This is a genomic window from Marinomonas rhodophyticola (assembly GCF_026113935.1).
Classification (GTDB): Bacteria; Pseudomonadota; Gammaproteobacteria; order Pseudomonadales; family Marinomonadaceae; genus Marinomonas; species Marinomonas rhodophyticola.
Genome location: NZ_JAPEUL010000012.1, coordinates 399,790 through 444,782 on the forward strand (window position 1 = coordinate 399,790; position 44,993 = coordinate 444,782).

Here is a 44,993-nt window from a genome sequence, read left to right on the forward strand (position 1 = left end):
GGTATCGGGCCATTTACGCATGGTAGCTCTAAACATACGGATGTCATGAAGACTCAAGCATTAAAGCAAGCGTTAAACAAATATGGGTTTGATGCGGCTTTTGGTGGCGCTCGTCGGGACGAAGAAAAATCACGCGCTAAAGAGCGTGTGTACTCTTTTCGTGATAAACAGCATCGTTGGGACCCGAAAAACCAACGTCCTGAGTTATGGAATATCTACAACGGTAAAGTAAACAAAGGCGAGAGCATTCGAGTTTTCCCATTATCCAACTGGACGGAACTTGATATTTGGCAATATATCTACTTGGAAAGCATTCCAATTGTGCCACTTTATTTCTCTGCGAAGCGTCCGGTAGTAGAGCGTGACGGTACTTTAATCATGGTAGATGATGAACGTATGCCGTTAAACGGTGAGGTGCCCGAAATGAAGTCGGTTCGCTTCCGTACATTGGGCTGCTACCCATTAACCGGTGCTGTTGAGTCTGAAGCGGCTTCTTTGCCTGAGATTATTCAGGAAATGTTGCTGACAAAAAGTTCAGAGCGTCAAGGGCGAATGATTGACCATGATTCATCTGGATCAATGGAAGAGAAGAAGAAACAAGGCTATTTCTAAGTTTGGAGTAAAGAAAGAATGTCTCACCAGTCAGAATTGATCAGCCAAGACATACTTGGTTATTTGAAACAACACGAAGAAAAAGACTTACTGCGTCTTCTTACCTGTGGCAATGTTGATGATGGAAAAAGTACCTTAATTGGCCGCTTACTTCATGACTCTAAGTTGATCTATGAAGATCACTTAGATGCCGTGAAGCGTGACAGTAAAAAGTCTGGTACACAGGGCGAAGAGGTGGATCTGGCTTTGTTGGTCGATGGTCTACAAGCAGAGCGTGAGCAGGGCATCACAATCGATGTGGCGTATCGTTATTTTTCTACGGAAAAGCGCAAGTTCATTATTGCGGATACTCCAGGGCATGAGCAGTACACTCGAAATATGGCGACCGGTGCATCTACCTGTGATCTTGCTATTATTTTGATTGATGCGCGTTATGGTGTTCAAACACAAACCCGTCGCCATAGTTATATTGCGTCCTTGTTGGGCATCAAGCATGTTGTTGTCGCCATTAATAAGATGGATTTGGTGAATTTTTCAGAGGAAACGTTTAATCAGATCAAACAGGATTATCTGACGTTTGTGGATCAGCTTGGCGATCGCAAGCCGGAAGACATTCATTTTGTACCAATGTCTGCACTGCGTGGCGATAACGTCGTCAACGCGTCTGAGAGTACACCTTGGTATCAAGGCGGTCCACTCATGTCGATTTTGGAAACAGTACAGATTAATCGTGATGTGAAACGTGATTCGTTCCGTTTTCCTGTGCAGTATGTGAATCGCCCTAATTTAGATTTCCGTGGTTTCTCTGGAACCATTGCCGCAGGCGCTGTGAAACCTGGCGACAAAGTGGTCGCTTTGCCATCTGGAAAAGTGTCTACGGTTGAAAGAATCGTCACATTTGATGGGGATTTAGAGGCAGCGAAAGCCGGGCAAGCTGTTACGATCACGCTGGAAGATGAAATCGATATTAGTCGTGGTGATATGCTGTCACACCTTGGACAAGAGCCGCTTATTGCAACCACACTGCGCGCTTCTATTGTTTGGATGGCGGATCAGCCGTTAGTGCCGGGTAAGTTGTATGACTTCAAATTAGGTACACAAACGGTTCCTGGTAAAGTGCATCACTTTAATCATCGAGTGGATGTCAATACTCTGGAAGTTAGCCATATAGATTCATTAGAGCTTAATGGTATCGCTGATGCTGTATTGCAGTTCGATGCGCCAGTTGCGTTTGATGAATATACGGATAGTCGCTTTACCGGTGCATTGGTTATTATTGATCGACTCACGAATGTGACGGTTGGCGCTGGGATGGTGGAAGAAGCTGTCGCTGAAATTGATCAAGATAGTATTGTTAGTGCAGAAGATCGTGCCGCCAGACTTGGGCAGAAGCCCGCCGTTATTGCACTATCGGCTGACATATTGGAGCAAAGCAGTACCCTTGAGCGGTTGTTGCTGCGCCAAGGAGTGGTTGCCTTGGTTAAAGCGGATGCGTCGGAACAAGAGGCGGTGTTAATTCGCCAGACAGGGATCGCTTTCTTGGTTGGTAATCCGACAATAGCCGATTCCCATCTTACGGAATCAACTCTGGATGCCGTGGTTGATTTGATCATTGAGAGTGTGCGGTTATAAAGCAAACACCAAAAGCCAGCTTATTTAAGCTGGCTTTTTTATGAATCAATGGTTATTGCTCCATTTCTTCTAAGTCAATGCGCTTTACTTCTTTATGCTGGTCTTCGTTGCTGCCTAACTTCCAGTAGCTAGATAAATACAAATTTTCCTTCTCAATTTTTGCGTCCTTTTTAAAAAATGCACGTAACATTTTCATGCTACTGAATTCGCAAGCCGCCCAAACAGAAACTTGACCTTGTAGCCATGGCAGTAATTGAACCTGTTCCACTAATAAGTTAGCGTTTTCGCCTGGGTGCGGATTAATCACCCATTTTAATTCTATGTTTTTAGGGTGTCTTAACGGCTGAATATCCTCTTGAGAAATGACTTCAATAATGGCGTAGCCTTTTGCATCCTGCGGAAGCATTTCTAGGTTGACACTAATTGCGGGGAGGGCCGTCATATCGCCAACAAAAATGTGCCAATCCGCTGCTTCGATGAGTTTTTTTGGTCCAGGACCACCAACAAGGATTAAATCGTTAGCTTGTGCTTGCTTTGCCCAAGATGACGCAGGACCGCTATCTTCATGAAGTACGAAATCAATGTCTATTTCGTCTGCACGCTGGTGTCTAATGGTATAGGTTCGGACGCACGGTTTTTGATCCTCTCTTGGAAAAATGAGTTTGACGTAGCCGCTTTCTTGGTTTGCTGGAATGGTGTGTATATTGTCGCCACCTAATGTTACTCGGAGCATGTTGGTTGTGATCTGTGCCTTTTTGATTACAGTAAGTTCTCGTGGTAGTGGTCTATTCATTAGTGGCTCCTGAATCTTGTTTATGACAAAGTGATGGATAAGGGGTGTTCGTCATCATTTCTGCAATGTAAATGAAATCAACGATTTGTTGCTCAGTTAAATGGTGTGTCATCTTTTCGACGGCCAGTTGATCGAGCGTCATGAGTTTATTGAGTAATGCGTCACCCGATTCAGTGAGGCTCAGTAGCTGGCTGCGGTGGTTGTCTGGATTGCGTACTTTTTTAACATAACCCAGGCTGACCAATTCTTTTAAAACTCGAGTGATTTGTGATTTATCGAGAGAAAGCCTCTCTGCTATGTCTTTGGCATGGCAATTTGGAATTCTACGAATGCATTTAAGAGAGCGAATATGACTGACAGGGATTGAAATTCCTGAATTTAACGCTTCCTCACGTAAATGATGGCGATAACTGTGTATGAGTTGATGAAGTGACTCGGCAATTTTTTCCTTCATAGAAACCTGTTTTTGAAATTTATGAGAATAGTTATCAGTTTAGTTTTGTCGGTTGATAGTGTCAACTAAAGGGTCCGTATTTTTAAAAGACATTTTCTTGCGCTTTCTTCAGGCTAGGCATCAGTAAGGCTATTTGAGAGCAAGTCATGGATTTTTTTATTAAAATGAATCGCTACAATGGGCTAATTCAACGAAGCGGATAAAATCCTGATGGATAAACAAGATGTATATAAAGCCGTCACAGAAGCATTACTACGCCGCTATGAAACTGCAAAATGGGCGGCCAAACAGGCGCATGAAGCGGCGACGAATCAAGAAAGTATTGCTGAAAATAAATACGATACTTTTGGCTTAGAGGCTTCTTATTTAGCTCACGGCCAATCCCAGCGTGTATTAGAGTGCGAAAAGGATTGGTTGATTTTTAGCAAAACACCCCCTGTTACTTTTGCTGAAGATAGTACTGTTGGTCTATGGAGTATGGTAACCCTATCTGAGCTGGAGCCACTCAGTGGTATAAAGAAGTATTTCTTCATATCGCCTTGCGCAGGTGGACTGAATGTTGAAATTAAAGGAGAAACGGTTTACTTAGTTACCGCCTCAACACCCGTTGGTAAAAGATTATTGGGGAAAATGTTGGGTGATGAGGTCGATTTGCCTCAAAATAGTCGACAAATCGCTTATGAAATCACCAGCATTGCATAATGCGTCTATTGTGTTGGACAAATTTGGTTCAGACCCTAGAGAGTCGGACTCGGTTCGCATATAATGCTTTGCCTTAAAATATTCTGTTATTCTATTCAGAGCTTAAAATTCAGTTAACATTACTGATCGAATGGAAAACGTTCTAAGAAAAAATCACTCTCTTACTGAGAAAGTAATAGGAAAGAAATTATGCGCAGCCATTATTGCGGCGAGTTAAATGCTTCTAATATTTCACAAGAAATCACCCTATGCGGTTGGGTTCATCGTCGTCGTGACCACGGTGGCGTTATCTTCCTAGACGTTCGCGATCGTGAAGGTATCACTCAAGTCGTTTTTGACCCAGATCGTGCTGAAAGTTTTGCGCTTGCCGACAGTGTTCGTAATGAGTTTGTTGTTAAGCTAAAAGGTGTGGTGCGCGCTCGTCCTGAAGGGACAACTAATCCAAATATGCGTACTGGCGAAATTGAAGTGCTTGGTACTGAGCTTGAAATTCTGAACGTGGCAAAAACACCTCCATTTCAGTTGGATGAGCATCAATCTGTTGGTGAAGATGTTCGCTTGAAAAATCGTTTTATCGATTTGCGTCGCCCTGAAATTCAGCAAAAAATGCGTTTTCGTTCAAAGGTGACATCTGTTCTACGTCGTTATTTGGATGGCAATGGCTTTTTAGACATTGAAACGCCTATTTTGACGCGTGCAACACCAGAAGGCGCGCGTGATTATTTAGTGCCTAGCCGTACTCAGCAGGGTAGTTTTTTTGCGCTTCCTCAGTCCCCTCAGCTTTTCAAGCAGCTATTGATGGTGTCTGGTTTTGATCGCTATTATCAAATCGCAAAATGTTTCCGTGATGAAGATCTACGAGCAGATCGCCAACCAGAATTCACTCAAGTCGATATTGAAACGTCGTTCATGAGTGAAAAAGACATTATGGCGATGACAGAAACGATGATTGTTAGCTTGTTTAAAGAGCTAATGAATGTTGATTTGGGTGTGTTTCCACGTATGCCTTATTCCAAGGCAATGGAAACGTATGGCAGTGATAAGCCGGATCTTCGGATTCCGTTGACCATTGTGACTGTATCTGACTTGATGGCTGACGTAGACTTTAAAGTATTTTCTGGCCCAGCCACCGATCCAAAAGGCCGCGTTGCTGCGTTAAAAGTGCCTGGTGGAAATGCGTTGACTCGCAAGCAAATCGATGACTACACCAAATTTGTTGGTATTTATGGTGCAAAAGGTTTGGCTTACATCAAGGTAAATGACAAATCAAATCTTGAAGAAGGTTTGCAGTCACCGATCGTTAAATTCTTGCCTGTAGATGTTCGCGCAGCTTTGCTTGATCGTCTTGGAGTATCAAGATGGTGACTTGATTTTCTTCGGTGCAGACTCTGCCAAGGTTGTGAATGAGGCTCTTGGTGCGCTTCGCTGCAAACTAGGTGAAGATTTAGATCTTTATACTTGTAAATGGGCGCCATTGTGGGTTGTGGACTTCCCAATGTTTGAAGAAACAAGTGATGGCGGAATCACAGCTATTCACCATCCATTTACTGCACCGTCTTGTTCTCCAGAAGATCTTAAGGCAAGCCCTTTGACTGCACTATCACAAGCGTATGATATGGTGTTAAATGGTACAGAACTTGGTGGTGGCTCTATTCGTATACACCAGGCTTCAATGCAGGAAACTGTATTTGAGTTACTAAATATCACTAAGGAAGAGCAGGAAGAGAAATTTGGCTTCTTATTAGACGCACTTAAATTCGGTGCGCCGCCACATGGTGGTTTAGCATTTGGCTTAGATCGCCTTGTGATGCTAATGACGGGCTCTAGCTCGATTCGTGACGTTATTGCTTTCCCTAAAACGCAAAGTGCTACCTGCCTACTAACTCAGGCGCCAGGTGAGGTAAGTGAGAAACAATTAAAGGAATTAAATATTCGCGTCAGAAAGCCAATCGCTGAATCTTAGTTTTTTAGCGATTAAATCGCCTTAAAACAGTGAGTTATGTTAAAGAATTGCAAGTAAAATGTAAAAGACCGCTAATATGCGGTCTTTTTTGTGTTTTGGCATTGCATACTTTGTAAAGGGCTGTTGAAATATACAGTAACTATGCAGGGCGTAAAAATTTATGATCATGACCAGAATTTTAGCGATTGATCCGAGCCTAGAATAACAGGCTTTGGCATTATAGACGTCATAAATGGCAAAACTCACTATGTGAATAGTGGGTGTATTAAATTGCCTGACGAAGTTTTGTCTGTCAGGTTAAAGCATATTTTTAATTATATCTCTGTATTATTGGAAGAATATAAGCCTGATGAGTTTGCTATTGAGGAAGTGTTTTTGGCGAAAAACGCGAATTCTGCACTAAAGCTTGGCCAAGCACGGGGGGTTGCCATTGTGGCGGCATCTTTGCGAGAGCTTGCGGTGCATGAGTATGCCGCTCGAAGAGTTAAGCAGTCCGTTGTTGGCAACGGTAACGCGGATAAAAGTCAAGTTCAGTCTATGGTGCAATTGTTGTTAAATCTGTCTTCTAAGCCTCAAGCAGACGCGGCAGATGCTTTGGCTATTGCTCTGTGTCATGCCAATACACGTACTTCAGGCGGTTTAGAGTATGGTGTTGGGAAACGAGCGGGGCGTTCATCTAAACGCTGGACTGAACAAGATGTAAGGAAGTCATTGTGATTGGTCGAATCGTTGGTACTTTGGTTGAAAAAGCACCGCCAGAACTGCTGGTTGATGTGGGTGGAATTGGGTATGAAGTGAGACTCACCCATGACCACTATTTATGATTTACCTCAAGTGGGTGGCATAGTCACTTTATATACTCATTTGCTAGTAAAAGAAGATTCTCACACTCTTTATGGCTTTATTGATAAAAATGAGCGTGCTCTGTTTCGTATTCTCATCAAAGTGAATGGTATTGGCCCTAAAATGGCGTTAGCAATCTTATCTAGTATGTCAGCTGAAGAGCTGATTGGTAATGTACAAGAATCCGATGTCACCGCTTTGACCCGCATCCCTGGCGTTGGCAAAAAAACCGCTGAGCGTTTAATTATTGAGTTGCGAGATAAACTTGGTCAAGCTGCGAAGAACGATCTCTTTTCTGCGCCAGCCGTATTGCGACAAGTACAGGCGGATCCAAGGCAAGAGGCTGAAGCTGCGCTTATTTCTCTTGGTTATAAGCCTCAAGAAGCGGCCAAAGCCATTGCTGGTATTCCGGTTGATGCAGCAAACAGTGAAGATGTAATAAAAGCAGCCCTAAAAGGTATGCTAAGGCAATAAGCATGATTGAGCACGATAGAATTATTTCTGCTGAGCTAAAAGGTAATGATCGTCAAGTCGATCGGGCAATACGTCCGCAGGCGCTTGCAGAGTACATAGGGCAGTCTGTCGTTCGTGAGCAAATGGAGATTTTTATCGAAGCGGCCAGGCAGCGCCACGAGCCGCTTGATCACACTCTTATTTTTGGGCCTCCTGGTTTGGGTAAGACTACGCTTGCTCACATAATTGGCAATGAAATGGGGGCGGAAGTAAGAACAACATCTGGTCCTGTTTTGGAAAGGGCTGGGGATCTTGCTGCTTTGTTAACGAATTTAAACGAAGGTGATATTTTATTTATTGATGAAATTCATCGTCTGAGTCCAGCTATTGAAGAGGTACTCTATCCGGCAATGGAAGATTACCAGCTTGATATAATGATCGGCGAGGCTTCAGCAGCAAGATCAATTAAAATTGAACTCCCTCCCTTTACTCTTGTCGGAGCAACAACTAGGGCAGGTTTGCTAACCTCTCCTTTGCGAGATCGATTTGGTATTGTGCAGCGCCTAGAGTTTTATGATGTGGAGTCACTAACAACGATAGTTGCTAGATCCGCAGGAAAAATGGGGATGCAACTTGATCACTCAGGGTGTTTTGAAGTGGCTCGAAGATCAAGGGGAACACCTCGAATAGCAAATCGTCTACTTCGTCGAGTGCGCGATGTTGCCCAAGTGAGTGGCGAGCATCTTGTAGGGCAAAAAGTTGCTCAAAGGGCGTTAGATATGTTAAGTGTAGATAGCCAAGGCTTTGACCATTTAGACAGGCGTATGCTATTGACCATGATAGAAAAGTTTGACGGGAGGCCTGTTGGCCTAGACAGTGTTTCAGCAGCGTTAGGTGAAGACAAAGATACAATAGAAGATGTTATAGAGCCGTTTTTGATTCAGCAGGGCTTCATAATTCGGACACCAAGAGGGCGTCAAGTTACGAAGCGTGCTTATGAGCATTTTAATTACCAACTACCTACGGATTTTAAATAGAGGTTAATAATGTCAATTTGGGGACTTATCGCCAGTGCTAGTTTCGTTGTTCAACTTGTTATGTTGACGTTATTAGCTGCTTCCATCTTTTCATGGATTGTTATATTTCAAAGAATTCGAGTGTTAAAAGAAGCAAAAAGAGTTCGTGCTACATTTGAAGAGAATTTTTGGTCTGGCATTGATCTCAGTCAGCTTTACCGTAAGCTTACTCAGGAAGGTCGAAAAGTGGAGGGGATGGAAAATATTTTTACATCCGGCATAAAAGAATTCACTCGCTTAAGGCAGAGTCATAATGTAGACCCTGAGGCTATTATGGATGGCGTTCAGCGCGCAATGCGAGTGGCACTGTACCGTGAAGAAGAAAAGTTAGATCAACATCTACCTTTTTTGGCTACAGTGGGCTCTACCAGTCCTTATATCGGTCTTTTTGGGACTGTTTGGGGGATTATGCATTCGTTTATTGGTTTGGCAGAGGTTCAGCAGGCAACATTAGCTACCGTAGCACCAGGTATTGCTGAGGCTCTTATTGCAACAGCCATAGGTTTGGCTGCAGCGATACCTGCCGTTATTGCTTATAACCGTTTTTCTTCAACTGCAGAATCGCTTGGCTCTAGTTACGAGAACTTTGCAGATGAATTTACAAGTATATTACATCGCAAGGTGCATGTTAGAGAGGGAGGCGCTGTATAGTGGCTCGTTCACGCAGAAGAAATAAACGTCGCCCAATGGCGGAAATAAACGTTGTTCCGTATATTGACGTTATGCTCGTATTATTGGTTATTTTTATGATCACAGCACCAATGCTGACTCAGGGTGTTGACGTAGAACTGCCTAATGCAAATGCCACACCAATACAGGATGATGAGAACGATATTCTCATTGCATCGGTAGATTCTAAGGGTAAATTTTATTTAGATGTGGGTGGCAAGCAAGAATCTATTGCTTTATCCGAATTACAAGATAGAGTACGCAAAGTTTTGAGCCAGAACCCAAAAATGTCTGTTTTGGTTAGGGGTGATAAGAATGTTCCATATGGAGATGTGATTGGTTTGATGGTGGCTTTGCAAGGGGCTGGTGTTCCAAATGTTGGTTTAGTGACAGAGCCGGAAACGAATTAATGAAATGGCTACGCAGTGATAGTTATAGTATTCCAACAGTACTGGCTGTAGGTTTGCACGCTAGTATTGTTGTGGCTGGTTTAGTGGTGATTGACTTTGGTGATACTGAGCCGCCAAAACCCAAAAAGCCTCAAATTGTTAATGCTACCGTCGTGGATGTTTCGCAAACAATCATAGGTCAGCGTGAATCAGAACAGAGAGAGGCTCAAAAGCAGGCTGCGGTTGCAGAAGAGAAGCGAAAAGACGCTGAACAAAATCGCAAAAAAGAAGCGGAAAGAAAAGCATTGGAAGACAAGCAAAGACAGCTTGCCCAAGCCAAAGAGGCTAAAGAGAAAGAAGACGCTCAGAGAAAAAGAGAAGATGAGCAAAAGCGTCAAGCACAAGAAGCCGAGCAGAAACGCGTAGCTCAAGAAGCTGAAACAAAACGCTTAGCTCAAGAAGCAGAAAAAAAGCGTTTAGCTGAGAAAGAGGCTGACGATAAGAAGCGTAAAGAGTTGGAGCGTAAGGCTGAGGCAGATCGCTTAGCTGAAGAAAAGCGAAAAAACAAGCTGAAGCAGATCGTTTGGCTGAACAAGAGCGTAAGCGGCAAGAAGAAGCGTCCCGCTTAGCTGAGCAGAAAAAAGCGGAAGCAGCGGCAGCCAAAGCGGCTGCAGAAGAAGCGAAGGAACGAGCCGTGGCAGAAGCGCAAATGGTTCAATCTATTAGTAGCTTAATTAATAACAGAGTAACGGCAGCTTGGATTCGTCCGCCTAGTGCACGAAATAATATGGTAGCCCAGCTGCGTATTTATTTTTTGCCTACTGGTGAAGTAATGAATGCTCAAGTAACAAAAAGTAGTGGTGATGCCTTATTTGACCAAAGAGCCGTTGATGCTGTTTATAAGGTAAGGCGAATAGAGGAGCTTGCAAAAGTAGACTCTTATGTTTTTGAGCGAAATTTCCGTCAGGTAGATTTAATTTTTAACCCGCAGGATTTGAGAAACTAATGATGTTTAAAAAATGGTTGAGTATACTATTTACGTGTTTAGTATTTGTGAGTTCAGCTAGGGGCTCAATTAGTTATTGAAATAACCAGTGGTGCAGATCAGTTGCTTCCTATTGCGGTGGTCCCTTTTGGTTACGCTGGAATGGACGCTCTACCTGAGGACGTAGCACAAATTATCGAAGACGATTTAGCTCGTAGTGGTTTGTTTCAGCCGGTTCCGCGCGCTAACATGTTAAGTATGCCGACAAGAGAGGCAGATGTTTTTTATCGTGATTGGCGTTTACTAAAGAGCGACTATGTGGTTATTGGTACAGTGCAAAAATTGCCAAACAATCAGTATAGAGTTGGCTTTGAGTTGCTAAATGTGTTGAGTCAAAAACCTGTTGAAAGACATAACTCGATTGACGTTAGCGCGAGAAATTTAAGAGATGCGGCTCATTATATTAGTGACAAAGTTTACGAATTATTGACAGGGTCAAAGGGCGCATTTAGTACTAGAATATTATATGTTACTGCAGAGGGAAATAAAAAATCCCCTTTGTTTAAATTACAGGTAGCGGATGCTGATGGCCATAGACCACAGGTTATTGTTGAGTCGAAAGAGCCAATTTTATCTCCTTCTTGGAGTATGGATGGTCGTAACATAGCGTATGTGATGTTTAGAAATCGCCGTCCTAGTATTTTTACTCAAGAATTGGCAACAGGCAGACGTCAGCAAATTGCTCAGTTTAGAGGATTAAATGGAGCACCGTCTTGGTCTCCAGATGGAAAAAAATTAGCATTGGTATTGTCTAAAGATGAGAACCCAGAGATTTATACTTTGGATATCGCGACGCAAAAATTAGAGCGTATGACAAACCACTATGCTATTGATACAGAGCCAAGCTGGGAACCAGATGGCAAAGGAATAATTTTTACGTCTGATCGTGGCGGTAACCCGCAAATATATCGATTAGATGTAAATAGTAAGCGTGTAGAAAGAGTCACATTTGAAGGTGAATTAAATACTAGAGCAAGAATGACGCCAGATGGTCGTTATCTTGTCACTGTTCAAAAGAATGATGGTAATTATCATATTGCTTTACAGGATATGAAAACAGGCCGAGTTCAGACTCTTACAGAGACTTACTTAGACGAATCGCCTAGCATTGCACCGAATGGTAGCATGGTGATGTATGCCACAACCTATCAAGGAAAGGGTATCTTAGCCGTAGTATCCGTTGATGGCCTAGTTAAATATAGGATACCATCAGCAGAGGGTGATGTACGAGAGCCATCTTGGTCTCCGTATTTCAAATAAAGACATTGAGGAGTGAATAATGAGTGTAAACAAACTAGGTAAGTTTGCTGTAATTGGATTGTCTGCAGCTTGGATCGCGGGTTGTAGCACAACAGCAACTGATACTGATTCTTCAACTGTTGCTGAAGATGCAAACGCTAGTTCAGCAGCAAACACTGATTCAGCATACGGTGCTGGTCAAGATAGCGCTACGACTAGCGTTATTGTTGAAGAAAAAGATACAGGTATGGATTCTTTGGCAGGTGTAGAGACTGTGTTCTACTTTGATTTTGATAAATCAATTGTACGTCCAGAATCTCGTGAAGCTTTGGCTAAACATGCTGCATACCTTGTTTCAAATCCAGATGCGCGTGTTGTTCTAGAAGGTCATGCTGATGAGCGTGGCACTCGTGAATATAACATGGCTCTTGGTGAGCGTCGTGCTAAAGCAATTAGCCGTTATTTGACTATCCAAGGCGTTGCTGCTTCACAAATTGAAACAGTAAGTTTTGGTGAAGAAGTTCCTGTTGCCTTCGGTCATGACAGCAATGCTTGGCAGTTAAACCGTCGAGTTGAAGTACGTTACGAATAATGTTCAAAAAAGATGTGAAAATTCACTCTTTTGCAATGGTGCTGTGTCTCACAGCACCATTTGCAATGGCTGAAATTCCGCAGGTAAGTGGCGGTGGTGGCTTGTCAGCCAACGCTGCTGCTGACTTGCTCTTTCAATTGGAAACACTGCAACAGGAGGTTCAGAGCCTTCGTGGACAAGTGGAAGAGCAGGGGCATGAATTAAGGCTAATGAAAGAGAGTCAAAGGGATCGTTATATAGATCTTGATAAACGCATATCGATACTGATGTCAGCTCCTGCAAACGAGCCGAATAATTCAGTGGCTCCGATTGCGCAAACAGAACAGATACCCGATGAAATAGAAAACACTCCCATTAATACACTCGTTACTTCTCCTCTAGCGCCTGTTAGTCTGCAGCCACCTACTGAAGAGTCTCAACAAGCCTACAACAATGCGTACAACTTGATTCGTGAAAGACAATTTGATCAAGCTGAGACCGCTTTTACTAATTTTGTAAATACTTACCCTAACAATTCTCTAACCGGAAATGGTTATTATTGGCTAGGTGAAGTGAAATTAGTCCAAGGAAAATCTAGAGAAGCATTAGACGCTTTTTCTACTGTGATTCAACGTTTTCCAGGTCATGGCAAAGAACAAGACTCATTGTACAAGTTAGGCACTGTTAGCGATCAGATTGGTGATACTGCAAATGCTAAGTTGTACTTACAGGATGTTATCAGGCGTTTTCCTGATACAAAAGCTGCTCAACTAGCGGCTGGTTATTTAAGTAAAATTAAATAGCTTGCATTCCTCAGCGGGGCTCTGTATTATACGCAACCCGTTGGGTCGTTAGCTCAGTTGGTAGAGCAGTTGACTTTTAATCAATTGGTCACTGGTTCGAATCCAGTACGACCCACCAACATGTTTTATTCCTTTTGTGATTTTTGGGTCGTTAGCTCAGTTGGTAGAGCAGTTGACTTTTAATCAATTGGTCACTGGTTCGAATCCAGTACGACCCACCAAAAAACACTCATTCCGCTCCCAGTTTCTTAAGGGGTAATGATATGTCTAAACTTTACGATAAAGCAGCACTTCGCGACACTGTTCAAAGATACCTATCTGAAGCCGAAAAAAGTCTTGAAATACAATCTGTCGATGGCGATGAAATTCGTGCTGAAATCAAATCTTTGCTCAAGCAAAAGAATGCTGTACTAGTAGCTCATTACTATACAGAAGATGCTATTCAAGAATTAGCAGAAGAGACTGGCGGAATCATTGCTGATTCGTTAGAGATGGCGCGTTTTGGTGCCAATCATGAAGCTAAGACATTGGTTGTTGCTGGTGTTAAATTCATGGGTGAAACGGCCAAAATATTAAGCCCAGAAAAAACCATTTTAATGCCAACGCTAGAAGCGACTTGCTCACTAGACATTGGCTGTCCTATTGAAGAATTTTCTGCTTTTTGTGACCAATATCCAGATCGTAAGGTTGTTGTGTACGCAAACACCTCTGCGGCGGTAAAAGCGCGTGCGGATTGGGTTGTCACTTCTAGTATCGCTCTGGACGTAGTTAACCATCTCGTTGATCAAGGTGAAAAAATTATTTGGGCACCAGATCAACACCTTGGTGGCTACATTCAACGAGAAACGGGTGCAGACATGATTATGTGGGATGGTGCCTGTATTGTGCATGAGGAGTTTAAAGCAAAAGGAATTTTAGATTTAAAATCTATTTATCCAGACGCCGCTGTGCTTGTTCATCCGGAGTCGCCTGAACCGGTTGTCGAAGTGGCAGATGTTGTTGGTTCAACGTCGCAGCTTCTTAATGCATCAAAGAATATGCCAAACGATACTTTTATTGTTGCCACCGATAGAGGTATTTTTTACAAAATGAAGCAAGCGTCTCCTCAGAAACGTTTCATTGAGGCACCTACCGCTGGTTCAGGGGCGAATTGTCGTAGTTGTGCACATTGTCCTTGGATGGCATTAAACAGTTTAGAAATGCTTCGTAACTCTCTAAGAGATGGTTCGGGTGAGATTCATGTAGCAGAAGAAACGAGAGTAAAAGCTTTGATTCCACTACAGCGCATGTTGAATTTTCAAATTCAGCGTTAAATATGCAATGGGGATTGCTATTCGTTTAGCGTCCCCAAATATTTCATTTCTAAATCAGAAAACGCCAGTTGTAAACGGTCGCACTCTAGACTCTTTTTGTTGTAGCTTACCCTAAGAGCTTGATAGTCTTTGTTGGACGCCATGTTTAATACCTTATTTTTTAATTCCGTGGTTATTAACACCAACTGCCTATTTCTTTCTCTTTGCTCAAAAAGTGGTTTGGATAAATTTGATGAAACCACATTTTTACTTAAAGCAAGTTGCCCAATTTTTTGTTTTAACTGATCATTGGTATCTTCTGCAATATCAAGTTCTTGAGCCAATAAAGTTACGCAAGTTTCAGATTCTTGAAGAAGGCGTTCAAGCATTTTTGTATCTTTATCCTGTTCTATAAGGCTATCTGTTGCTCTACTCTCAAGCGCTGTATTGAGTTCATCTCGAAGAGAAACAAGTGTTTCTTTTTTATTCGCGTTAAGCGCTTGAAGATTACCTATGGCAGTTTCATTACTGCGAGCAAGCTGTTGCTCAATTTCAGCGAGTTTTGCGTCTTTGGCATTAATGTCTTCCTTCAAAGAAAGGATTGATAGGTTAGACGTTTGCAGTTCTGCTTCTAACTGCAATATGAGCATTTGGGATTCTTCCGATATGCGTTCCAGCTTCTTAATAGCAACCCTTTGTGCTTCAAGGGAATTGCTTGGATTATTGTTTTTATAAGCTTTTTCTATTTCTGATTTTAGCTGATCAATGACCATTTTTTGGCGATTGGACAGGCTGTTTAAACTTGATATTTGTTTAAAAGATGCATCGCGAATCTGTTTTTCTATTTTTTGAGCCGTTGGAACCTCTAAGCTAAAATTTGACGCAGGAAGTTGGCTTTGAGCGGCGTTCTGCTCTAAAAGCTCAATCTTAGTTTTTAGCACACTAATTTCTTTCTCAAGACGTTTTTGCTCTTCATGCTTTGTGTTTAATTGAAGGATACGACTTTTGGCTCTATCTATGTTTTTTTGCAAATCATCATTTAGGAGGGCTTGTCGTTTTGTAAGAGACTCTTTCGTTATTAGCAATTCAGCTGTTTGGAAGAACTCGCTTTCCATGTCCTTGAGGTTTTGATGTAACTCATCTGGGTCAGTCGTCTGCAATTTAGGGGCAGATAAAGCATAGAGTAAGCTAGATAAAAAGCGATTTAGAATGGTCTTCGGCTTATCACTAACTTGATTTAAGAGGATTGCTCTTTCTGCTTTTAGTATCGTTCCCCAGATTTTTAATCTGTTTGTTTCATGGGCGCTTATTTTAGGAGAAATAGCATTCGCGGCGAATTGAATTTGCGTGTTGAGATACTGTGCTAGCCTTTTATAGGACTTAGACTCATTAGATACGGTTAAATCGCTCGTGGATTCAGCGACTCTCTTTTTTTCTTGCTCAATTTTTTTGCCGAGGGTGTGCGATAGCCACAAAAATATAAGGCTGCCCAAGAGTAAAAGAGTGCTTAATTCAATCAACATCCAAATTAGCCACTTTTGCATGAAAAACTCCTAGACCTTAAACTGACGATTGTGATATTCATTATCATTAAGTAATGGCAAAATGCACTTTAAATATACGCTTTGCCTCATGTTAACGGAATAAAATATTTTATGAACAAAGAATTTATAAGCTTTATGCGCAACCGTGTTTCTCAGCCTGCTCTTAATGCACCTGCGCCGACTGAAAATGAATGGGAATTGGTTTTGAGTGCGGCAAGCCGTGCGGCGGATCATGGGAACCTTAAACCATGGCGATTTTGTATCTTTGAAGGAGAAGGGCGCGAGAAGTTAGGACAAATCTACTGGCATCATGCTTTATCTGAAGTGGAATCAATGCCAGAGAGTAAAAAAGAGGGCTTTGTTAAAAAAGCCTATCGCGCTCCAGCTGTGCTTCTGATTTATGCAAAAGTTCAAACCCATCCTAAAGTGCCTGCGATAGAGCAGGTGATGGCTACTTCTGCGGCAGCGCAGCAGGTTTTATTGGGATTAAATGCTCTAGGATATGGTGCCATGTGGCGAAGTGGTCCAGCATGCTTCACGCAAAAAACCAAAGAATTATTAAACTTGGATGAAAATGATCAAATTGTAGGCTTAATCTATGTCGGTACGCCCAATGAAAAAGCTGCTTTTATCCCTGAAGTTGATATTGGGTCGCACTTAACGTGGGTAAGAGATTAATTTTTAAGGTTTATTTTTAAAAATGGGTTGCAATCTCTAGTCTTCATAATTAATATACGCGCACAAATTACGCACTGCGTATAAAAGTTTTGGTGAGCTGTCCGAGTGGCCGAAGGAGCACGCCTGGAAAGCGTGTATGTCGAAAGGCATCAAGAGTTCGAATCTCTTGCTCACCGCCATTATCCCAGTAAAATCAAGGGTTACAGAGTGATTTTTGATTTTGTACTGCATAAAGTACATCATAAAAACCGCTTAGGGTTATATCCTAGGCGGTTTTTTTAATTCAACTATGATTATCTAGTTACTTTACACGGGCGTATTGTAGAAATCAGTAAAAGGTTTATAGAGATTTTCCATAACAATACAAAGTGCCTTTCTCTCTCTTATTCCCAAGTTGCGTCTTCTTCTGAGAGGATAAATTTAATGTCTCTTCCATCCGAGCACAGTTGTATAACCGCCTGAGGTGATCCATCGGAATGAAATCTGACTAAACTGACTCCGGAAGCGTTGAGTAAGCGTTCACCGTGGTCTGCTGTTTCAGGTTTGTGTGGGATAACTTTCATGCGGCGTCGTCTAGTAAACCAGTTTAGTGGGGATTTAGGGGAATATAGCCAGCGGTTTGTGCGGTCAAAGATGTCTAATAATCGTTTGGGAAATTCGTTTTTGATGCCGCTACTGGTAATCTGCCATAGATCTGGCCCTCTGTTGCTGCCACGTAATTGAATGTCATACACAAAAGAGTAATGTACATCGCCAGATAAAATCACAAAGTGCTTTGGGGTTTTCTTATGTCTAAACATATTCATTAGGGTATGCGCAGAACCTCGGTGTGCCATCCAATTTTCGGCATCAACCATCAGAGGATGACCAAACCAAGTAAATAGACGCTGAATGGTTTCAATCAGTTTCACGCCAAAAATGGGGGCGGGCGAGACCATAATAACGGCGCCTAAACCTTTAAGCTGTTGCTGAAGGTCTGTTAGCGCCTCCCAATCCATTAAGCCTGAAGGGCTTTCTAGTGATCTTTCTGAGCGCCAACGCTGAGTACGAGTATCAAGAACGACCAAAGGTGGCGTTGTTTGCCATGTGTAATTCCATTGTGAAAAACCAAACAATGTTCGTAAAAAATCATCGTGTTCTTCACCTCCAGGTCTTGCTAGAACATGCTGGACCTCATTGATGAGTTGAGGAGAGAAGTGTTCTGGACAATTTCCCCATCCTTGGCAAATTAAATATCCAAACAACGCGTTACCAATAATGCGGGCGGAAAACGGGTGATTGTAAGCTGTTTGCTCCCAAGCCGCAGTTAGATTCCAATCATCGGTTATGTCATGGTCGTCAAAGATCATGGCCACAGGAAGATGGGCGAGGGCACGACGTACTTTTGGCAAACCTTCTACAAAGTTTTGCAGTATGGCTTGCCGTTGTAAATAATCTGTTTTCTGCTTCTCGGTCAAACCAGAGGGCATTCCCCAGCCATTTTTCTCAAGTAATGACTCCCAGCCTGCAGGAGACCAGACAAGAACGTACATGGCTAATACTTCCCCTAGGGAAATAAGATGATTTTGGGCAGTATCTGTCGTAAATACTGGCTTACGAACACCGCCAAACACTTGCGCCAACATGCCTCGGTTGGCTTCATTTGCCGGTAAAAGCGTTTCCCTTGCGTAATAGTAGGCATTATCTTGATGCAGCGCTTGAGAATTATCTATTTCCACGCAAGGCAGTGATTCATTAGGCATGTTAAAACTAGGAACAAGCTGATGGATTGCCCATAACATAGGAGCGGCGACATCATCGCAATAGATTTGATCTCCACTCATCATAAGTAAACTTGGCCATTCAAGCGGCGGTGTGTTTTCGAGTAGTTCATCAACTCTCAATAAACCGTCTTTGCTTGGATGATGTGGTTTACGACAAGAACCATGTAGTAAGTTGTTTATCTTTGGCTGTAACACAAAAAAAGGTAATGCATGACCAGGATAAACCAAATTCTTTGCCCAGTGGGTCCAGTCCAGTCCGTTAAGACGAAGATCGTAATGAATGATCGTGTTCGTAGGTAGAGTATGCTCTAGCTTAATATCCAGTAAATGGACGTATAGATTATCACCTGCTTTGAGCTGACTATGAAAGTCCGCTACTTGTGTTTGTTGTAATGCTAGAATCTGTTCCTGATTTTGCAGCAATTCGAGAGAAGCGCTAACAGGGGTGTTGGTTATTAACCAAAATGTCAGTCGCTCTGTTGTCATTCTTCGAAGTATTGGGCCTGCTAATACCTGCATGCGTTTCCTTGTATTGTTGATTGTGCTGCAACTGGATGATGCTTAAAAATGACAATATGTTAATGAGCAAGTAAAAGATCAGCTTGTTCAAACACTATTGGGCGACCTGCTTGTGTGGTAGAAGTAACAGTCATTTTTGCGTTTAGCATCAGCTGATCATCTTGGCTTCTAAAAACCTGTTGATGAAAGGCGAGCTTTAATTTTGTTTCTCTTTCAACACGAGTTTCAATGTAAAACACGTCGCCACTTTTCAACGAACGCTTATACTCAAGTTCCGCTTTTATCAATACCAGATGGATGCCTTGCTTTGTAATTTCAGCAAAATCCAAGCCTTTTTCTTTAATGAACAGATGCCTAGCATGCTCTAAGTAATTTTGATAGACGGCATTGTTTACAATACCTTGCATGTCACACTCATAGTCGCGTACTTCAAAGTGGGAAAGGCCTATTTTTTCCAATTTATCTATCATTCAACTACCTTAAACATTGTCATTTTTTATTCGTGGTGAGCAATTTGATTTTTGCCAGAGTGTTTTGCGTACAATAAATAGTGTTGAGCTTCGCTCTACCAATTCAGTTGGACTTTCATCACCAAATAAAGTTGCCACACCAATCGATATGCTCACAGGGCGAAGCAGCATCTTGGTATTTTTATAACGTATTTTTTGAGCGGCTACTTCCTGTCGCAAGGATTCAGCTAACTGAGTGGCCATGCTTAGCTCTGTTTCGTTAAGCAATATGGCAAAACGGCCGCCATTTAAGCGTGCAAGAAAGCTCTGTTCTGGCAAAGATGAGAGCAAAAGTTTGGCAATGTATCGAATTAAAGACGTGCCGACTTTATTGCCATATTCTTGGTTAATGCCACCAAGATCATCAATATCAATCAGTAGTAGGGTTAGATCATCTTCAGCATGGGGAAGCATAGAAAATAAGGCGCGTTCAAAGCCTTTTTCATTTGCCAGCAATGTCAGAGCATCGAGTTCACCGTTTTTCTTGACGTGAGATAGCTCAGATCTTAGTGAAGCAAGCTCTTCTTGTACCGCCTGTAGCGATTGGCTAAAGTGCTCTATGGCTTGATTTGCTTTAAAAGCGCCTTGCTCAAGTACAAGAGCAAGGCGCTCCAGTTGTTTGGGGTCGTCCAGATTGGTCAGCGCTTTTTTTGAGCGTTTGAGCGTGTTGCTCAATTTTTGCAGTTCGTTTGATACCTGTGTTGTGTCTGTTTCTAAATTCGTTGTTAGATTTTTTAGCGCCGTTCCTTGACGATCTGCCTGCTGAAATTCTTCAGGCAATAAATATTCATGAAAAAGCTCTCTTGAAACAAACGCAGGCAAACCGCCAAATCGGCGTAGAGTGCGATCGACGACTTGATTAAGTTTGGGATTTCGATTGGACGCATATTCATACCAAATCCCATAATTATAAGGGGTTGGGGGAATATCCAATTTTACCATAAGCGGAATAGCTGATCGCATTAGCTGATTCGCTTGCTTTATATTGTGTTGGAACATCGGAACCTCTGCTGCCATTTATCACCCAAAGACGTCCCATTTCGTTGGTGGTAATTTATATTGAAAGCTCGGCCACATCACGGCTTCGATTTTATAACCTACTCAGGGTTACTTTACGCTGTAAACACTAGAAAACATAGTAACTCGGATGCTTTTCTAGATCCATTAACCTCCCGTAAATTTACTTGAAAATCCTTCTTTTTCAAGAAGCTCTTTCACTTTTTGACGATTGTCTCCTTGAATTTCTATGCGCCCCTCTTTTACTGCTCCACCGGTACCACATTGAGTTTTTAATTTTTTCCCTAATGCCTTCAATGCATCTTCTGTCAAAGGAAGTCCTGAGACAATAGTCACTCCTTTGCCTTTTCTACCTTTAGTTTCTAAGGCAATCAAAACCTTGCCATTACCAACTATAGCTTCGTTTTTACAATGACAGTCAGAAACAGGACGTTCGCAGCTAGGACACAAGCGCCCTTGATCGGTTGAATAAACTAAATTGCTGTTTTTCATTAACTTTAGAGCCTTTCTCTTTCATGGAATGAAAATATTTTATCATTTCAATCTAGATATAAAATGTATTATTCCGCTTTTTATTAATAATTACGCTAAGCTTAAAACAGCGCCAATAATAAGGTGTCCATGCGGATATGAAAAAAATACTGACTATTCGTCAAGGAACGGAAGCAGACTTACGAAATATTATGCTTTTCGAGTTTCGAAATAGAGCTTGGTTTGCTCGTTTTCTACCTTATCAAATGCTGTGCCGACAAACAGAGGCTTACTTTAAGCCATTGCTCAGCAGCACGCTCAATGGTGTTCAGTATCTTGTGTGCCTACCTAATAATGTCCTCATTGGGCGCTTTAGTGTGCAATTTCTAGACAGTAAAAAACACTGTATTGAAATTTCCTATCGTATTGCCAAGCATTTTACCAATAGAGGTATTGCGACATATGCCCTGAAGCATTTACTGCTTATTTGGGCTAGCCATGGAATAAGAGAAGTATATGCACGGGTATCAGACCATAATAAAGCGTCAATTAAAGTGCTTCTTGCTTGCGGATTCGAATTTCTTGAAGTTCAAACAGACGCCATAAACCTTGCCTCAAAGATTCACGATAGTCTGGTTTTTCGTTGGGATGCTGAGGAGTTTACGCATGGTTTACCTATACTTGATAAGGCAACAGTCTATTCAGAACATTAAGAATTTCAGCACTCAATTCAGCCTTTATTGTTATTATTTGGTTGGTTATTGGATGAGAAAACTGAAGGCTTGACGCGTGCAGCATGAGTCTAAAATCTTCCGGCCAAATGTCTTTTGTCACTTTATTGATATGACGACACCCATAACATGAGTCGCCAACAAGTGGATGCAGTTGATGTTTAAAATGTCGACGTATTTGATGCTTTCGCCCTTGTTTAGGTGTGACCTCAATCCAGCTTAAGCGCATGGCGTCGTATCGACTAACGGGAATTGGGAGTTGATACTGCACAAGGCATTTGAAGTGTGTTTCTGCGTCTTTTTCCGTGCCTTCTATTTTAAAACGTGAGCGTCCCTTTTGTTCGTTAAGTTTTGCCAGAGGGTAATGAATAACCCCCACTTCATCGCAAAAGCCTCTTACCAAGCAATGATAGGTTTTCTGAGTCTCTGAAGCCGAAAACTGCGCGGAAAGTCGTCGCGCCACCTCGGGGGTAAATGCCATCACTAATACCCCAGATGTCCCCCGATCCAAACGATGAACAGGGAACACCCATTGCCCAGTTTGATCTCTCAAACGTTGAACAACGGCATCTTCCTCGTCCTTAGCTAAATTGGTGCGGTGTACTAGCAAGCCCGAAGGCTTGTTAACAGCAACGATATGGTCGTCTTTAAATAAAATGCTTAGGGGCTCAGGCTCGACGTTTTGGCTCGTTAAAATACTGTTAACAGTTGCATCTACAATGCTCATCTATGCTCCGATTTATCGACAAAAGACGCTATTTTATCCATTGCCATGTTGACCAAGGTTTGCATGGCCTCATTGCTGGCCCAAGCTATATGAGGGGTGAGTAAAAAGTTGGGGGATTTCGTAAGGGCCTGAAGGGGATGATCTATTGGCATGGAGCTCTTGTGTGGCAACGTCGAACGCCGCCCCTGAAATCTGACCGTGTTCTAAGGCATGTTTTAATGCGTACTCGTCAACAATGCCACCGCGACTGATATTGAGCAACAAGCACTCTGGTTTCATTAAAGCGAATTCGCTGCTTCCAATAAGGTTTTTACTTTCTGCCGTAAGTGGACAATTCACGCTGATAACGTCCGCACTTTTTAAAGCGCTTTCAAATTCAACATACCCGTCTCGAATAATGGTAGCGCCTTTGCGTTCCGCAAACAGGATCCTCATACCAAAAGCCGAAGCGATGGTCGCGACTTTCTTGCCTAAAGTTCCTGCACCAATAATTACCATGGTCGAGCCTGACAAATCTTTAATAGGATAGTCGAGAAAACAAAAATACTCGGAATCAGCCCATTTACCTGCTTTTACATCGTCCAGATACGCGACTAAGTTTCTTCTTAGTGCCAGTAGCATAGCGAAAGTATGTTCAGGCACGCTGATTGTGGAATAATCCGCTACGTTTTGCACGGCGATATTGCTTTGTGCACACGCCTCTAAATCTACATTATTCATGCCTGTCGCCATGACCTGAACCAAGCGTAAGTTAGAAGCTTGGTGAAGGGCATCACGCTTCAGTACCACTTTATTGGTTAGTACAATGTCAGCGTCTTTAATGCGCTCTGCTACTTTTTCTGTAGCAGTATTTTCATATTCAACCAGCGTCTTGATGCAAGCTGGTAAGGTAATGGACACATGACTTGGAAAAGATCCTCTGTCTAAAAATACCGCTTTCATTTACTTTTCCTTATTTTTGTCTAAGAGTGGTTGTAAATATGGCAGAATGTTTTGCAGTACAATGGGTTGGCCTTCTTTATTAGGATGTAGGCCATCGCTCTGCATTAAATTTTTGTTTAATGCGACATCTTTGAGCATAAAAGGTAAGTAGGCAAGCTCGTATTTATTTGCTATGTCTTTGTACATGTTGAAAAACATTTGTGTGTAGCGTTGGCCATAATTTTGTGGAATTTGGTTGCCAACTAGTAAAACAACAGCATTAGCTTGTTGAGCTTGCTCAATCATTTTTTCTAAATTTAATGTGGTCTGATCAAGCGGGTAACCACGTAAAGCATCATTGGCACCAAGCTCTAATACTACCCAGCTTGGTTTGTGGGTGGTTAAGAGAGCGCTAAATCGAGACAAACCACCTTGCGTTGTTTCACCGCTGACACTGGCATTGACTACTTTTATATCAGGATGGGATTGAGAAAGTTGATTTTCAAGTAAACTAACCCAGCCATCTTGTTGTCGTAAGTTATAAGCTGCGCTAAGGCTGTCACCCATAACAAGCAAAGTAGAAGCCGACGCGAATGAACTAATAAACAACAGAGCTGTGATTGTGAGCAGTTTTCTGAGTTGTCTTTTAAAAAACATATGAACCCTTCTAGAGTGAATAACTATGGCTAGCAATACGGCGATTAAAGTATCTAATTTAACCCACACAGTGACGTCAAATACAGGAGATTTAACCATATTGAAAGGAATTAATATGGAAATTAAGGAAAGTGAGTCGGTCGCCATTGTGGGGGCATCTGGATCAGGAAAGTCTACCTTGTTGGGTTTGCTAGCGGGACTTGATGTTAATACGTCAGGTGAGGTGTTTCTTTATGAGCAAGCGTTTTCCGGTCAATCAGAAGAGCGCAGGGCGCTAATCCGTGGTGAATACGTCGGTTTCGTCTTTCAATCTTTTCACCTGTTACCAAGTTTGCAAGCACTTGAAAATGTCATGCTTCCAGCGGAACTCAAAGGTGACAAAGAGGCCCGCAAGAAAGCGGAGGTTTTACTGGACAAGGTGGGGTTGTCACACCGATTGACCCATTACCCTAATCAGCTTTCTGGCGGCGAGCAACAGCGTGTGGCTATTGCTCGTGCTTTTGCTTCCAACCCTAAAATACTCTTCGCTGATGAACCAACAGGGAATTTGGATGAAGAAAACGGTAAGCTCATTATCAAGCTGTTGTTTGAACTCAACCAATCACAAGGTACTACCTTGGTGATGGTGACTCATGATAATGAACTTGCCAAAATGTGTGATCGTCAATTAGTGATGTCTGCAGGTCAGCTAACGGAAAAATCCCTATGAGTTTTACTTTTCGTCTAATGTTAAGAGACCTTCGCAGTGGAGATCTTCTCACGCTGTTACTGGCGTTGGTTATTTCAGTGAGCACAGTCACCTCGATTGGGTTGTTTATCGATCGCCTGCAATTATCTTTTGAACAAGAATCGGCCAATTTATTGGCAGCGGACCGTTTGGTGCGCTCAGATGATGAGCTACCAGATGAGTGGAAAGTAAAAGCAGAGGCGTTATCGCTACGCTATGCGGAGCGAACCTCTTTTACGACCATGATGTTTGCTGATAACTCGCTTCAGCTTTCCCAACTAAGTGCTGTGACAGAAGGCTACCCACTAAAAGGCGCTTACCTTGTTGATGACACTTTGTTTGGATCAGGGCAACCTTCGACTGAGTCACCCCAACCGGGCGAGATTTGGGTTTCTTCACGTCTTGCCAGTCTGTTAAATGTTCAGATTGGCAATCAAGTTGACGTTGGTGATGCCACTTTCACCGTCACAAAATATTTAGTACGCGATCCTGGCTCTAGCACATCGGCCTTTGCGATCTCTCCGCGTGCGGTCATGAACATGGCGGATCTTGCCTCTACAAACGTGATTATTCCTGGTAGTCGTGTGCGCTATTCTCTGTTATTGGCTGGTGAGCGTACTGCGCTTAGTGAATATGAAGACTGGATTACACCGCGATTAAGCGACGGTCAACGTTGGCAGACCCCAACGCAGCGCGGTGAGCGTATTGGTGATACCATTGGCCGAGCTGAGTCGTTTTTACTGTTAGCAGGAACGCTGGCTGTTATCATGTCTGGTGTGGCTATGGCGCTTGCCTCGGCTCGATTTGTAAAACGCCATTTGATGCAAGTCGCTATTTTAAAAACCCTTGGTGCCACGCCTAAATTATTAGGTAAAGTGTTTTTTCAGCAGCTCTTTACGCTTTTTCTAGCCGGTGCGCTGATTGGCCTAGGAATTGGTTGGGCAATACAAGAACTCATCGCTTCGATTCTTTCCGGTTTAATGTCTACCGCCTTACCAGAACCTTCTGTTTCTCGTTTGTGGCTTGGGGCTGCGACTGGCGCCATCTCGATGCTGGTGTTTTGTTTACCACTTATGTCCCATTTAATAAAGATTTCGCCCTTGTCGGTATTGCAGCCAAATGCCAAGGTTGAGCTAAATACGGTATTTATTTACGTAATTGGTTTTATGGGTATGTACGGATTAATGTGCCTATACACCAATGGTTTTCTATTGCCAAGCATTATGACAGTCGCGATCTCAGCGATTGCGTTGTTTGTTGCTGGTGTTGGTTGGATGGCATTTAAATTAGGCCGCTCGCTAACATCGGGGGCAACAAGTGGCTGGCAAATTGGGTTGGCGTCTTTGTATCGACGATTGGTCCCGAATTTATTTCAGCTGTTGGTGTTCACGCTTATTATTATGCTCACCTTGATTTTGATCGGTGTGAAATCTAATTTGATTGCAGACTGGCAACAACAGCTGCCAGAAGACGCACCAAACCATTATCTTTTCAATGTTCAAGCTGAACAAATTGAGTCCATCAATGACGCGACCGACGCGTTAAACGTACCGCGATCAGATTGGTATCCTATGGTCCGTGGTCGAGTTATCGAAGCCAATGGCGAGTCAGTCGAAGCGCTTTATCCAGAAGAAAGAGGAGAGCCTGAGCTGTACGAACGAGAGCTAAACCTTACTTGGTCGGACAGTATAGGAAAAGGCAATGAACTGGTGGCAGGAGATTTTTCGGCCAATGGGCTGTCAGTGGAACAAAAAGCGGCTCAAGAAGCCAAGCTTTCATTAGGTGATGAACTTACTATTAATATAGGGGGCAATATTATCACCTTGCCGATTACGTCGATACGCACAGTAGATTGGGGGTCGATGCAACCTAACTTTTATCTGATGTTGCCGAAGAGTGCATTGGAAGATTATCCTGCCAACTTTGTTAGCAGTTTATTTATCGATGAAAAGACAGCACAACCATTCTATAAGGCGATGTCACAGTTCCCAACCGTGTCCATTTTGAACGTTGGTGACATTCTTAAGCAGATTCAGAGCATTATTGGTCAGTTGTCAAAAGCCATTCAACTTGTGTTGTTTTGCATTTTGAGTGCAGGTGCTCTGGTGCTGCTCGCAAGTGTACGGTCGACGCTAGAAGAAAGGTTGGAAGAAGGGGCCTTATTACGAGTGTTAGGAGCAAAAAGTGCCTTGGTCAGACAGGCTCTTTTAGTAGAATTTGGTGCGCTTGGCTTCTTTGCGGGTCTTATTGCCGCGCTTGGTGCTGAAGCGTGTTTGTTTGGTTTGCAAGTCTTTGTGTTTAACTCACAAGCCAGTGTTCATCCATTACTGTGGGTATTAGTTCCTGTCATTGGTGTGTGCGTTATTGCAACCATTGGTGTATTTGCCAGTCGGACTGTGCTAAAAGTGCCTCCCATGCTGTTATTGCGTGGGTTGTAATGACAAGGCTTTGTGACATGGCAACGGATTTGCCATGTCACAAAGCGGTCTCTGGTACTTTTTCATAGAGTAGACGGGTTGCTATGTTTGTAGAAAAAATGGGCTATATTGTCAGCCGTCAAACGCGTGATGTTGACGGCTACATTGAAATGAGTCTCTTCATAAAAACACCTCAAGGAACCGTTAAAGTTCTTCCTGACCGACAACTGAGTGTGTTTTTTACCAATGCACCGCTTACTAGTTTGCCACAGGACGTGGTGGGTGTTCAGTGTACTGAATCACATTACCGATCCTTTGATAACGAACCCGTTGTATTGGTGCAAAGTCATAGCCTGACGCTCCACCAGCAAATGCTAAACTTCATTAAGCAAAAGGGTTATGCGGTTTTTGAAGAAGATATCAAAGCGCATAATCGTTATTTAATGGAGCGTAATATCCGAGGCGCTGTTCGCTTTATTGGTGTTCCAGATGCAAGCGAGCAGGTCTTTCGTCAAGCCCGTGTTATTCCGAGTAATTGGCAGCCCGAATGGAAGGTTTGGTCACTCGATATCGAGACCTCTGTGTCGAGCAATACCTTGTTGTCTATCGGCATTACCGCTAAAGATCAGCGGGTAGCGTTTGTGGTGACTGAACAATCGCCTTCCTCCTCGCTGATTCAGCGCTTCTCTGATGAAAAAAGTTTGTTGTTGGCTTTTATTCGTTTCGTAAAAAAACATTCTCCTGACATTTTTATTGGCTGGAATTTGATTGGCTTTGATTTGCAGTTTATCGATCAACGTTGTCAGGCATTAGGCATTCGTCCAGCATTTGGGGTGAATGGCGAGAGCTGGAGTATTCGTTCGTCTGATAATCAGGGAAAATATTTTGCAAGTATTCCCGGACGAGTTGCCTTAGACGGCATTACTTTATTAAAAGTTGGAGGGTATCATTTTGAATCATACAGTCTGAATCATGTGAGCCAAGAAATCCTAGCAGACGGTAAGTTGCTTCATGGCAGTGAACGTTGGCAAGAAATCGAGCGACTTCACAAAGAAGATTTAGACGCTTTTGTTGCCTATAATCTGCAAGACTGCGATCTGGTTATGCGAATTTTTGAAAAACTAAAACTTATTGAATTGCAACAAACACGGGTTGATTTAACGGGGATTCCGCTTGAACAGACCGGAGGTTCTGTGGCCGCGTTCGAAAATTTGTATTTGCCAAGATTGCATTCTGCGGGTTGGGTCGCTCCAGCGTGGAGTAATGATGAGTTCGTTGCCAGCCCGGGTGGTTTTGTTATGTCTTCGATTCCAGGCCTCTATAAGAATGTATTGGTATTCGATTTCAAAAGCTTGTACCCCAGTATTATTCGGACCTTTCATGTGGATCCTCTGGCACGGATCATGGCTCAGGTTATGCCGGTTTCAGTTGAGGTGAAATCCCCCCCAAGCACCGCTTGTTCCCGGGACTCTTGTTCCTGGGTACTTGGGCGCACACTTTCATCGCCAGCACGCTATTTTGCCAGCACTGGTTGGTGAGCTTGCTCAGGCAAGAGAAGTGGCGAAAAAATCGGCCAATAGTATTTTAAGTTACGCTATCAAAATCATTATGAATTCATTTTATGGTGTGCTGGGATCAAATGTTTGCCGTTTTTATCATGCTGAATTGGCGAGTTCGATCACCATGCGAGGCCATGAATTACTTGCTAAAACCCAAGCTTGGATGGAAGAACGAGGAGCCAAAGTCATTTATGGAGATACAGATTCTTTGTTTGTCACCTTGGATGATACTGATGAAAATCCTTACCACCAAGGAAATCAGCTGTGCACGCAAATCAACGCTTGTTTATCACAATGGTGTCAAGACTATGCGCAGTTAGATTCTCACTTAGAATTGGAATTTGAACGTGTTTACGAACGTTTTTTTATGCCAACGATTAGAGGTCAAGAGGAGGGCAGTAAAAAGCGTTATGCTGGTAAATCAGGCGGGGAGCTGGTGTTTAAAGGTCTAGAGGCGGCTCGTACCGATTGGACACCATTGGCAAGGCAGTTCCAGCGTACCTTGTTTGAGAAAATCTTCAATGATGAAAACCCGATTGCTTACATCCAAGAAACCATTGAGAAACTGAGGTCTGGTGAGTATGACGAACAATTGGTGTACAGCAAACAACTCAGCCGCCCATTGTCTTCCTACACCAAAAATAAGCCACCCCATGTCAGAGCGGCCGCCATGATAGATCAAAAAAGAGCAGAACAAGGTTTGCCCTTAGAATATAACAAGGGACGAAAACGAGTTTATTATGTCTATCAGCGGTCTGGCGTGGTGCCTTACGAGAGTGATAAGGATTTAGTGGAACTAGATTATGAGCATTACATCGAAAAACAGATCGGTTCCCATTGCCGATAGTATATTACCGTTTTTTAAGACGAATATGGCCTGTTTGCTATCGCAGCAATTTTCCTTACTTTAAATACTTAATGTAATAGAGCTAACCCGATGACATTCTGATGTCAAACTACACGCTAATGCCAAATAGGGTTTCGGTATTCATCGTGGTGGCTTTGATCAATTCGTCTAATGAGATGCCTTTTAATCTGGCAACTTCCTGAGCTACCCAAGGCAAATACTTTGGATGATTTTTTTCGGACGGGGGCGAATATTTCTTGGTAAAAGATAAGGAGCATCCGTTTCTATAAGTAATCGATCTAATGGTATATGAGGAATAGATGCCTGTAAGTCGGCGCCACGACGTTCATCGCATACCCAGCCTGTCACCCCGATATACAGTCCTAATGTTAAGTAGTTGTCTAGCTCTGCTTGACTCCCCGTAAAGCAATGGACCACGGACTTTTGTGCTAGCTCTGGATGCTTACTAAGAGTGGCGATCATTTCTGTGTGGGCATCACGCTCGTGAAGATAAAGTGGCAGTTGATAGTCATAGGCCAATTCAATTTGCTCATTAAATGCATAGCGCTGTTCGTTAGGTGTTGAATAGTTGCGATTGAAATCCAGCCCTGTTTCGCCAATAGCAACGGGTCTAGCGGTTTCAATCAGTGCCGAAAAATGACGTTTACTGTCAGCGTGCCATGTCTTTGCCTGATGAGGATGGCAGCCTAAGGTGTTCCATATATTGCGATGAACCTGACTTAACTCTTGAATTTGTTTGCTCTCAATGAAGTCTGATGCAATACAAATCATGCCTTTTACACCCGCCTGATGCATGTCTAACAGAGTGGTATTTAAGTCATCAAGAAACATTTTGTGGTTAAGGTTAACACCAATGTCTATCATAAATTACCTATTTGTTTGGCATGGTTTAAGCTTTCAATATACAGGTCTTTCATCGTCTGTTGAGAAATGTCCTTGGTTGCAAGGCGATTAAATGGGATTTTTTCCCAGCGTCCTGCTTCATATTCTTCAACAATTTTTAATACCCCACCTAAATTGCCTTTGTATTCTAAGAGCGCCGATTTGATGTGTTGTTCTAACGGCAAATCTTTTAACAACAAAGGCAGTTCTTCATCAAGAAAACTAGGCAAATAGGAAAATAGGCCAACCAAGAATGCCCCCTCTAGTTTTGGAAACAGCGCCGCGGAAAGGTTTTGGCAAAAGCATGCGCGAGAAACAGCCATTGAAAACAAACAATCAGGTTTACCCGATACACTGCTTAGCATAGCGACACCGACCCATTTGATTAAATCTCTAATACCGATGATTTCTATGGCACGTTGGGCATTGGCCACATTAAACTGACTTCTGTAAAGCACCGACTGCGTGAGTTTTATAATACGATAGGTCAATGTCGGGTCTCGTTCGATATAAGTAGCTAAAACACGCGGGGAAGACTCGCTGTTATTAAGGGCTGCGAGAAGATCAATTAAAATCATTTTATGAGCTAAAATTCGCTTACCTTTTATCGGTGTAGTTTTGTGAATGAAATTACCGCTAAAAAGCCCATCAGGTGACGCTTGTCGCAGCTGATCAAATTGCTCGGAATGTTCTATCTCATCCATCCAAATTCTCTTAGAGGATAAGAGAGGATGAGCTATTCTTGCTATTGCCTCTTCAGCTGTCAGTTGGTTTAAACTCAACATGGCATAAGAAAACACATTAAATAAGTCGCCTGATAGAGCATCAGGCTCAGGGTTGATGATACCCAGCTGATAACCTTGTAAACGAAGTTCGCAAAGCATATCGAGATGCTCATCAGTTAATGACTTTGCGCTCAAAAAAATGACCATGTGGATATGCGACTGCAAAGGCAAAACACTTAATTCATCTAAATTACTGTGCAAAAAAATAGTTTTTTGCTGAGTTATTTCGATAAGGTTGACATCAACAAATAAGGAGCTTAAAAAAGAGGTCTGTGGCCTTTCTGTTTCATTACTTGGATGCAATAGATAATACGCTGAGGTTTCTGACAATCGGTTCACCAAAGCTTTACGGCAAAAAAGTATATCAGTGTTCTTCATTAAGGGTCCTTGCTAGAAGAGTGACACAAAAAATACAGTAAGATTTAGCCTTATAGAATATCATGGTTATAATGGATTAATGCCTTAATTTAAAAATGTTTGGAGTAATATATGGCAAGCATGTTAGACGCTGTAGACCAAAGAACCAAGTTGGTTGGTGAAAACCGTTTGGAACTACTGATGTTCCGTCTTGGTGGAATGCAAATGTTCGCAATAAACGTGTTTAAAGTTCAAGAGGTAGTCATGTTACCTAAATTGAACTTAATGCCTCATAGACATCCATCTGTAGCTGGCGTCACGCATTTTCGTGGTAGAACCGTACCCGTTATTGATTTATCTGAATCTATTGGTATGCGTCCTATTGATCGCACCCAACCATGCAACTTGATTGTGACTGAGTACAATAATACGGTACAAGGCTTTATGGTAGGAGAAGTTGATCGCATCATAAACATGAATTGGAATGAAATCCTACCACCACCTGACGGAACTGGGCGTCAACATTATCTTACTGCTATTACTCGGGTGAATGATCGTATCGTTGAAATTATTGACGTAGAAAAGGTGCTTGCTGAAATTTCTCCTTATGACAGCAGAGTGAGCGACCATGTCATTGATAAAGATCTACTCACTTTGGCTAAGGGCTTGGAAGTGTTAGTCGTTGATGATTCCTCAGTCGGTTTGGCGCAATGTCGTTCAACGTTAGACTTTATGGGAATTACCGTTCATGAAGCAACGGATGGTAAACGCGGTCTTGAGAAATTAAAAAAATGGGCGGCCGATGGGGAAATCGTACCTGAAAAATTACTCATGATGATAACCGATGCCGAAATGCCAGAAATGGACGGTTACCGACTGACCCGTGAAGTTCGTGAAGATCCTAGATTAAAAGATTTGTACATTGTTTTGCATACGTCTCTAAGTGGTAGTTTCAACAAAGCCATGGTGCAAAAAGTAGGTTGTGATGACTTTTTGTCAAAATTTCAACCAGATAAACTGGCTACTTTGATTCAAGAAAGAATTCGAAGTGTGGTTGAAAGAGAGTAGCTTCTTGTAAATTATATTTGGTGGTTGGATGAAAAGCAGGCAGATGCCTGCTTTTTTATTCTGATTTTTATTGGGTACTGTGTGCTTGTTATGTTTACCATTGAACTTATCTTTTTATTAATTTTTATTGGTGCCGCAACCGGCGCTACTTTTGCTTCGATTCATGTTTCACCAGCACTCATTGCGGTTCCTACTATTGGCTTTTTTTTACCTGTCTTTGGTCTTTCGTTTTCACAGTATATGTTGCCTATTGTCGCCACTTGCATCACTGCGTTTATACCGACGCATTTATATTCTTGGGTTCAGGCTATGAAACGACAGGATGTTGATTCCCAGAGCCTGATCTATTTAGCGCCTGGAATGGCAATGGGAGCAGTAATCGGTGCTCAACTTCTCTCGATCATCAACCTGTTAACCTTCAAAATCACTTTTTCGTTGATTGCACTCATAGCTGTGATCAATGTTGTGTACGAGTTACGTCAAAGACAGACACCTATCTTATTCATGAATATATTAGGGCGTCTGCCTACCGGCTTGTTTATTGGTGTTTTATCTCTGTTGTCAGGTAACGGTGGTGGCGTACTGGCTAGAAGTCTTTTGAAACAAAAAAACATAACGTCAAAGAATCAACAAGGAACCATTGATGGACTAGTTGTGTTTGCCTCCATTGCGGGTATGGTGGGATTTATTTATCCCGCTCAGGCTCTGAATAGCATAGGCGAGTCAGGCTTTGCAGGTGCTATACATTTACCTTCTTTGCTGGTGTTGGCATGCAGCCATGGTTTTTTTTACTGGCTTTGTCGCCACCAGAGCAACCGATTGGATAAAAATGTTTTGTTGATCAGCTTTATAATTTTTATTGTTTGCTCAGCCATACGAATCTGGCTTTTATAGACACTTACGTGGTGCTATTTTCCAAATAGGATTTGAAAACACGCCATCTAAAATGGCGTGTTTTTTCATTATTCTTAACATTCAAATGACATATAATACATCAAGACTTTAAACAAAAAGGTATGACATGAAAAACACGAGCGATTATGGTGTATTGATGATGAATTTAGGGACGCCGGATGCTCCGCAAACAACTGAGGTTCGCCGTTATCTAAGGGAGTTTTTGTCTGACTCTCGTGTTGTAGATTTAAATCCTTTACTTTGGCAACCCATTCTTAACCTTATTGTATTAACGTTTCGTCCACCAAAAGTCGCCAAGGTGTATCAACAGGTCTGGATGGATGAAGGCTCACCACTGCTCGTACTCAGTCAGCGTCTAAAAGAAAATGTCAAAAAAGCTTTGCTTGAAAAAACTGGGCACTCTATTCCCGTTGAATTAGCAATGACCTATGGTAATCCCAGTGTTGAAAGTGCCGCCAACAAATTAAGAGAGCAGGGCGTTAAAAATATCCTTGTTATGCCTATGTACCCTCAATTTTCGGCGACCACAACGGCGGCAGCCTACGACAGATTGATGAAATCATTGAAGCGCTGCCCACACTGGCCATCCTTACAGTTACTCCATGATTATGCAGATCACCCTTTGTATATCAAAGCGCTTTGTAATTCCATACGCGCACAATGGGACAAACAGGGAGAGCGGCGCCATCTTGTATTGTCTTATCATGGCATACCTAAGCGTTATGTCACTAATGGCGACCCTTATGCACGCCGTTGCGAAACAACAAGCCGTTTGGTCGCCGAAGAGCTTGAGCTAGGAGATCATGAATGGACGCATGTGTATCAGTCACGATTTGGTCGAGAAGAATGGTTAAAGCCCTATGCCGATGTCACATTGAAGGCTCTACCTTCTATGGGAATAAAGAAAATAAATGTAATTAGTCCTGCTTTTTCCATTGATTGCATTGAAACACTGGAAGAGGTCACATTAGAGTTAGGTGATGAGTTTAAACATAATGGAGGTTTGGCATTTGACTATATACCGGCATTAAACGATTCGCCTGATCAAGTAGACCTTTATGTGAGTTTAATTGAAAAAAATACCAAGCAATGGGCACCAGATGATCTTAAATAGCACACTAATTGACACCATCGCCTTTGATGCCGACGATACGCTTTGGCGCAATGAAGATATTTTTATTCATGCCCAAGATGCGTTTATTCATCTACTTTTGGCCTATCATGATGAGTCTTACATCCGCTCTCATCTAGGCGAGGTTCAAGTGAAAAATTTAGAGCACTTTGGTTATGGCATTAAAGGCTTTACTCTTTCAATGATAGAGACCGCCATAGAGCTGACAGAAGGGCGAATTACGGGGAATGAAATACACGAGATCATTCAACTTGCAAAATGCATGCTAGCGTCGCCCGTTGAGTTGTTACCCAATATAAAGAATGTGTTAGAGCAACTAAAAGGACAGTATCGCTTATTGGTGATCACCAAAGGGGATCTTCTTGACCAAGAAAGTAAATTGGCCCGTTCTGGCATAGCGGATTACTTCGACGCTATTGAAATAGTCAGCGAGAAAACCTCAACCGTTTATCAGCAAATATTTCAACGTCATCAGATACCTGTCGAGCGGTTTTGATGATTGGAAATTCCTTGAAATCGGACATTTTACGCGGTTCTAGATCTTGGTGCCCGAAGCGATTCATGTGCCTTGCCACAGTACTTGGGAACATGAGCAGGTAACTGATGACATATTGCTGCGTTATCATAATTTACATACATTCAGTGATATCAGTCAGCTGATGGATTGGTTAAAAAAAGCGTCCCTAGATAACAAGGAGGGCTGTTTAATGAAACAAATAAAAGTCGCAATTTATGCGCTTATTTTTATTTCCAGCGTTGCGATTGCAGATGAAGAAAGCAGCTTTGCCAAGGCCAAAGATGGCGTACAAAAGATGTGGGAAAAAACCAAAACTACCACATCAGGAAATCGCGGACGCGGCAACTGAAAAAGCGTCTGAGTTGAATAATAAAGCGTCTGAATTTGGCAATAAAGCATCAAAAGAGGCTAAAGAGATCTGGTGCAATAGTCTGGGATAAGCTGCAAGAAGTTGGAGACGCGACAGCGAGACGGCGCTAGAAAAGGTGCCTCAAAAATCAGAAGTCTAGCGGGGCAAGAAGACTGCAAAGAAGACGGTGCACTTTGTGATCAAAACGAGAGGAGCGCGTGCGGGAAGTAGACAGCAAGTTAATAAGGGGTTCATCAAGTAACTGGGAGCAAGAGTTCCTAGAGACAGGGTGACGATGCCCATATTAAGACGGCTAGAATTCGCTATCGATGCCCAAAATGTGAGAGCCTGCTAGTGTTAAAAACAGGCGCAAATGGCGAGTTTTGGGGCTGTGAATCCTATCCAAACTGCGACTACACGGCGAATAACGAAAACGGTAAGCCTGTTCGGGCAAAGAGGTATTTTTGCCCTGCTTGTAAGTCGCCTCTCAGAAAGAAAAGCTTCAAAGACAACGTTTTTTGGGGGTGTTCTAATTACTCCTGAATGCAAAGTCACCGTTGAGGATGACAATGGCATTCCTTCAAGTACAAAAAGTACCCTTGCGGGTTTGTGGCCGCACTTAGTGCGAAAAAAGAGCAAAAACGGCTATTTTTGGGGATGCATTACGTACCCAGGTTGTACCATTACATTAAATGATGAAAAAAGGGTTACCCGTTTTTAAAAAAGAGGCGTTGACCCTTTTTTGCTTGTTGGTGCATTTATTTATTGGCCCATTTAACGCCCGTTCGCAATATCCGATAACGCGTCATCAATATTGTGAAATCGAAAACGAAAACCCCCTTTTTTCTAATTTTTGAGGAGCAATTTTAGCGCCCTCAGTCAATAAAGAAGCCATTTCCCCAAAAAATAAGATTCAGTGCCCACCAGGTGTTGGCAACACAGCCGGACGATTTAATGAACTGGCATAGGCCTGAGAGAAGCGCTTCTGAGTAATAAACTGTGGAGCGACTAAATTATACGTGCCTTTATAGGAGGTATCACTCGATAGCCGCCATAATAGCGCCTGTTACATCGGCAATGTGTATCCAAGAAAACCACTGCTGCCCGCCCGCAATCGGACCTCCAAGTCCACATAAAAAAGGTAGGCGCATTTTTTCCAAAGCGCCGCCGTTTCCCAATACGACGCCTAACCGAAAGATCACCGCTTGGGTTCCGTCATCAATAAACTCATTTGCCGCTTCTTCCCAAGCACGACAAGTACCATGGGCAAACCCTTGTTTTGGCATGGTTTCTTCAGTAAACGTGCCATGTCGAGAAATACCATAAAATCCAACAGCTGACATGGATATGAGGCGTTTGTCAGGATGCTAAGTAGCAACATCCGCACCTGCTTAGTCAAAGTAACACGGCTTTGAAAGAGTGCTTCTTTACGCTTTGCAGTCCAAGGGCGTGCAGCAATATTTTCGCCCGCTAAGTTGATAAACACATCGATTTGTTCATCCAGTGTTTGTAACAATGGTAATGTAAGTTGAACTATGCTTGGATCCAAGCGAGTGTCCGACGTCTTTTTCACGAGTGCGTATAGCTGATGATCGTTTTTAAGAAGCTCTTTAGTTAAATACTGACCAACAAAACCTGTTGCCCCAGACAATAGAATCTTCATTTACCTTATCCTGTGGATTGCAATGGTCCTTAGTTTACGCATAAAAAAAGAAATAGGATCAATAACTTCACAAATTCACTTGAAGGAGCGTTTTTTTATCAATTTCGCCAGAAGATTTTAAGGTTTTTTAATATGCAGCTTCTTTTTCTAAGACAGGATGGCTAAAATGGAGGAATCGAGAAACATTAGGTATCAAAATGCTACGCAAAGAATACGATCACATCATACTTCTTGCACATGGAAGCCCAGACCCTCTTTGGAAACAGCCCTTCGAATCACTCTATCAGCAAGTTGCTCAGGCGTATGGCGAAAACAACGTTAGTTTAGCTTATATGGAGCTTACCGCACCTTCATTAGAAGATGTGATAGATATATTGGGCAAAGAAGTCCGTCACATCTTCTAATGAAGGTGCGGTAAGCTCCATATAAGCTAAACTAACGTTGTTTTCGCCATACGCCTGAGCAACTTGCTGATAGAGTGATTCGAAGGGCTGTTTCCAAAGAGGGTCTGGGCTTCCATGTGCAAGAAGTATGATGTGATCGTATTCTTTGCGTAGCATTTTGATACCTAATGTTTCTCGATTCCTCCATTTTAGCCATCCTGTCTTAGAAAAAGAAGCTGCATATTAAAAAACCTTAAAATCTTCTGGCGAAATTGATAAAAAAACGCTCCTTCAAGTGAATTTGTGAAGTTATTGATCCTATTTCTTTTTTTATGCGTAAACTAAGGACCATTGCAATCCACAGGATAAGGTAAATGAAGATTCTATTGTCTGGGGCAACAGGTTTTGTTGGTCAGTATTTAACTAAAGAGCTTCTTAAAAACGATCATCAGCTATACGCACTCGTGAAAAAGACGTCGGACACTCGCTTGGATCCAAGCATAGTTCAACTTACATTACCATTGTTACAAACACTGGATGAACAAATCGATGTGTTTATCAACTTAGCGGGCGAAAATATTGCTGCACGCCCTTGGACTGCAAAGCGTAAAGAAGCACTCTTTCAAAGCCGTGTTACTTTGACTAAGCAGGTGCGGTTGTCACTTAAGCATCCTGTCAAACGCCTCATATCCATGTCAGCTGTTGGATTTTATGGTATTTCTCGACATGGCACGTTTACTGAAGAAACCATGCCAAAACAAGGGTTTGCCCATGAGCTCTGTCGTGCTTGGGAAGAAGCGGCAAATGAGTTTATTGATGACGGAACCCAAGTGGTGATCTTTCGGTTAGGCGTCGTATTGGGAAACGGCGGCGCTTTGGAAAAAATGCGCCTACCTTTTTTATGTGGACTTGGAGGTCCGATTGCGGGCGGGCAGCAGTGGTTTTCTTGGATACACATTGCCGATGTAACAGGCGCTATTATGGCGGCTATGAGTGATACCTCCTATAAAGGCACGTATAATTTAGTCGCTCCACAGTTTATTACTCAGAAGCGCTTCTCTCAGGCCTATGCCAGTTCATTAAATCGTCCGGCTGTGTTGCCAACACCTGGGTGGGCACTGAATCTTATTTTTGGGGAAATGGCTTCTTTATTGACTGAGGGCGCTAAAATTGCTCCTCAAAAATTAGAAAAAAGGGGGTTTCGTTTTCGATTTCACAATATTGATGACGCGTTATCGGATATTGCGAACGGGCGTTAAATGGGCCAATAAATAAATGCACCAACAAGCAAAAAAGGGTCAACGCCTCTTTTTTAAAACGGGTAACCCTTTTTCATCATTTAATGTATTAGTACAACCTGGGTACGTAATACATCCCCAAAAATAGCCGTTTTTGCTCTTTTTTCGCACTAAGTAATGGCCACAAACCCGGCAAGGGTACTTTTTTGTACTTGAAGGAATGCCATTGTCATCCTCAACGGTGACTTTGCATTCAGGGTAATTAGAACACCCCCAAAAAACGTTGTCTTTGAAGCTTTTCTTTCTGAGAGGCGACTTACAAGCAGGGCAAAAATACCTCTTTGCCCGAACAGGCTTACCGTTTTCGTTATTCGCCGTGTAGTCGCAGTTTGGATAGGATTCACAGCCCCAAAACTCGCCATTTGCGCCTGTTTTTAACACTAGCAGGCTCTCACATTTTGGGCATCGATAACGAATTTTAGCCGTCTTAATATGGGCATCGTCACCCTGCTCTAGGAACTCTTGCTCCCAGTTACTTGATGAACCCCTTATTAACTTGCTGTCTTCTTCCTGCACGCGCTACTCTTTATTTTGATCACAAAGTGCACTGTCTTCTTTGCAGTCTTCTTGCCCCGCTAGACTTCTGATTTTTGAGGCACCTTTTCTAGCGCTGTCTGCTGTCGCGTCTCCAACTTCTTGCAGTTTATCCCAGACTATTGCACCAGTCTCTTTAGCCTCTTTTGATGCTTTATTGCCAAATTCAGACGCTTTATTATTCAACTCAGACGCTTTTTCAGTTGCCGCGTCCGCGATTTCTGATGTGGTAGTTTTGGTTTTTTCCCACATCTTTTGTACGCCATCTTTGGCCTTGTCAAAGCTGCTTTCTTCATCTGCAATCGCAACGCTGGAAATAAAAATAAGCGCATAAATTGCGACTTTTATTTGTTTCATTAAACAGCCCTCCTGTTATCTAGGGACGCTTTTTTTAACCAATCCATCAGCTGACTGATATCACTGAATGTATGTAAATTATGATAACGCAGCAATATGTCATCAGTTACCTGCTCATGTTCCCAAGTACTGTGGTAAGGCACATGAATCGCTTGGGCACCAAGATCTAGAACCGGTAAAATGTCCGATTTCAAAGAATTTCCAATCATCAAAAACCGCTCGACAGGTATCTGATGACGTTGAAATATTTGCTGATAAACGGTTGAGGTTTTCTCGCTGACTATTTCAATAGCGTCGAAGTAATCCGCTATGCCAGAACGGGCCAATTTACTTTCTTGGTCAAGAAGATCCCCTTTGGTGATCACCAATAAGCGATACTGTCCTTTTAGTTGCTCTAACACATTCTTTATATTGGGTAACAACTCAACGGGCGACGCTAGCATGCATTTTGCAAGTTGAATGATCTCGTGTATTTCATTCCCCGTAATTCGCCCTTCTGTCAGCTCTATGGCGGTCTCTATCATTGAAAGAGTAAAGCCTTTAATGCCATAACCAAAGTGCTCTAAATTTTTCACTTGAACCTCGCCTAGATGAGAGCGGATGTAAGACTCATCATGATAGGCCAAAAGTAGATGAATAAACGCATCTTGGGCATGAATAAAAATATCTTCATTGCGCCAAAGCGTATCGTCGGCATCAAAGGCGATGGTGTCAATTAGTGTGCTATTTAAGATCATCTGGTGCCCATTGCTTGGTATTTTTTTCAATTAAACTCACATAAAGGTCTACTTGATCAGGCGAATCGTTTAATGCCGGTATATAGTCAAATGCCAAACCTCCATTATGTTTAAACTCATCACCTAACTCTAATGTGACCTCTTCCAGTGTTTCAATGCAATCAATGGAAAAAGCAGGACTAATTACATTTATTTTCTTTATTCCCATAGAAGGTAGAGCCTTCAATGTGACATCGGCATAGGGCTTTAACCATTCTTCTCGACCAAATCGTGACTGATACACATGCGTCCATTCATGATCTCCTAGCTCAAGCTCTTCGGCGACCAAACGGCTTGTTGTTTCGCAACGGCGTGCATAAGGGTCGCCATTAGTGACATAACGCTTAGGTATGCCATGATAAGACAATACAAGATGGCGCCGCTCTCCCTGTTTGTCCCATTGTGCGCGTATGGAATTACAAAGCGCTTTGATATACAAAGGGTGATCTGCATAATCATGGAGTAACTGTAAGGATGGCCAGTGTGGGCAGCGCTTCAATGATTTCATCAATCTGTCGTAGGCTGCCGCCGTTGTGGTCGCCGAAAATTGAGGGTACATAGGCATAACAAGGATATTTTTAACGCCCTGCTCTCTTAATTTGTTGGCGGCACTTTCAACACTGGGATTACCATAGGTCATTGCTAATTCAACGGGAATAGAGTGCCCAGTTTTTTCAAGCAAAGCTTTTTTGACATTTTCTTTTAGACGCTGACTGAGTACGAGCAGTGGTGAGCCTTCATCCATCCAGACCTGTTGATACACCTTGGCGACTTTTGGTGGACGAAACGTTAATACAATAAGGTTAAGAATGGGTTGCCAAAGTAAAGGATTTAAATCTACAACACGAGAGTCAGACAAAAACTCCCTTAGATAACGGCGAACCTCAGTTGTTTGCGGAGCATCCGGCGTCCCTAAATTCATCATCAATACACCATAATCGCTCGTGTTTTTCATGTCATACCTTTTTGTTTAAAGTCTTGATGTATTATATGTCATTTGAATGTTAAGAATAATGAAAAAACACGCCATTTTAGATGGCGTGTTTTCAAATCCTATTTGGAAAATAGCACCACGTAAGTGTCTATAAAAGCCAGATTCGTATGGCTGAGCAAACAATAAAAATTATAAAGCTGATCAACAAAACATTTTTATCCAATCGGTTGCTCTGGTGGCGACAAAGCCAGTAAAAAAAACCATGGCTGCATGCCAACACCAGCAAAGAAGGTAAATGTATAGCACCTGCAAAGCCTGACTCGCCTATGCTATTCAGAGCCTGAGCGGGATAAATAAATCCCACCATACCCGCAATGGAGGCAAACACAACTAGTCCATCAATGGTTCCTTGTTGATTCTTTGACGTTATGTTTTTTTGTTTCAAAAGACTTCTAGCCAGTACGCCACCACCGTTACCTGACAACAGAGATAAAACACCAATAAACAAGCCGGTAGGCAGACGCCCTAATATATTCATGAATAAGATAGGTGTCTGTCTTTGACGTAACTCGTACACAACATTGATCACAGCTATGAGTGCAATCAACGAAAAAGTGATTTTGAAGGTTAACAGGTTGATGATCGAGAGAAGTTGAGCACCGATTACTGCTCCCATTGCCATTCCAGGCGCTAAATAGATCAGGCTCTGGGAATCAACATCCTGTCGTTTCATAGCCTGAACCCAAGAATATAAATGCGTCGGTATAAACGCAGTGATGCAAGTGGCGACAATAGGCAACATATACTGTGAAAACGAAAGACCAAAGACAGGTAAAAAAAAGCCAATAGTAGGAACCGCAATGAGTGCTGGTGAAACATGAATCGAAGCAAAAGTAGCGCCGGTTGCGGCACCAATAAAAATTAATAAAAAGATAAGTTCAATGGTAAACATAACAAGCACACAGTACCCAATAAAAATCAGAATAAAAAAGCAGGCATCTGCCTGCTTTTCATCCAACCACCAAATATAATTTACAAGAAGCTACTCTCTTTCAACCACACTTCGAATTCTTTCTTGAATCAAAGTAGCCAGTTTATCTGGTTGAAATTTTGACAAAAAGTCATCACAACCTACTTTTTGCACCATGGCTTTGTTGAAACTACCACTTAGAGACGTATGCAAAACAATGTACAAATCTTTTAATCTAGGATCTTCACGAACTTCACGGGTCAGTCGGTAACCGTCCATTTCTGGCATTTCGGCATCGGTTATCATCATGAGTAATTTTTCAGGTACGATTTCCCCATCGGCCGCCCATTTTTTTAATTTCTCAAGACCGCGTTTACCATCCGTTGCTTCATGAACGGTAATTCCCATAAAGTCTAACGTTGAACGACATTGCGCCAAACCGACTGAGGAATCATCAACGACTAACACTTCCAAGCCCTTAGCCAAAGTGAGTAGATCTTTATCAATGACATGGTCGCTCACTCTGCTGTCATAAGGAGAAATTTCAGCAAGCACCTTTTCTACGTCAATAATTTCAACGATACGATCATTCACCCGAGTAATAGCAGTAAGATAATGTTGACGCCCAGTTCCGTCAGGTGGTGGTAGGATTTCATTCCAATTCATGTTTATGATGCGATCAACTTCTCCTACCATAAAGCCTTGTACCGTATTATTGTACTCAGTCACAATCAAGTTGCATGGTTGGGTGCGATCAATAGGACGCATACCAATAGATTCAGATAAATCAATAACGGGTACGGTTCTACCACGAAAATGCGTGACGCCAGCTACAGATGGATGTCTATGAGGCATTAAGTTCAATTTAGGTAACATGACTACCTCTTGAACTTTAAACACGTTTATTGCGAACATTTGCATTCCACCAAGACGGAACATCAGTAGTTCCAAACGGTTTTCACCAACCAACTTGGTTCTTTGGTCTACAGCGTCTAACATGCTTGCCATATATTACTCCAAACATTTTTAAATTAAGGCATTAATCCATTATAACCATGATATTCTATAAGGCTAAATCTTACTGTATTTTTTTGTGTCACTCTTCTAGCAAGGACCCTTAATGAAGAACACTGATATACTTTTTTGCCGTAAAGCTTTGGTGAACCGATTGTCAGAAACCTCAGCGTATTATCTATTGCATCCAAGTAATGAAACAGAAAGGCCACAGACCTCTTTTTTAAGCTCCTTATTTGTTGATGTCAACCTTATCGAAATAACTCAGCAAAAAACTATTTTTTTGCACAGTAATTTAGATGAATTAAGTGTTTTGCCTTTGCAGTCGCATATCCACATGGTCATTTTTTTGAGCGCAAAGTCATTAACTGATGAGCATCTCGATATGCTTTGCGAACTTCGTTTACAAGGTTATCAGCTGGGTATCATCAACCCTGAGCCTGATGCTCTATCAGGCGACTTATTTAATGTGTTTTCTTATGCCATGTTGAGTTTAAACCAACTGACAGCTGAAGAGGCAATAGCAAGAATAGCTCATCCTCTCTTATCCTCTAAGAGAATTTGGATGGATGAGATAGAACATTCCGAGCAATTTGATCAGCTGCGACAAGCGTCACCTGATGGGCTTTTTAGCGGTAATTTCATTCACAAAACTACACCGATAAAAGGTAAGCGAATTTTAGCTCATAAAATGATTTTAATTGATCTTCTCGCAGCCCTTAATAACAGCGAGTCTTCCCCGCGTGTTTTAGCTACTTATATCGAACGAGACCCGACATTGACCTATCGTATTATAAAACTCACGCAGTCGGTGCTTTACAGAAGTCAGTTTAATGTGGCCAATGCCCAACGTGCCATAGAAATCATCGGTATTAGAGATTTAATCAAATGGGTCGGTGTCGCTATGCTAAGCAGTGTATCGGGTAAACCTGATTGTTTGTTTTCAATGGCTGTTTCTCGCGCATGCTTTTGCCAAAACCTTTCCGCGGCGCTGTTTCCAAAACTAGAGGGGGCATTCTTGGTTGGCCTATTTTCCTATTTGCCTAGTTTTCTTGATGAAGAACTGCCTTTGTTGTTAAAAGATTTGCCGTTAGAACAACACATCAAATCGGCGCTCTTAGAATACAAAGGCAATTTAGGTGGGGTATTAAAAATTGTTGAAGAATATGAAGCAGGACGCTGGGAAAAAATCCCATTTAATCGCCTTGCAACCAAGGACATTTCTCAACAGACGATGAAAGACCTGTATATTGAAAGCTTAAACCATGCCAAACAAATAGGTAATTTATGATAGACATTGGTGTTAACCTTAACCACAAAATGTTTCTTGATGACTTAAATACCACTCTGTTAGACATGCATCAGGCGGGTGTAAAAGGCATGATTTGTATTGCATCAGACTTCATTGAGAGCAA

General features: G+C 42.3%; 51 protein-coding genes, 3 tRNA genes and 3 pseudogenes (1 of these 57 running past the window's edge). 34 read left to right on the forward strand and 23 right to left on the reverse strand.

Going from position 1 to position 44,993, the window contains the following annotated elements:
• On the forward strand, positions 1-612 hold the 3' portion of the coding sequence (cysD, locus tag ONZ52_RS24125) for a sulfate adenylyltransferase subunit CysD (protein ID WP_265221098.1). 294 nt of this gene lie to the left of the window's left edge; 612 of the gene's 906 nt are visible here — the last part of the coding sequence; its start codon lies off the left edge, out of view; it ends in the stop codon at positions 610-612.
• 18 nt (positions 613-630) lie between these two features.
• Entirely contained in the window at positions 631-2,244 is a 1,614-nt protein-coding gene (gene cysN, locus ONZ52_RS24130) for a sulfate adenylyltransferase subunit CysN (protein WP_265221099.1), read from the forward strand.
• Positions 2,245-2,296: 52 nt separating this feature from the next.
• Here the strand turns inward: cysN and ONZ52_RS24135 are convergent, their stop codons facing one another.
• Together ONZ52_RS24135 and ONZ52_RS24140 are read right to left on the reverse strand one after the other, a co-directional pair.
• Complete coding sequence (locus ONZ52_RS24135) at positions 2,297-3,037, reverse strand: siderophore-interacting protein (RefSeq protein ID WP_265221100.1); 741 nt, start codon at positions 3,035-3,037, stop codon at positions 2,297-2,299.
• The gene (locus tag ONZ52_RS24140) at positions 3,030-3,491 is read right to left on the reverse strand and encodes a MarR family winged helix-turn-helix transcriptional regulator (RefSeq protein WP_265221101.1); all 462 of its coding nucleotides are present in this window, start codon (positions 3,489-3,491) and stop codon (positions 3,030-3,032) included. The genes ONZ52_RS24135 and ONZ52_RS24140 overlap by 8 nt, the downstream gene beginning before the upstream one ends.
• Before the next feature lie 210 nt (positions 3,492-3,701).
• Here ONZ52_RS24140 and ONZ52_RS24145 point away from each other — a divergent pair, with 210 nt between their 5' ends.
• From ONZ52_RS24145 to nadA, 15 genes and pseudogenes are all read left to right on the forward strand, one after another.
• Complete coding sequence (locus tag ONZ52_RS24145; RefSeq protein WP_265221102.1) at positions 3,702-4,193, forward strand: transcription elongation factor GreAB; 492 nt, start codon at positions 3,702-3,704, stop codon at positions 4,191-4,193.
• A gap of 189 nt (positions 4,194-4,382) precedes the next feature.
• Positions 4,383-6,156: pseudogene (aspS, locus tag ONZ52_RS24150) on the forward strand (aspartate--tRNA ligase).
• A gap of 160 nt (positions 6,157-6,316) precedes the next feature.
• Positions 6,317-6,873 (forward strand): annotated as a pseudogene (gene ruvC, locus ONZ52_RS24155) (crossover junction endodeoxyribonuclease RuvC).
• A pseudogene (gene ruvA / locus ONZ52_RS24160) lies at positions 6,870-7,473 on the forward strand (Holliday junction branch migration protein RuvA). Before ruvC ends, ruvA begins: the two co-directional pseudogenes overlap by 4 nt.
• A 2-nt stretch (positions 7,474-7,475) precedes the next feature.
• On the forward strand, positions 7,476-8,489 hold the full coding sequence (ruvB, locus tag ONZ52_RS24165) for a Holliday junction branch migration DNA helicase RuvB (RefSeq protein WP_265221103.1): 1,014 nt from the start codon (positions 7,476-7,478) through the stop codon (positions 8,487-8,489).
• Between the two features lie 9 nt (positions 8,490-8,498).
• The gene (tolQ, locus tag ONZ52_RS24170; RefSeq protein WP_265221104.1) at positions 8,499-9,179 is read left to right on the forward strand and encodes a protein TolQ; all 681 of its coding nucleotides are present in this window, start codon (positions 8,499-8,501) and stop codon (positions 9,177-9,179) included.
• Entirely contained in the window at positions 9,179-9,607 is a 429-nt protein-coding gene (gene tolR / locus ONZ52_RS24175) for a protein TolR (protein WP_265221105.1), read from the forward strand. Before tolQ ends, tolR begins: the two co-directional genes overlap by 1 nt.
• Positions 9,607-10,215: a hypothetical protein gene (locus ONZ52_RS24180; RefSeq protein WP_265221106.1), complete on the forward strand. Its 609-nt coding sequence runs from the start codon at positions 9,607-9,609 to the stop codon at positions 10,213-10,215. The genes tolR and ONZ52_RS24180 overlap by 1 nt, the downstream gene beginning before the upstream one ends.
• Complete coding sequence (locus ONZ52_RS24185; RefSeq protein ID WP_265221107.1) at positions 10,170-10,592, forward strand: TonB C-terminal domain-containing protein; 423 nt, start codon at positions 10,170-10,172, stop codon at positions 10,590-10,592. Before ONZ52_RS24180 ends, ONZ52_RS24185 begins: the two co-directional genes overlap by 46 nt.
• 102 nt (positions 10,593-10,694) lie before the next feature.
• Entirely contained in the window at positions 10,695-11,891 is a 1,197-nt protein-coding gene (gene tolB / locus ONZ52_RS24190) for a Tol-Pal system beta propeller repeat protein TolB (protein ID WP_265221108.1), read from the forward strand.
• Between the two features lie 19 nt (positions 11,892-11,910).
• A complete protein-coding gene (gene pal / locus ONZ52_RS24195; RefSeq protein ID WP_265221109.1) occupies positions 11,911-12,462 on the forward strand; it encodes a peptidoglycan-associated lipoprotein Pal in 552 nt (183 codons plus the stop codon).
• Entirely contained in the window at positions 12,462-13,244 is a 783-nt protein-coding gene (gene ybgF / locus ONZ52_RS24200; protein WP_265221110.1) for a tol-pal system protein YbgF, read from the forward strand. The genes pal and ybgF overlap by 1 nt, the downstream gene beginning before the upstream one ends.
• A gap of 42 nt (positions 13,245-13,286) precedes the next feature.
• Positions 13,287-13,362: transfer RNA gene (locus tag ONZ52_RS24205), tRNA-Lys, on the forward strand.
• Between the two features lie 27 nt (positions 13,363-13,389).
• A tRNA-Lys gene (locus ONZ52_RS24210) sits at positions 13,390-13,465 on the forward strand.
• 42 nt (positions 13,466-13,507) lie between these two features.
• Complete coding sequence (gene nadA / locus ONZ52_RS24215; protein WP_265221111.1) at positions 13,508-14,557, forward strand: quinolinate synthase NadA; 1,050 nt, start codon at positions 13,508-13,510, stop codon at positions 14,555-14,557.
• A gap of 17 nt (positions 14,558-14,574) precedes the next feature.
• Here the strand turns inward: nadA and ONZ52_RS24220 are convergent, their stop codons facing one another.
• Complete coding sequence (locus ONZ52_RS24220; protein WP_265221112.1) at positions 14,575-16,080, reverse strand: coiled-coil domain-containing protein; 1,506 nt, start codon at positions 16,078-16,080, stop codon at positions 14,575-14,577.
• A gap of 111 nt (positions 16,081-16,191) precedes the next feature.
• On the opposite strand from ONZ52_RS24220, the gene ONZ52_RS24225 reads away from it, so the two are divergent.
• Together ONZ52_RS24225 and ONZ52_RS24230 are read left to right on the forward strand one after the other, a co-directional pair.
• Positions 16,192-16,758, forward strand: coding sequence for a nitroreductase family protein (locus ONZ52_RS24225; RefSeq protein WP_265221113.1), 567 nt, complete (start codon positions 16,192-16,194; stop codon positions 16,756-16,758).
• A 91-nt stretch (positions 16,759-16,849) separates the two neighbouring features.
• A tRNA-Ser gene (locus ONZ52_RS24230) sits at positions 16,850-16,937 on the forward strand.
• 204 nt (positions 16,938-17,141) lie between these two features.
• Here ONZ52_RS24230 and ONZ52_RS24235 read toward each other — a convergent pair.
• From ONZ52_RS24235 to yciH, 4 genes are all read right to left on the reverse strand, one after another.
• A complete protein-coding gene (locus ONZ52_RS24235; protein WP_265221114.1) occupies positions 17,142-19,040 on the reverse strand; it encodes an alkaline phosphatase D family protein in 1,899 nt (632 codons plus the stop codon).
• Between the two features lie 59 nt (positions 19,041-19,099).
• Complete coding sequence (locus tag ONZ52_RS24240) at positions 19,100-19,510, reverse strand: acyl-CoA thioesterase (protein WP_265221115.1); 411 nt, start codon at positions 19,508-19,510, stop codon at positions 19,100-19,102.
• A 9-nt stretch (positions 19,511-19,519) separates the two neighbouring features.
• The gene (locus tag ONZ52_RS24245; protein WP_265221116.1) at positions 19,520-20,566 is read right to left on the reverse strand and encodes a GGDEF domain-containing protein; all 1,047 of its coding nucleotides are present in this window, start codon (positions 20,564-20,566) and stop codon (positions 19,520-19,522) included.
• 147 nt (positions 20,567-20,713) lie between these two features.
• Entirely contained in the window at positions 20,714-21,058 is a 345-nt protein-coding gene (gene yciH / locus ONZ52_RS24250; RefSeq protein WP_265221118.1) for a stress response translation initiation inhibitor YciH, read from the reverse strand.
• A 137-nt stretch (positions 21,059-21,195) separates the two neighbouring features.
• On the opposite strand from yciH, the gene ONZ52_RS24255 reads away from it, so the two are divergent.
• Positions 21,196-21,750 carry a GNAT family N-acetyltransferase gene (locus tag ONZ52_RS24255; protein ID WP_265221119.1) on the forward strand — a complete coding sequence of 185 codons (555 nt, stop codon included), beginning with the start codon at positions 21,196-21,198 and terminating at the stop codon, positions 21,748-21,750.
• Here the strand turns inward: ONZ52_RS24255 and ONZ52_RS24260 are convergent.
• The 3 genes from ONZ52_RS24260 to ONZ52_RS24270 form a co-directional block, all read right to left on the reverse strand.
• Positions 21,713-22,495 (reverse strand): pseudouridine synthase, encoded by a 783-nt coding sequence (locus ONZ52_RS24260; RefSeq protein WP_265221120.1) that lies wholly within the window; start codon positions 22,493-22,495, stop codon positions 21,713-21,715. The two genes, ONZ52_RS24255 and ONZ52_RS24260, sit on opposite strands and share 38 nt — an antisense overlap.
• 69 nt (positions 22,496-22,564) lie before the next feature.
• The gene (locus ONZ52_RS24265; RefSeq protein WP_265221121.1) at positions 22,565-23,437 is read right to left on the reverse strand and encodes a D-2-hydroxyacid dehydrogenase; all 873 of its coding nucleotides are present in this window, start codon (positions 23,435-23,437) and stop codon (positions 22,565-22,567) included.
• Positions 23,438-24,073 (reverse strand): arylesterase, encoded by a 636-nt coding sequence (locus ONZ52_RS24270; protein ID WP_265221122.1) that lies wholly within the window; start codon positions 24,071-24,073, stop codon positions 23,438-23,440.
• A 25-nt stretch (positions 24,074-24,098) separates the two neighbouring features.
• On the opposite strand from ONZ52_RS24270, the gene ONZ52_RS24275 reads away from it, so the two are divergent.
• From ONZ52_RS24275 to ONZ52_RS24290, 4 genes are all read left to right on the forward strand, one after another.
• Positions 24,099-24,782 (forward strand): ABC transporter ATP-binding protein, encoded by a 684-nt coding sequence (locus tag ONZ52_RS24275; protein ID WP_265221123.1) that lies wholly within the window; start codon positions 24,099-24,101, stop codon positions 24,780-24,782.
• Entirely contained in the window at positions 24,779-27,238 is a 2,460-nt protein-coding gene (locus ONZ52_RS24280) for an ABC transporter permease (RefSeq protein ID WP_265221124.1), read from the forward strand. Before ONZ52_RS24275 ends, ONZ52_RS24280 begins: the two co-directional genes overlap by 4 nt.
• An 83-nt stretch (positions 27,239-27,321) precedes the next feature.
• Positions 27,322-28,755 carry a 3'-5' exonuclease gene (locus tag ONZ52_RS24285; RefSeq protein ID WP_265221125.1) on the forward strand — a complete coding sequence of 478 codons (1,434 nt, stop codon included), beginning with the start codon at positions 27,322-27,324 and terminating at the stop codon, positions 28,753-28,755.
• The gene (locus tag ONZ52_RS24290; RefSeq protein ID WP_265221126.1) at positions 28,736-29,623 is read left to right on the forward strand and encodes a DNA polymerase domain-containing protein; all 888 of its coding nucleotides are present in this window, start codon (positions 28,736-28,738) and stop codon (positions 29,621-29,623) included. Before ONZ52_RS24285 ends, ONZ52_RS24290 begins: the two co-directional genes overlap by 20 nt.
• 109 nt (positions 29,624-29,732) lie before the next feature.
• Here ONZ52_RS24290 and ONZ52_RS25115 read toward each other — a convergent pair whose 3' ends face one another.
• Genes ONZ52_RS25115 through ONZ52_RS24305 form a run of 3 tightly spaced genes read right to left on the reverse strand, consistent with a single transcriptional unit; the run spans position 29,733 to position 31,689 of the window.
• A complete protein-coding gene (locus tag ONZ52_RS25115) occupies positions 29,733-29,840 on the reverse strand; it encodes a hypothetical protein (protein WP_265221127.1) in 108 nt (35 codons plus the stop codon).
• Positions 29,828-30,508: a TatD family hydrolase gene (locus tag ONZ52_RS24300; RefSeq protein WP_265221129.1), complete on the reverse strand. Its 681-nt coding sequence runs from the start codon at positions 30,506-30,508 to the stop codon at positions 29,828-29,830. The genes ONZ52_RS25115 and ONZ52_RS24300 overlap by 13 nt, the downstream gene beginning before the upstream one ends.
• Complete coding sequence (locus tag ONZ52_RS24305) at positions 30,505-31,689, reverse strand: EAL and HDOD domain-containing protein (RefSeq protein WP_265221131.1); 1,185 nt, start codon at positions 31,687-31,689, stop codon at positions 30,505-30,507. The genes ONZ52_RS24300 and ONZ52_RS24305 overlap by 4 nt, the downstream gene beginning before the upstream one ends.
• 111 nt (positions 31,690-31,800) lie before the next feature.
• Here ONZ52_RS24305 and ONZ52_RS24310 point away from each other — a divergent pair, with 111 nt between their 5' ends.
• From ONZ52_RS24310 to ONZ52_RS24340, 7 genes are all read left to right on the forward strand, one after another.
• On the forward strand, positions 31,801-32,736 hold the full coding sequence (locus ONZ52_RS24310) for a chemotaxis protein CheV (protein ID WP_265221132.1): 936 nt from the start codon (positions 31,801-31,803) through the stop codon (positions 32,734-32,736).
• A 90-nt stretch (positions 32,737-32,826) separates the two neighbouring features.
• On the forward strand, positions 32,827-33,630 hold the full coding sequence (locus tag ONZ52_RS24315) for a sulfite exporter TauE/SafE family protein (protein ID WP_265221133.1): 804 nt from the start codon (positions 32,827-32,829) through the stop codon (positions 33,628-33,630).
• Between the two features lie 127 nt (positions 33,631-33,757).
• Entirely contained in the window at positions 33,758-34,765 is a 1,008-nt protein-coding gene (gene hemH, locus ONZ52_RS24320) for a ferrochelatase (protein WP_265221134.1), read from the forward strand.
• Positions 34,752-35,279 (forward strand): HAD family hydrolase, encoded by a 528-nt coding sequence (locus ONZ52_RS24325; protein ID WP_265221135.1) that lies wholly within the window; start codon positions 34,752-34,754, stop codon positions 35,277-35,279. The genes hemH (ONZ52_RS24320) and ONZ52_RS24325 overlap by 14 nt, the downstream gene beginning before the upstream one ends.
• A 211-nt stretch (positions 35,280-35,490) precedes the next feature.
• A complete protein-coding gene (locus tag ONZ52_RS24330) occupies positions 35,491-35,649 on the forward strand; it encodes a hypothetical protein (RefSeq protein ID WP_265221136.1) in 159 nt (52 codons plus the stop codon).
• Between the two features lie 354 nt (positions 35,650-36,003).
• The gene (locus ONZ52_RS24335; RefSeq protein ID WP_265221137.1) at positions 36,004-36,192 is read left to right on the forward strand and encodes a topoisomerase DNA-binding C4 zinc finger domain-containing protein; all 189 of its coding nucleotides are present in this window, start codon (positions 36,004-36,006) and stop codon (positions 36,190-36,192) included.
• A 79-nt stretch (positions 36,193-36,271) separates the two neighbouring features.
• Positions 36,272-36,370 carry a hypothetical protein gene (locus ONZ52_RS24340; protein WP_265221138.1) on the forward strand — a complete coding sequence of 33 codons (99 nt, stop codon included), beginning with the start codon at positions 36,272-36,274 and terminating at the stop codon, positions 36,368-36,370.
• A gap of 87 nt (positions 36,371-36,457) precedes the next feature.
• On the opposite strand, the gene ONZ52_RS25545 is transcribed toward ONZ52_RS24340, so the two are convergent.
• The 3 genes from ONZ52_RS25545 to ONZ52_RS24350 form a co-directional block, all read right to left on the reverse strand.
• On the reverse strand, positions 36,458-36,544 hold the full coding sequence (locus tag ONZ52_RS25545; protein WP_428981205.1) for a hypothetical protein: 87 nt from the start codon (positions 36,542-36,544) through the stop codon (positions 36,458-36,460).
• Between the two features lie 142 nt (positions 36,545-36,686).
• The gene (locus ONZ52_RS24345) at positions 36,687-36,851 is read right to left on the reverse strand and encodes a hypothetical protein (RefSeq protein WP_265221139.1); all 165 of its coding nucleotides are present in this window, start codon (positions 36,849-36,851) and stop codon (positions 36,687-36,689) included.
• Positions 36,848-37,312 carry an NAD-dependent epimerase/dehydratase family protein gene (locus ONZ52_RS24350; protein WP_265221140.1) on the reverse strand — a complete coding sequence of 155 codons (465 nt, stop codon included), beginning with the start codon at positions 37,310-37,312 and terminating at the stop codon, positions 36,848-36,850. Before ONZ52_RS24350 ends, ONZ52_RS24345 begins: the two co-directional genes overlap by 4 nt.
• 197 nt (positions 37,313-37,509) lie before the next feature.
• Between ONZ52_RS24350 and ONZ52_RS24355 the strand changes: the two genes are divergently transcribed.
• Complete coding sequence (locus ONZ52_RS24355; protein WP_265221141.1) at positions 37,510-37,716, forward strand: sirohydrochlorin chelatase; 207 nt, start codon at positions 37,510-37,512, stop codon at positions 37,714-37,716.
• On the opposite strand, the gene ONZ52_RS24360 is transcribed toward ONZ52_RS24355, so the two are convergent.
• Positions 37,666-37,872, reverse strand: a complete 207-nt coding sequence (locus ONZ52_RS24360) for a sirohydrochlorin chelatase (protein WP_265221142.1) — start codon at positions 37,870-37,872, stop codon at positions 37,666-37,668. The genes ONZ52_RS24355 and ONZ52_RS24360 overlap by 51 nt on opposite strands.
• Before the next feature lie 197 nt (positions 37,873-38,069).
• Between ONZ52_RS24360 and ONZ52_RS24365 the strand changes: the two genes are divergently transcribed.
• Positions 38,070-38,954, forward strand: coding sequence for a TIGR01777 family oxidoreductase (locus tag ONZ52_RS24365; protein ID WP_265221143.1), 885 nt, complete (start codon positions 38,070-38,072; stop codon positions 38,952-38,954).
• Between the two features lie 39 nt (positions 38,955-38,993).
• On the opposite strand, the gene ONZ52_RS24370 is transcribed toward ONZ52_RS24365, so the two are convergent.
• The 6 genes from ONZ52_RS24370 to ONZ52_RS24395 form a co-directional block, all read right to left on the reverse strand.
• On the reverse strand, positions 38,994-39,509 hold the full coding sequence (locus ONZ52_RS24370; protein WP_265221144.1) for a DNA topoisomerase family protein: 516 nt from the start codon (positions 39,507-39,509) through the stop codon (positions 38,994-38,996).
• A 3-nt stretch (positions 39,510-39,512) separates the two neighbouring features.
• Complete coding sequence (locus ONZ52_RS24375; protein ID WP_265221145.1) at positions 39,513-39,884, reverse strand: hypothetical protein; 372 nt, start codon at positions 39,882-39,884, stop codon at positions 39,513-39,515.
• Positions 39,884-40,621, reverse strand: a complete 738-nt coding sequence (locus ONZ52_RS24380; protein ID WP_265221146.1) for an HAD family hydrolase — start codon at positions 40,619-40,621, stop codon at positions 39,884-39,886. The genes ONZ52_RS24375 and ONZ52_RS24380 overlap by 1 nt, the downstream gene beginning before the upstream one ends.
• Entirely contained in the window at positions 40,608-41,615 is a 1,008-nt protein-coding gene (gene hemH / locus ONZ52_RS24385; protein ID WP_265221134.1) for a ferrochelatase, read from the reverse strand. The genes ONZ52_RS24380 and hemH (ONZ52_RS24385) overlap by 14 nt, the downstream gene beginning before the upstream one ends.
• A 127-nt stretch (positions 41,616-41,742) precedes the next feature.
• Positions 41,743-42,546: a sulfite exporter TauE/SafE family protein gene (locus ONZ52_RS24390; protein WP_265221133.1), complete on the reverse strand. Its 804-nt coding sequence runs from the start codon at positions 42,544-42,546 to the stop codon at positions 41,743-41,745.
• A 90-nt stretch (positions 42,547-42,636) separates the two neighbouring features.
• A complete protein-coding gene (locus ONZ52_RS24395; protein WP_265221132.1) occupies positions 42,637-43,572 on the reverse strand; it encodes a chemotaxis protein CheV in 936 nt (311 codons plus the stop codon).
• A 112-nt stretch (positions 43,573-43,684) separates the two neighbouring features.
• Between ONZ52_RS24395 and ONZ52_RS24400 the strand changes: the two genes are divergently transcribed.
• Complete coding sequence (locus ONZ52_RS24400; protein WP_265221131.1) at positions 43,685-44,869, forward strand: EAL and HDOD domain-containing protein; 1,185 nt, start codon at positions 43,685-43,687, stop codon at positions 44,867-44,869.
• Positions 44,870-44,993: the final 124 nt, after the last annotated feature.

Coding starts and splice junctions, on each gene's coding strand:
- cysN (WP_265221099.1), top strand. CDS start 631: ATGTCTCACCAGTCAGAATTGATCAGCCAAGACATACTTGGTTATTTG.
- ONZ52_RS24135 (WP_265221100.1), bottom strand. CDS start 3,037: ATGAATAGACCACTACCACGAGAACTTACTGTAATCAAAAAGGCACAG.
- ONZ52_RS24140 (WP_265221101.1), bottom strand. CDS start 3,491: ATGAAGGAAAAAATTGCCGAGTCACTTCATCAACTCATACACAGTTAT.
- ONZ52_RS24145 (WP_265221102.1), top strand. CDS start 3,702: ATGGATAAACAAGATGTATATAAAGCCGTCACAGAAGCATTACTACGC.
- ruvB (WP_265221103.1), top strand. CDS start 7,476: ATGATTGAGCACGATAGAATTATTTCTGCTGAGCTAAAAGGTAATGAT.
- tolQ (WP_265221104.1), top strand. CDS start 8,499: ATGTCAATTTGGGGACTTATCGCCAGTGCTAGTTTCGTTGTTCAACTT.
- ONZ52_RS24180 (WP_265221106.1), top strand. CDS start 9,607: ATGAAATGGCTACGCAGTGATAGTTATAGTATTCCAACAGTACTGGCT.
- pal (WP_265221109.1), top strand. CDS start 11,911: ATGAGTGTAAACAAACTAGGTAAGTTTGCTGTAATTGGATTGTCTGCA.
- ybgF (WP_265221110.1), top strand. CDS start 12,462: ATGTTCAAAAAAGATGTGAAAATTCACTCTTTTGCAATGGTGCTGTGT.
- nadA (WP_265221111.1), top strand. CDS start 13,508: ATGTCTAAACTTTACGATAAAGCAGCACTTCGCGACACTGTTCAAAGA.
- ONZ52_RS24220 (WP_265221112.1), bottom strand. CDS start 16,080: ATGCAAAAGTGGCTAATTTGGATGTTGATTGAATTAAGCACTCTTTTA.
- ONZ52_RS24225 (WP_265221113.1), top strand. CDS start 16,192: ATGAACAAAGAATTTATAAGCTTTATGCGCAACCGTGTTTCTCAGCCT.
- ONZ52_RS24235 (WP_265221114.1), bottom strand. CDS start 19,040: ATGCAGGTATTAGCAGGCCCAATACTTCGAAGAATGACAACAGAGCGA.
- ONZ52_RS24240 (WP_265221115.1), bottom strand. CDS start 19,510: ATGATAGATAAATTGGAAAAAATAGGCCTTTCCCACTTTGAAGTACGC.
- ONZ52_RS24245 (WP_265221116.1), bottom strand. CDS start 20,566: ATGGCAGCAGAGGTTCCGATGTTCCAACACAATATAAAGCAAGCGAAT.
- yciH (WP_265221118.1), bottom strand. CDS start 21,058: ATGAAAAACAGCAATTTAGTTTATTCAACCGATCAAGGGCGCTTGTGT.
- ONZ52_RS24255 (WP_265221119.1), top strand. CDS start 21,196: ATGAAAAAAATACTGACTATTCGTCAAGGAACGGAAGCAGACTTACGA.
- ONZ52_RS24260 (WP_265221120.1), bottom strand. CDS start 22,495: ATGAGCATTGTAGATGCAACTGTTAACAGTATTTTAACGAGCCAAAAC.
- ONZ52_RS24265 (WP_265221121.1), bottom strand. CDS start 23,437: ATGAAAGCGGTATTTTTAGACAGAGGATCTTTTCCAAGTCATGTGTCC.
- ONZ52_RS24270 (WP_265221122.1), bottom strand. CDS start 24,073: ATGTTTTTTAAAAGACAACTCAGAAAACTGCTCACAATCACAGCTCTG.
- ONZ52_RS24275 (WP_265221123.1), top strand. CDS start 24,099: ATGGCTAGCAATACGGCGATTAAAGTATCTAATTTAACCCACACAGTG.
- ONZ52_RS24280 (WP_265221124.1), top strand. CDS start 24,779: ATGAGTTTTACTTTTCGTCTAATGTTAAGAGACCTTCGCAGTGGAGAT.
- ONZ52_RS24285 (WP_265221125.1), top strand. CDS start 27,322: ATGTTTGTAGAAAAAATGGGCTATATTGTCAGCCGTCAAACGCGTGAT.
- ONZ52_RS24300 (WP_265221129.1), bottom strand. CDS start 30,508: ATGATAGACATTGGTGTTAACCTTAACCACAAAATGTTTCTTGATGAC.
- ONZ52_RS24305 (WP_265221131.1), bottom strand. CDS start 31,689: ATGAAGAACACTGATATACTTTTTTGCCGTAAAGCTTTGGTGAACCGA.
- ONZ52_RS24310 (WP_265221132.1), top strand. CDS start 31,801: ATGGCAAGCATGTTAGACGCTGTAGACCAAAGAACCAAGTTGGTTGGT.
- ONZ52_RS24315 (WP_265221133.1), top strand. CDS start 32,827: ATGTTTACCATTGAACTTATCTTTTTATTAATTTTTATTGGTGCCGCA.
- hemH (WP_265221134.1), top strand. CDS start 33,758: ATGAAAAACACGAGCGATTATGGTGTATTGATGATGAATTTAGGGACG.
- ONZ52_RS24325 (WP_265221135.1), top strand. CDS start 34,752: ATGATCTTAAATAGCACACTAATTGACACCATCGCCTTTGATGCCGAC.
- ONZ52_RS24330 (WP_265221136.1), top strand. CDS start 35,491: ATGAAACAAATAAAAGTCGCAATTTATGCGCTTATTTTTATTTCCAGC.
- ONZ52_RS25545 (WP_428981205.1), bottom strand. CDS start 36,544: ATGGCTTCTTTATTGACTGAGGGCGCTAAAATTGCTCCTCAAAAATTA.
- ONZ52_RS24350 (WP_265221140.1), bottom strand. CDS start 37,312: ATGAAGATTCTATTGTCTGGGGCAACAGGTTTTGTTGGTCAGTATTTA.
- ONZ52_RS24355 (WP_265221141.1), top strand. CDS start 37,510: ATGCTACGCAAAGAATACGATCACATCATACTTCTTGCACATGGAAGC.
- ONZ52_RS24360 (WP_265221142.1), bottom strand. CDS start 37,872: ATGCTACGCAAAGAATACGATCACATCATACTTCTTGCACATGGAAGC.
- ONZ52_RS24365 (WP_265221143.1), top strand. CDS start 38,070: ATGAAGATTCTATTGTCTGGGGCAACAGGTTTTGTTGGTCAGTATTTA.
- ONZ52_RS24375 (WP_265221145.1), bottom strand. CDS start 39,884: ATGAAACAAATAAAAGTCGCAATTTATGCGCTTATTTTTATTTCCAGC.
- ONZ52_RS24380 (WP_265221146.1), bottom strand. CDS start 40,621: ATGATCTTAAATAGCACACTAATTGACACCATCGCCTTTGATGCCGAC.
- hemH (WP_265221134.1), bottom strand. CDS start 41,615: ATGAAAAACACGAGCGATTATGGTGTATTGATGATGAATTTAGGGACG.
- ONZ52_RS24390 (WP_265221133.1), bottom strand. CDS start 42,546: ATGTTTACCATTGAACTTATCTTTTTATTAATTTTTATTGGTGCCGCA.
- ONZ52_RS24395 (WP_265221132.1), bottom strand. CDS start 43,572: ATGGCAAGCATGTTAGACGCTGTAGACCAAAGAACCAAGTTGGTTGGT.
- ONZ52_RS24400 (WP_265221131.1), top strand. CDS start 43,685: ATGAAGAACACTGATATACTTTTTTGCCGTAAAGCTTTGGTGAACCGA.